The sequence below is a fragment of the Cytobacillus sp. EB106-05-05-XG126 genome (assembly GCF_058791715.1).
In genome coordinates this window covers 172,134-227,334 of the sequence record NZ_JBYTDU010000005.1, presented here as the reverse complement: position 1 = coordinate 227,334, position 55,201 = coordinate 172,134, and the positions used below count along the sequence as shown (strand labels likewise).

General features: G+C 41.0%; 67 protein-coding genes (2 of these 67 only partly in view). 54 read left to right on the top strand and 13 right to left on the bottom strand.

Going from position 1 to position 55,201, the window contains the following annotated elements; translation table 11 throughout:
- Positions 1-349, top strand: partial view of an HAD family hydrolase gene (locus AC3WTL_RS17100; protein ID WP_248348604.1) — the end only. The gene continues 449 nt to the left of window position 1, outside the view; only the last 349 of its 798 coding nucleotides appear in the window; the start codon falls outside the window, past its left edge; the stop codon is at positions 347-349.
- Here the strand turns inward: AC3WTL_RS17100 and AC3WTL_RS17095 are convergent.
- Entirely contained in the window at positions 346-594 is a 249-nt protein-coding gene (locus tag AC3WTL_RS17095; protein ID WP_048009404.1) for a hypothetical protein, read from the bottom strand. The two genes, AC3WTL_RS17100 and AC3WTL_RS17095, sit on opposite strands and share 4 nt — an antisense overlap.
- Positions 595-884: 290 nt before the next feature.
- Here AC3WTL_RS17095 and AC3WTL_RS17090 point away from each other — a divergent pair, with 290 nt between their 5' ends.
- The 7 genes from AC3WTL_RS17090 to AC3WTL_RS17060 all read left to right on the top strand — a co-directional run bounded on the left by AC3WTL_RS17090 (position 885) and on the right by AC3WTL_RS17060 (position 7,451).
- Positions 885-2,528, top strand: coding sequence for a YceG family protein (locus AC3WTL_RS17090; protein WP_435869259.1), 1,644 nt, complete (start codon positions 885-887; stop codon positions 2,526-2,528).
- A gap of 2 nt (positions 2,529-2,530) precedes the next feature.
- On the top strand, positions 2,531-3,637 hold the full coding sequence (locus AC3WTL_RS17085) for a toxic anion resistance protein (RefSeq protein ID WP_222497986.1): 1,107 nt from the start codon (positions 2,531-2,533) through the stop codon (positions 3,635-3,637).
- A 52-nt stretch (positions 3,638-3,689) separates the two neighbouring features.
- On the top strand, positions 3,690-4,301 hold the full coding sequence (locus AC3WTL_RS17080; protein WP_197213839.1) for a TerD family protein: 612 nt from the start codon (positions 3,690-3,692) through the stop codon (positions 4,299-4,301).
- Between the two features lie 232 nt (positions 4,302-4,533).
- Entirely contained in the window at positions 4,534-5,235 is a 702-nt protein-coding gene (locus tag AC3WTL_RS17075; RefSeq protein ID WP_197213841.1) for an anthrax toxin lethal factor-related metalloendopeptidase, read from the top strand.
- Between the two features lie 91 nt (positions 5,236-5,326).
- The gene (locus tag AC3WTL_RS17070; RefSeq protein WP_252219216.1) at positions 5,327-6,121 is read left to right on the top strand and encodes a thymidylate synthase; all 795 of its coding nucleotides are present in this window, start codon (positions 5,327-5,329) and stop codon (positions 6,119-6,121) included.
- Positions 6,118-6,603 carry a dihydrofolate reductase gene (locus tag AC3WTL_RS17065; RefSeq protein ID WP_252219213.1) on the top strand — a complete coding sequence of 162 codons (486 nt, stop codon included), beginning with the start codon at positions 6,118-6,120 and terminating at the stop codon, positions 6,601-6,603. Before AC3WTL_RS17070 ends, AC3WTL_RS17065 begins: the two co-directional genes overlap by 4 nt.
- Before the next feature lie 116 nt (positions 6,604-6,719).
- Positions 6,720-7,451, top strand: coding sequence for a lysophospholipid acyltransferase family protein (locus AC3WTL_RS17060; RefSeq protein ID WP_248348607.1), 732 nt, complete (start codon positions 6,720-6,722; stop codon positions 7,449-7,451).
- Positions 7,452-7,492: 41 nt separating this feature from the next.
- On the opposite strand, the gene AC3WTL_RS17055 is transcribed toward AC3WTL_RS17060, so the two are convergent.
- Positions 7,493-7,729 carry a hypothetical protein gene (locus tag AC3WTL_RS17055; protein WP_048009397.1) on the bottom strand — a complete coding sequence of 79 codons (237 nt, stop codon included), beginning with the start codon at positions 7,727-7,729 and terminating at the stop codon, positions 7,493-7,495.
- Positions 7,730-7,901: 172 nt separating this feature from the next.
- Between AC3WTL_RS17055 and ilvA the strand changes: the two genes are divergently transcribed.
- From ilvA to AC3WTL_RS17010, 9 genes are all read left to right on the top strand, one after another.
- On the top strand, positions 7,902-9,170 hold the full coding sequence (ilvA, locus tag AC3WTL_RS17050; protein ID WP_248348608.1) for a threonine ammonia-lyase IlvA: 1,269 nt from the start codon (positions 7,902-7,904) through the stop codon (positions 9,168-9,170).
- A 144-nt stretch (positions 9,171-9,314) separates the two neighbouring features.
- The gene (locus tag AC3WTL_RS17045) at positions 9,315-9,512 is read left to right on the top strand and encodes a twin-arginine translocase TatA/TatE family subunit (RefSeq protein ID WP_035331398.1); all 198 of its coding nucleotides are present in this window, start codon (positions 9,315-9,317) and stop codon (positions 9,510-9,512) included.
- Positions 9,513-9,598: 86 nt separating this feature from the next.
- Positions 9,599-10,336, top strand: coding sequence for a twin-arginine translocase subunit TatC (gene tatC / locus AC3WTL_RS17040; RefSeq protein WP_076260946.1), 738 nt, complete (start codon positions 9,599-9,601; stop codon positions 10,334-10,336).
- An 89-nt stretch (positions 10,337-10,425) separates the two neighbouring features.
- Positions 10,426-10,671, top strand: coding sequence for a DUF2535 family protein (locus AC3WTL_RS17035; protein ID WP_048009394.1), 246 nt, complete (start codon positions 10,426-10,428; stop codon positions 10,669-10,671).
- Between the two features lie 140 nt (positions 10,672-10,811).
- A complete protein-coding gene (locus AC3WTL_RS17030; protein WP_248348609.1) occupies positions 10,812-11,660 on the top strand; it encodes a DegV family protein in 849 nt (282 codons plus the stop codon).
- Positions 11,661-11,817: 157 nt separating this feature from the next.
- Positions 11,818-12,795 (top strand): nucleoside hydrolase, encoded by a 978-nt coding sequence (locus AC3WTL_RS17025; RefSeq protein ID WP_248348610.1) that lies wholly within the window; start codon positions 11,818-11,820, stop codon positions 12,793-12,795.
- 134 nt (positions 12,796-12,929) lie between these two features.
- Positions 12,930-13,511 (top strand): SCO family protein, encoded by a 582-nt coding sequence (locus tag AC3WTL_RS17020; RefSeq protein ID WP_197247725.1) that lies wholly within the window; start codon positions 12,930-12,932, stop codon positions 13,509-13,511.
- 122 nt (positions 13,512-13,633) lie between these two features.
- A complete protein-coding gene (locus AC3WTL_RS17015; protein WP_252219210.1) occupies positions 13,634-14,473 on the top strand; it encodes an SGNH/GDSL hydrolase family protein in 840 nt (279 codons plus the stop codon).
- Positions 14,463-15,044, top strand: coding sequence for a YpmS family protein (locus AC3WTL_RS17010; protein WP_248348616.1), 582 nt, complete (start codon positions 14,463-14,465; stop codon positions 15,042-15,044). The genes AC3WTL_RS17015 and AC3WTL_RS17010 overlap by 11 nt, the downstream gene beginning before the upstream one ends.
- Before the next feature lie 65 nt (positions 15,045-15,109).
- On the opposite strand, the gene AC3WTL_RS17005 is transcribed toward AC3WTL_RS17010, so the two are convergent.
- Complete coding sequence (locus AC3WTL_RS17005; RefSeq protein ID WP_252219207.1) at positions 15,110-15,880, bottom strand: DUF4397 domain-containing protein; 771 nt, start codon at positions 15,878-15,880, stop codon at positions 15,110-15,112.
- A gap of 322 nt (positions 15,881-16,202) precedes the next feature.
- Between AC3WTL_RS17005 and rsgA the strand changes: the two genes are divergently transcribed.
- From rsgA to AC3WTL_RS16985, 4 genes are all read left to right on the top strand, one after another.
- Entirely contained in the window at positions 16,203-17,261 is a 1,059-nt protein-coding gene (rsgA, locus tag AC3WTL_RS17000) for a ribosome small subunit-dependent GTPase A (protein ID WP_226618435.1), read from the top strand.
- A gap of 139 nt (positions 17,262-17,400) precedes the next feature.
- Positions 17,401-17,937 (top strand): peptide-methionine (S)-S-oxide reductase MsrA, encoded by a 537-nt coding sequence (gene msrA, locus AC3WTL_RS16995; protein WP_222498008.1) that lies wholly within the window; start codon positions 17,401-17,403, stop codon positions 17,935-17,937.
- Positions 17,937-18,377, top strand: a complete 441-nt coding sequence (gene msrB, locus AC3WTL_RS16990; RefSeq protein ID WP_222498010.1) for a peptide-methionine (R)-S-oxide reductase MsrB — start codon at positions 17,937-17,939, stop codon at positions 18,375-18,377. The genes msrA and msrB overlap by 1 nt, the downstream gene beginning before the upstream one ends.
- An 18-nt stretch (positions 18,378-18,395) precedes the next feature.
- Positions 18,396-18,893 (top strand): PTS sugar transporter subunit IIA, encoded by a 498-nt coding sequence (locus tag AC3WTL_RS16985; RefSeq protein WP_248348620.1) that lies wholly within the window; start codon positions 18,396-18,398, stop codon positions 18,891-18,893.
- Between the two features lie 72 nt (positions 18,894-18,965).
- Here the strand turns inward: AC3WTL_RS16985 and AC3WTL_RS16980 are convergent, their stop codons facing one another.
- Positions 18,966-20,060 carry an SGNH/GDSL hydrolase family protein gene (locus AC3WTL_RS16980; protein WP_492369776.1) on the bottom strand — a complete coding sequence of 365 codons (1,095 nt, stop codon included), beginning with the start codon at positions 20,058-20,060 and terminating at the stop codon, positions 18,966-18,968.
- Positions 20,061-20,253: 193 nt separating this feature from the next.
- On the opposite strand from AC3WTL_RS16980, the gene AC3WTL_RS16975 reads away from it, so the two are divergent.
- The 15 genes from AC3WTL_RS16975 to yodN all read left to right on the top strand — a co-directional run bounded on the left by AC3WTL_RS16975 (position 20,254) and on the right by yodN (position 36,389).
- Complete coding sequence (locus AC3WTL_RS16975) at positions 20,254-20,424, top strand: YjcZ family sporulation protein (RefSeq protein WP_206837936.1); 171 nt, start codon at positions 20,254-20,256, stop codon at positions 20,422-20,424.
- 217 nt (positions 20,425-20,641) lie between these two features.
- Positions 20,642-22,108: an NAD(P)/FAD-dependent oxidoreductase gene (locus tag AC3WTL_RS16970; RefSeq protein ID WP_492369775.1), complete on the top strand. Its 1,467-nt coding sequence runs from the start codon at positions 20,642-20,644 to the stop codon at positions 22,106-22,108.
- A gap of 406 nt (positions 22,109-22,514) precedes the next feature.
- A complete protein-coding gene (locus tag AC3WTL_RS16965) occupies positions 22,515-23,486 on the top strand; it encodes a S66 family peptidase (protein WP_492369774.1) in 972 nt (323 codons plus the stop codon).
- Positions 23,487-23,737: 251 nt separating this feature from the next.
- Positions 23,738-25,093 carry an aspartate aminotransferase family protein gene (locus AC3WTL_RS16960; RefSeq protein WP_492369773.1) on the top strand — a complete coding sequence of 452 codons (1,356 nt, stop codon included), beginning with the start codon at positions 23,738-23,740 and terminating at the stop codon, positions 25,091-25,093.
- 2 nt (positions 25,094-25,095) lie between these two features.
- Positions 25,096-25,788 carry a CoA transferase subunit A gene (locus AC3WTL_RS16955; protein WP_492369772.1) on the top strand — a complete coding sequence of 231 codons (693 nt, stop codon included), beginning with the start codon at positions 25,096-25,098 and terminating at the stop codon, positions 25,786-25,788.
- On the top strand, positions 25,773-26,435 hold the full coding sequence (locus AC3WTL_RS16950) for a 3-oxoacid CoA-transferase subunit B (protein WP_226618441.1): 663 nt from the start codon (positions 25,773-25,775) through the stop codon (positions 26,433-26,435). The genes AC3WTL_RS16955 and AC3WTL_RS16950 overlap by 16 nt, the downstream gene beginning before the upstream one ends.
- A gap of 37 nt (positions 26,436-26,472) precedes the next feature.
- Positions 26,473-27,750, top strand: coding sequence for a peptidase (locus tag AC3WTL_RS16945; RefSeq protein ID WP_492369771.1), 1,278 nt, complete (start codon positions 26,473-26,475; stop codon positions 27,748-27,750).
- A gap of 2 nt (positions 27,751-27,752) precedes the next feature.
- Positions 27,753-29,084, top strand: coding sequence for a 4-aminobutyrate--2-oxoglutarate transaminase (gene gabT, locus AC3WTL_RS16940; protein WP_197247742.1), 1,332 nt, complete (start codon positions 27,753-27,755; stop codon positions 29,082-29,084).
- Positions 29,085-29,096: 12 nt separating this feature from the next.
- On the top strand, positions 29,097-30,518 hold the full coding sequence (locus tag AC3WTL_RS16935) for an aldehyde dehydrogenase family protein (protein WP_492369770.1): 1,422 nt from the start codon (positions 29,097-29,099) through the stop codon (positions 30,516-30,518).
- A gap of 117 nt (positions 30,519-30,635) precedes the next feature.
- Positions 30,636-31,493 carry a putative beta-lysine N-acetyltransferase gene (gene ablB / locus AC3WTL_RS16930; RefSeq protein ID WP_492369769.1) on the top strand — a complete coding sequence of 286 codons (858 nt, stop codon included), beginning with the start codon at positions 30,636-30,638 and terminating at the stop codon, positions 31,491-31,493.
- Positions 31,494-31,580: 87 nt separating this feature from the next.
- Positions 31,581-33,023 (top strand): sigma-54 interaction domain-containing protein, encoded by a 1,443-nt coding sequence (locus AC3WTL_RS16925; protein ID WP_492369768.1) that lies wholly within the window; start codon positions 31,581-31,583, stop codon positions 33,021-33,023.
- 155 nt (positions 33,024-33,178) lie between these two features.
- Complete coding sequence (kamA, locus tag AC3WTL_RS16920; protein ID WP_048009371.1) at positions 33,179-34,609, top strand: lysine 2,3-aminomutase; 1,431 nt, start codon at positions 33,179-33,181, stop codon at positions 34,607-34,609.
- A gap of 10 nt (positions 34,610-34,619) precedes the next feature.
- Positions 34,620-34,913: a YokU family protein gene (locus tag AC3WTL_RS16915; protein ID WP_048009370.1), complete on the top strand. Its 294-nt coding sequence runs from the start codon at positions 34,620-34,622 to the stop codon at positions 34,911-34,913.
- Between the two features lie 122 nt (positions 34,914-35,035).
- Positions 35,036-35,257, top strand: a complete 222-nt coding sequence (locus AC3WTL_RS16910; RefSeq protein ID WP_394579472.1) for a YozE family protein — start codon at positions 35,036-35,038, stop codon at positions 35,255-35,257.
- A gap of 436 nt (positions 35,258-35,693) precedes the next feature.
- Positions 35,694-36,389: a germination protein YodN gene (yodN, locus tag AC3WTL_RS16905; protein WP_048009437.1), complete on the top strand. Its 696-nt coding sequence runs from the start codon at positions 35,694-35,696 to the stop codon at positions 36,387-36,389.
- 22 nt (positions 36,390-36,411) lie between these two features.
- Here yodN and AC3WTL_RS16900 read toward each other — a convergent pair whose 3' ends face one another.
- On the bottom strand, positions 36,412-36,573 hold the full coding sequence (locus AC3WTL_RS16900; protein ID WP_156185135.1) for a hypothetical protein: 162 nt from the start codon (positions 36,571-36,573) through the stop codon (positions 36,412-36,414).
- Positions 36,574-36,739: 166 nt separating this feature from the next.
- Here AC3WTL_RS16900 and AC3WTL_RS16895 point away from each other — a divergent pair, with 166 nt between their 5' ends.
- Both AC3WTL_RS16895 and AC3WTL_RS16890 read left to right on the top strand, forming a co-directional pair.
- On the top strand, positions 36,740-36,913 hold the full coding sequence (locus AC3WTL_RS16895) for a YozD family protein (RefSeq protein ID WP_009332582.1): 174 nt from the start codon (positions 36,740-36,742) through the stop codon (positions 36,911-36,913).
- A gap of 247 nt (positions 36,914-37,160) precedes the next feature.
- Positions 37,161-37,931, top strand: a complete 771-nt coding sequence (locus tag AC3WTL_RS16890) for a sporulation protein (RefSeq protein ID WP_492369767.1) — start codon at positions 37,161-37,163, stop codon at positions 37,929-37,931.
- A gap of 71 nt (positions 37,932-38,002) precedes the next feature.
- On the opposite strand, the gene AC3WTL_RS16885 is transcribed toward AC3WTL_RS16890, so the two are convergent.
- Entirely contained in the window at positions 38,003-38,866 is an 864-nt protein-coding gene (locus AC3WTL_RS16885) for a glycerophosphodiester phosphodiesterase (RefSeq protein WP_492369766.1), read from the bottom strand.
- 283 nt (positions 38,867-39,149) lie between these two features.
- On the opposite strand from AC3WTL_RS16885, the gene AC3WTL_RS16880 reads away from it, so the two are divergent.
- Entirely contained in the window at positions 39,150-39,458 is a 309-nt protein-coding gene (locus tag AC3WTL_RS16880; protein WP_197208593.1) for a YodL domain-containing protein, read from the top strand.
- Positions 39,459-39,510: 52 nt separating this feature from the next.
- On the opposite strand, the gene AC3WTL_RS16875 is transcribed toward AC3WTL_RS16880, so the two are convergent.
- Both AC3WTL_RS16875 and AC3WTL_RS16870 read right to left on the bottom strand, forming a co-directional pair.
- Complete coding sequence (locus AC3WTL_RS16875; RefSeq protein ID WP_197087636.1) at positions 39,511-39,660, bottom strand: hypothetical protein; 150 nt, start codon at positions 39,658-39,660, stop codon at positions 39,511-39,513.
- A gap of 15 nt (positions 39,661-39,675) precedes the next feature.
- Positions 39,676-39,804 (bottom strand): hypothetical protein, encoded by a 129-nt coding sequence (locus AC3WTL_RS16870; RefSeq protein ID WP_258750918.1) that lies wholly within the window; start codon positions 39,802-39,804, stop codon positions 39,676-39,678.
- A 153-nt stretch (positions 39,805-39,957) separates the two neighbouring features.
- On the opposite strand from AC3WTL_RS16870, the gene deoD reads away from it, so the two are divergent.
- On the top strand, positions 39,958-40,662 hold the full coding sequence (gene deoD / locus AC3WTL_RS16865) for a purine-nucleoside phosphorylase (RefSeq protein WP_076261031.1): 705 nt from the start codon (positions 39,958-39,960) through the stop codon (positions 40,660-40,662).
- A gap of 177 nt (positions 40,663-40,839) precedes the next feature.
- Entirely contained in the window at positions 40,840-41,712 is an 873-nt protein-coding gene (locus tag AC3WTL_RS16860) for a M15 family metallopeptidase (protein ID WP_283913402.1), read from the top strand.
- Between the two features lie 19 nt (positions 41,713-41,731).
- Here the strand turns inward: AC3WTL_RS16860 and AC3WTL_RS16855 are convergent, their stop codons facing one another.
- Positions 41,732-41,980 (bottom strand): hypothetical protein, encoded by a 249-nt coding sequence (locus tag AC3WTL_RS16855; RefSeq protein ID WP_492369765.1) that lies wholly within the window; start codon positions 41,978-41,980, stop codon positions 41,732-41,734.
- Between the two features lie 258 nt (positions 41,981-42,238).
- On the opposite strand from AC3WTL_RS16855, the gene AC3WTL_RS16850 reads away from it, so the two are divergent.
- The 3 genes from AC3WTL_RS16850 (at position 42,239) to AC3WTL_RS16840 (ending at position 45,169) form a co-directional block, all read left to right on the top strand.
- Positions 42,239-42,445 carry a heavy-metal-associated domain-containing protein gene (locus tag AC3WTL_RS16850; protein ID WP_048009364.1) on the top strand — a complete coding sequence of 69 codons (207 nt, stop codon included), beginning with the start codon at positions 42,239-42,241 and terminating at the stop codon, positions 42,443-42,445.
- A 142-nt stretch (positions 42,446-42,587) separates the two neighbouring features.
- Positions 42,588-44,066 carry a lmo1851 family serine protease gene (locus AC3WTL_RS16845; RefSeq protein WP_242062000.1) on the top strand — a complete coding sequence of 493 codons (1,479 nt, stop codon included), beginning with the start codon at positions 42,588-42,590 and terminating at the stop codon, positions 44,064-44,066.
- Between the two features lie 185 nt (positions 44,067-44,251).
- Positions 44,252-45,169, top strand: a complete 918-nt coding sequence (locus tag AC3WTL_RS16840; RefSeq protein WP_492369764.1) for an LCP family protein — start codon at positions 44,252-44,254, stop codon at positions 45,167-45,169.
- Positions 45,170-45,210: 41 nt separating this feature from the next.
- Here the strand turns inward: AC3WTL_RS16840 and AC3WTL_RS16835 are convergent, their stop codons facing one another.
- Positions 45,211-45,828 carry a class I SAM-dependent methyltransferase gene (locus AC3WTL_RS16835; protein ID WP_248348635.1) on the bottom strand — a complete coding sequence of 206 codons (618 nt, stop codon included), beginning with the start codon at positions 45,826-45,828 and terminating at the stop codon, positions 45,211-45,213.
- Positions 45,829-45,942: 114 nt separating this feature from the next.
- On the opposite strand from AC3WTL_RS16835, the gene AC3WTL_RS16830 reads away from it, so the two are divergent.
- The 3 genes from AC3WTL_RS16830 (at position 45,943) to AC3WTL_RS16820 (ending at position 48,221) form a co-directional block, all read left to right on the top strand.
- Positions 45,943-46,344 carry a hypothetical protein gene (locus AC3WTL_RS16830; RefSeq protein ID WP_048009360.1) on the top strand — a complete coding sequence of 134 codons (402 nt, stop codon included), beginning with the start codon at positions 45,943-45,945 and terminating at the stop codon, positions 46,342-46,344.
- Positions 46,337-47,257: a CobW family GTP-binding protein gene (locus tag AC3WTL_RS16825; protein WP_048009359.1), complete on the top strand. Its 921-nt coding sequence runs from the start codon at positions 46,337-46,339 to the stop codon at positions 47,255-47,257. Before AC3WTL_RS16830 ends, AC3WTL_RS16825 begins: the two co-directional genes overlap by 8 nt.
- A 130-nt stretch (positions 47,258-47,387) precedes the next feature.
- Positions 47,388-48,221 (top strand): hypothetical protein, encoded by an 834-nt coding sequence (locus AC3WTL_RS16820; protein ID WP_048009358.1) that lies wholly within the window; start codon positions 47,388-47,390, stop codon positions 48,219-48,221.
- A 35-nt stretch (positions 48,222-48,256) separates the two neighbouring features.
- Here AC3WTL_RS16820 and AC3WTL_RS16815 read toward each other — a convergent pair whose 3' ends face one another.
- Positions 48,257-48,499, bottom strand: a complete 243-nt coding sequence (locus AC3WTL_RS16815) for a hypothetical protein (RefSeq protein WP_009332565.1) — start codon at positions 48,497-48,499, stop codon at positions 48,257-48,259.
- Positions 48,500-48,616: 117 nt separating this feature from the next.
- Between AC3WTL_RS16815 and yoyC the strand changes: the two genes are divergently transcribed.
- The 7 genes from yoyC to AC3WTL_RS16780 all read left to right on the top strand — a co-directional run bounded on the left by yoyC (position 48,617) and on the right by AC3WTL_RS16780 (position 54,496).
- Complete coding sequence (gene yoyC / locus AC3WTL_RS16810; RefSeq protein WP_048009434.1) at positions 48,617-48,883, top strand: protein YoyC; 267 nt, start codon at positions 48,617-48,619, stop codon at positions 48,881-48,883.
- Between the two features lie 236 nt (positions 48,884-49,119).
- Complete coding sequence (locus tag AC3WTL_RS16805) at positions 49,120-50,100, top strand: YncE family protein (RefSeq protein WP_492369763.1); 981 nt, start codon at positions 49,120-49,122, stop codon at positions 50,098-50,100.
- A 1-nt stretch (position 50,101) separates the two neighbouring features.
- Positions 50,102-50,776, top strand: coding sequence for a response regulator transcription factor (locus AC3WTL_RS16800; RefSeq protein WP_492369762.1), 675 nt, complete (start codon positions 50,102-50,104; stop codon positions 50,774-50,776).
- Positions 50,773-52,176: a sensor histidine kinase gene (locus AC3WTL_RS16795; RefSeq protein ID WP_492369761.1), complete on the top strand. Its 1,404-nt coding sequence runs from the start codon at positions 50,773-50,775 to the stop codon at positions 52,174-52,176. The genes AC3WTL_RS16800 and AC3WTL_RS16795 overlap by 4 nt, the downstream gene beginning before the upstream one ends.
- Before the next feature lie 18 nt (positions 52,177-52,194).
- Entirely contained in the window at positions 52,195-52,653 is a 459-nt protein-coding gene (locus AC3WTL_RS16790) for a FixH family protein (RefSeq protein ID WP_222498039.1), read from the top strand.
- Positions 52,654-53,102: 449 nt separating this feature from the next.
- Positions 53,103-53,849 carry a CAP domain-containing protein gene (locus AC3WTL_RS16785; protein WP_222498041.1) on the top strand — a complete coding sequence of 249 codons (747 nt, stop codon included), beginning with the start codon at positions 53,103-53,105 and terminating at the stop codon, positions 53,847-53,849.
- A 149-nt stretch (positions 53,850-53,998) separates the two neighbouring features.
- The gene (locus AC3WTL_RS16780; RefSeq protein WP_248348641.1) at positions 53,999-54,496 is read left to right on the top strand and encodes a GNAT family N-acetyltransferase; all 498 of its coding nucleotides are present in this window, start codon (positions 53,999-54,001) and stop codon (positions 54,494-54,496) included.
- Here AC3WTL_RS16780 and AC3WTL_RS16775 read toward each other — a convergent pair.
- Positions 54,493-54,990, bottom strand: a complete 498-nt coding sequence (locus AC3WTL_RS16775) for an Hsp20/alpha crystallin family protein (RefSeq protein ID WP_222498045.1) — start codon at positions 54,988-54,990, stop codon at positions 54,493-54,495. The two genes, AC3WTL_RS16780 and AC3WTL_RS16775, sit on opposite strands and share 4 nt — an antisense overlap.
- 13 nt (positions 54,991-55,003) lie before the next feature.
- On the bottom strand, positions 55,004-55,201 hold the 3' end of the coding sequence (locus tag AC3WTL_RS16770) for a spore coat protein (protein ID WP_048009350.1). Its footprint extends 285 nt past the window's final position; only the last 198 of its 483 coding nucleotides appear in the window; its start codon lies off the right edge, out of view; it ends in the stop codon at positions 55,004-55,006.

Sequence of the window (55,201 nt, the reverse complement as noted above, 5' to 3'; positions counted from 1 at the left end):
ATTAACAGCTGAAGCCAAAAAAGCAATGGCTGATCTGGCAGAATCCTTTGGATGGAGGATATCCCATCAGGGAAGAAAGCTGTATTTTATGCCAAATCCCATCTGCAAGGGCGAGGCAGTGAAATTTATTCAGGAACGGGAAGATATAAATATAATATTTGGGGCAGGAGATTCCATGCTTGATCATGACTTTTTAAAGTACTGCGACTATGCATATGTCCCCAGCCACGGAGAACTGGCAGCTGAAAAGTCCATCTCATCTCCTTACTTGATTACTGCTAATATAGGGACAGCGGCAGGGGAAGAAATTCTAAATAATATACTAAATAGTATGAAAGAAAGAGTTTAGTCCGGCTGGTCCCTCAGCCATTTTTTTAAAACGATAAATAAGCAGATGCAAAAAGTATAGCTTCCTGTAAAGATTAAGCTGCTGATGGGAATAGACTGGTAATTGGCAAAAGAGAAAATGGCAAGGATCAATGACAGGAAAAAGACGTCTATAAAAACAAAGGAACTTGAACATAAAGTATTCCTGATTATATCCAGATCATGATCAATCCCCCGATATCTCACTCTTCGAAAAAGCAGCCTCATACTTACTCACCTTCCTCTTACAAAGTACTCCACTTTATGCGGGGACAGGGATAAAGGTGAAAGAGTCCATTTGAGGTCAATCAGCAATGAAAAATATTGCCGGAATGAAACTTTCTTACTGTTTATACGTAAAGAAAGTGAACGATTTTTAGAAAAAGGCTGTATTCCTATGATATGATGGTAATAAGTTTACATATTTTTTTCCCGTGCCATTATCCGGGAACTGAAACGCAATTTTTGAATGAAATGATAAGAATGCATCTTTCGCTCATAGAGGGAAGGGATAATAATTGAACTTGTCGTACAGTCAAATTAAAACTCACATCTTAAAGGTTACATATGAGAACTGGAGCTCTCAGTTAAAAAAGCCTAATCATGAACGTGAAAGTTACAGAGAGGAACAGCAAACGCTGCATGTTGGCCAAATTGTTGCCAGATTTCTTGGAGTTCCCCTCGATGAAGATGAATATTATAATCGTCTTTTTGATCTTATTCACACAGAGAATACAGGGCTTCTCCTCCTTAGTGAAGAACATTTGGATAAAACCATTAATAATCAGCAGTTCCAGGCGATACAAAAAGTCCTGAATATTAACCGGGAACAGAATTTATCCATAAACCGATTTGCTGCTTTTCTAGATGGAGAGCAGCTGCTGCTCAAATCTTCCTCACCTTCTGTGCACAGGAAAATAAGAGAAGCGATGATCGGTATGCTGAATCTGTTTTCTGAAAAGGAATCAGGCGGCTTGAAAAACCAGGATATAAGAAGAGTGCTTGTTGATGTGATTAAGTGGTCCGCTAATCACTTAGGCACAGAACTTAAAGATATTGACCCGAAATTGGGTATGCCAAAAGTCCTTTGGTACGGGAATGGGAAAAAGAGTCATTATTACTTTTTGTACTACTTAATTCAAATCGGATGCGATATTCTTTACTTTTCTCCTTCAGGAGAAGATCTTTTTGCAGGGATGGGTCAGGAAGTTCAGGATTCTTTTGTACATCATTATCCTGAAAAGAAAAAGCCAGAACCCTTCCCGCAGGAAAAGAGACGAAGGAGTGCTACAGTCGCCTACAGGGCATCCAGGGAAATAGAAACCATCCTTAACCATGAGGGTTCAGGACTTTATAAACCCTGGCAGCTTAGGGAGTATACTCCTTCTTCTGTGACCTTGAAAACCACTTATGATGAACTTTTTATTTTAATTAAAGAGAAAGCTATGATCCGCCCAAACTTTGAGGTGAAAGATGGAAGGGTCATGATACCGTCTATTTTTTCAAAGATTCAGGGAGTAAGCAGGAATCGCAAGGAATATTGGGATCGAATACAAACGATCAGCCAATATGAAGAAAGTCTGCTGATAAAAAGATTCCCCTTCACGAACAGCGTCAACAATGATTTTCGTTTCCATTATCGCAATGCACTGGACGGGGATGGGAAGCTTGACCCTGAAAAAATCATTTCAGGGCACTATTGGAGGTATCAGCAGCTTCCTGGAGGTCTACAAAATGGAATTGCAAAGGCCATTAGAAATATGTGTGATCGCCCGCGATTAAAGCCGCTGCCTGGTGAATCGGAAGAAGAATTGAAGATTTATCTGTTTAGCCAAAGCCTGCAAATCCCGCCAAGCATTCTAAAATTAATGCAGCAATTTGATTACTCTCAGGAAGTCCCTAAGATTATCCTCTATAATAACGAGCTGAACGGAACGATGGTAAGAACAGATGCCGCACTCCTTTTGCTGCTTAATCAATTTGGGATAGATATTGTACTGTATAATCCGCCGGGCCATAACGACATTGAAAACTTCATTGAGGAAGATTTATATGATGTTCATTGGCTTGAGGATGTTGTTTTTGAACAGGAATTTAAGGAGCCATCCCTTCTAAAAAAGGTTCTCTTTCAAGGATTATTAAAAAATTTAAAGGGTGATTGAAAATGAATCCGACCAAATCAACAGAACTAAATTTAACAGCCCAGCTGCAGGATGATAAATTAACCGAAAATAACGTTTCAGAAATTAAGCTTGCTTTAAGGCAGGAGCCTGAGGTGCAAAATCTGGCCAGGTCCATTGATGAGAAGGATCAAATCCAAATACTTGAATTCGGCAAAGAGCCTGCTGTCCAGATTTCCCGCTTCTCTGACCAGATATTGAGCAACATGAGAACAACGAAGGTTGAAGATTCAGGTGAACTTTTAAAACAGCTCGGCAGAATCATGGACAAATTTGACAAGAAGGATTTCGAGCAGGGACCTAAAGGCATCTTTGGCAAGCTTTTCAAGCGCGGAGAAAAAATGATTGAGAAGCTTTTCGGAAAATACCAGACAATGGGTGCGGAAATTGATAAAGTGTATGTTGAAATTTCCAAATACCAAAGTGAAATGGTCGATTCCACAACCATGCTTGAACAAATGTATGAGCAGAATTATCAGTACTATCTGACGCTTGAAAAATATGCTGTTGCTGGACAAATGAAAGCCGATGATTTAAAGGCCAATCAGCTTCCACAGCTGGAAGCGCGGGCGGCTCAGGGGGATCAGATGGCTTCGATGCAGCTTGATACGTTAAGAAATGCCGTCGATTTACTCGAACAAAGAGTTTATGATCTTGAAATGGCTAAAATGGTTGCCCTTCAGACAGCACCGCAAATCCGGCTGCTGCAGAGAGGAAATACCAAGCTTATCGGCAAGATTAATTCTGCGTTTGTAACCACTATTCCAATCTTTAAAAACGGTCTGATTCAGGCAGTTGCAGCCAAAAGGCAAAAGCTGGTTGCTGATTCTATGAGCGAGCTGGACAGACGGACAAATGAAATGCTGGTGCGCAATGCGCAGAATATTTCAAACCAAAGTGCTGATATTGCAAGATTGGCAGGCGGTCCAAGCATTAAGATTGAAACGATTGAGGAATCCTGGAATATTATCATGAAAGGTATGCAGGAGACAAAATCAATAGAAGAAGAAAACAAACGTCTGCGAGAAGAAGGAACCAGGAGACTGGAACAGCTCCAGGACAATTTTAAAAAAATGAAGCAGCAGGGTTAGTCAGCTGCACATTTTTAAATAAAATATAAATTATTGACGAGGTGGAATTAATATGGCAATAAATCTTCAAAAAGGCCAGCGTGTTGACTTAACTAAAGGAAATCCGGGATTATCAAAAATTATGGTAGGATTAGGCTGGGATCCAGTGCAAAAAAGCGGAGGCGGCGGTCTCCTGGGATCTTTATTCGGAGGAGGCGGCGGAGCAAATATCGACTGTGATGCTTCTGTAATCATGCTTGGTGAAAATGAAAAGCTTAAAAGCAATAAAGATGTCATTTACTTCGGCAATTTAAAAAGCAGCGACGGAAGTGTCCAGCATACGGGGGACAATCTGACAGGAGCAGGAGATGGAGACGACGAGCAGGTGCTGATTGATTTAAGCAGAGTGCCTGCACACATTCACAAAATGGTGTTCGTTGTAAACATTTATGACAGTGTAAAGAGAAAGCAGCATTTCGGAATGATTCAAAATGCATTCATCAGAGTAGTAAACTCCGGCAACAATCAGGAACTGATTCATTACAACCTGACTGACAACTACAGCGGAAGTACCAGCTTAATAGTTGGAGAGATTTATCGCCATGGAAGCGATTGGAAGTTTGCAGCAGTAGGTACTGGAACTGCTTCTCCCGGCCTTTCAGATGTAGTGCGTTCTTATTCTTAATAAAAATAAGCTTCAAAGGGGCCCGAAATCACTCGGGCCCTTTTTGAATTTTCATAAAAGTTTCCCATCATTTGTTTCCTTTTAATCCTCCTTTCATATGTTATAATTTTAATAGATTATCAGATCGGTAAAAGATTTTTTCTCCATTCAGGCAGTTCCGCAGCTTATACACTTCAAAGAGCTCTGTTGCCCGCAAATTATACATCTTAGACTAGCAGAAGGGGCTTTTAACATGCGCAAAATGGTACTTACATTTACAATTATAATCGTCTCCCTTGCACTGCTTGGGAATTCTCAGGCTGCCATGGGCGGCATCAAACTAAAGGATTACCCGCATTCTTCCCAGCTTAAAGAGTTTCTCAGTCTGAAATCTCCACGCCAGCTTGGTGAAATCTTTATAGTGCCTCTCGAACCTTTTGATGAGAGAGAGGCTGCAGAGATGATTTCCCGAGTGGATCATCTGCCCGCTTCCCTGCTCTCCAAAATAGAGGGTGAAGATATTAGGGTGAAATTATTCACGGGGAAACTTACTGATAATCCTACAGCGCAGCATCTTGCAGGGGTAATTCCCCGCGGCTATACAGGGGATACCACTTGGGATGATGTCCCGGGGATTGGCGGCGCAAAAACAGTCCTTGTAAAAATAGGCTTCAGTGAGAAGGGGAAAGGTCATGGATCCGTTAATCTGGAACTTCATGAACTTGCCCATTCTGTTGATCGTCATGTTTATAATGGCATTCGATTTAATCAGAAGTTTCTCTCTGTGTGGAAAGCGGAAAAAGCTAAATTGTTCCCGGGCCAAAATTATCTTCTTTCCTTCCCGGAAGAATATTTCGCTGAGGCATTTGCGATGTATTTTGCAGAAGGGGAATCGAGGGAATTATTAAGAGAGAATGCTCCGGAAACCTATGATTTTATAAAAAAATTAAACTGATTTTACCTGTTTTTTTATAATTTTTAACTAATGTTAAACAATCGGAAATTGTGTACAATAGCAATGAGTATTTTAAAAAGGTTGGGTTGATATGAAACAATATTTGGATCTTTGCAGGCATGTCCTGGAAAATGGCACTAAAAAAGAAGACCGTACAGGCACAGGTACAATAAGCACGTTTGGATATCAGATGCGCTTTGACCTGCAGGAGGGCTTCCCGCTTGTTACGACTAAGAAATTGCATCTGAAATCCATTATCCATGAGCTATTATGGTTTTTAAATGGAGATACAAATGTGAAATACCTTCAGGATAATGGTGTGCGGATATGGAATGAGTGGGCAGACGAGGAAGGGAATCTAGGGCCCGTTTATGGACATCAGTGGAGATCCTGGACAGGTGCTGATGGAAATACAGTCGATCAGATCACCAGTCTGATTGAGCAAATCAAAACAAATCCTGATTCCCGCCGTCTGATTGTAAATGCATGGAATGTTGGAGAAATTGAAAAGATGGCTTTGCCGCCTTGCCACTGCATGTTCCAGTTTTACGCTGCAGATGGAAAGCTATCCTGCCAGCTTTATCAGAGATCTGCAGATGTCTTTCTCGGCGTGCCGTTTAATATTGCTTCCTATGCTTTACTGACTATGATGGTTGCGCAGGTTTGCGATCTGGAGCCTGGTGAATTTGTTCATACTTTCGGCGATGTGCATATCTACCAGAATCATCTTGAACAGGTAAACCTCCAGCTGGGCCGTGATCCCCGAAAGCTTCCAAAAATGAAGATTAATCCAGATGTGAAAGATATTTTCAGCTTTAAGTTTGACGATTTCCAGCTTGAAGAATATGATCCACACCCTCATATTAAAGGAGTTGTCAGTGTATGATTTCTTTAATGTGGGCAATGAATGAGAATCGTGTAATCGGCAGGGATAATAAACTTCCCTGGCATTTGCCTGAGGATTTAAAGTTTTTTAAAAGAACGACGATGGGGCACCCGATTGCCATGGGGCGCAAAACCTGGGATTCAATCGGGAGACCTCTGCCGGGGAGAGAAAATATTGTAATAACCCGGAATAAATCTTTTTCCTGTGAAGGATGCACAGTAGTACATACAGTTGAAGAGCTGCTGAAGTACAGCGGCGATAGGGAGGATGAAATCTTTGTCATTGGCGGTGCCGAGATTTTCAAAGCCATTCTTCCTGCAGCTGATCGTCTATATCTGACTATGATTTATGACCAATTTGAAGGGGACACCTATTTTCCGGAATTGGACATGTCAGAATGGGACCTTCTTTCAAGGGAGAAGGGCACAAGGGATGAAAAAAATCCGTATGATTTTGAATTCCTCATTTATAAAAGAAAATAACCTAAACAGCAGCTCGCGCCCGCGGGCTGCTGTTTTTAATTATTAAACTGTAAACATATAGTGAAAGGATCCTGATTAATATATAATGTAAAACATCCCAACCCTTGGAGGTATGTATGCTTCGATTAATAATCTTTTTTCTTTATATGGGCGGATACTTGATTTATAGCCTGCCTGCTCTATCCCGGATGAGAAACCTGAATTCAGCACTTCCCGTTGAAGAGCGCGACTGCATCATCCATAAAGTGCCCCAAAAGTGGTCCAGGACAATAATGAAAATATCAGGCTCTCAAGTAAAAATTACGGGGCAGGAATTGATCCCCGAGGGGCCTGTTGTCATTGTCTGCAACCATGAGGGGGATTTCGATATTCCAGTCCTTCTTGCATCCATTAATAAACCTTTTGGTTTTATTTCGAAAGTAGAAATGAAGAAAGCACCCATTATCTCATCATGGATGGAAGTCATGAATTGTGTCTTTATTGATCGCAGCAATCGCAGAAGTGCTATCGATTCTTTAAAGAATGCTGCAGAGCTTTTAAAACAGGGACACTCTCTCCTGATTTTCCCGGAAGGGACGAGGAGCAGGGGAGGGCAGGTAGCGCCTTTTAAAGTAGGCGGATTCAGGCTTGCACAGGATGCAGGTGTTCCGATTGTGCCAATATCCATTAAAGGGACAGCAGATGCCTTTGAAAAGAATGGGAGACTCATAAAGCCGGCTAAAATAGAAATCAGGGTGTGCAAGCCTGTGAATGCCAGGATTGTTAAAGATATGGATGCAAAGTTTCTTGCACAGGAAGTAAGAGGGATAATCTGCGGCAGTCTTTCGGACAGAAAAATCGCTTCATAAAAAGAAGGCCCCAGTCAGTCAGGGGCCTTTTAAGAGGTAAATTATAAATTCGGATTCACTAAATAATCTGTGAGCTTCTGAATCATTCCGTGGTATTCCCTGGGATCGCAAAACTCTTCTGCGGTAAAGTTCTCTTTCACCCACTCTATTAATTCATCTGCACTGTTGAAGTACTCTCCACTCGTGTCGCTTTTCCGAATCATATACCTGCCGTTATCTTCATCCACTGTTACTTCCACAGGCAAAGCGCTATCCAGACTGCATAAAGAAAACTCCATTCCTGCACCCCTTTGAGATATAAATTAACTTTTGCTTATTATATGTCAGTTTTATCAGTTTCTATCCATAAAATAATTCGAAAAATGTAAATTTTTAAAATACCGGATTGAAATCGTGATTTGTCATGGTATAATGTACAAATTAATAACTTGTAAAGAAGAGGGTGGCAAAATGGAACAGAAACTAATGACAAAAAAATGGGTGCAGTTGGAAGATATTTTGATTGCATACCAGCAGCTAAAGGATGTTGTTGCCCATACACCTTTACAGAAAAATGAACGCCTATCAGAAAAGTATGAGTGCAATGTATATTTGAAAAGGGAAGATCTTCAGCATGTTCGCTCATTTAAATTAAGAGGCGCCTACTATAAAGTTAAATCTTTAACTGCAGAGGAGCTTGAAAACGGTGTAGTCTGTGCAAGTGCAGGGAATCATGCGCAGGGAGTTGCCTATGCATGCAGACACCTTGGGGTTCAGGGGAAGATCTTCATGCCGGCGACCACGCCGAGACAGAAGGTGAGCCAAGTAGAGCTGTTTGGGAGAGATTCAGTGGAGATCATACTTGTTGGAGACACTTTTGATGATTCCTATCATGAAGCTCTTAAATGCGCCACTGGGGAGGATATGGCATTTATTCATCCGTTTGATGATGAAATGGTGATAGCGGGACAGGGAACAGTAGCGGTTGAAATGCTTAACGATTGTGAAGAGCAAGTCGATTTTGTTATTGCCAGCATTGGCGGAGGCGGGTTGATGGCAGGACTCAGCACATACATAAAAAGCATTTCACCGGAAACGCAGATGATTGGGGTTGAACCTGAAGGAGCACCCTCTATGAGTGAAGCAATCAGGGTTCAAACAGTAGCACCCCTCGGGGAGATTGATAAGTTTGTAGATGGTGCTGCGGTAAAGTGTGTCGGTGAAAAAACTTATGACATCTGTAATGAGCTTGTTGATGATATTTTCATGGTTCCCGAAGGGAAAGTGTGCACGACAATCCTTGAATTATATAACGAGCATGCGATTGTGGCAGAGCCTGCAGGTGCTTTGCCGATTGCTGCATTGGATATGTGCAGAGATCAAATTAAGGGAAAGAATGTTGTATGTGTGATCAGCGGGGGCAATAATGATATTGGCCGCATGCAGGAAATTAAAGAGCGTTCCCTGCTTTATGAAGGCCTGCTTTACCACTTCATAGTGAATTTCCCCCAAAGGGCAGGGGCATTAAGAGAATTCCTTGATGAAGTGCTTGGCCCAACGGACGATATTACACGTTTTGAATATACGAAAAAAAATAATAAAGAAAATGGTCCGGCCCTTGTAGGAATAGAACTGAAGCATAGGGAAGACTATAGCGACCTCATAGTGAGAATGAATAAAAAGGGATTCTCTTACAAGGAGATAAACAAAGACAGCAACCTTTTTCATCTTCTTGTATAAGTATCCGGATGACTTGCAGATCCCTATTATTTAATAAGATATGTGACTGAAATATGAATTTTTATGATATCTGTGACATTTCCTTTGAAAAGTACTATAATCGTATTAGATTCAAAAGGGAAGTACTTTAAAGGAGATGTGAATATGCTTTCAAATATCGGTGTACCAGGATTAATTTTAATCCTTGTTTTGGCGTTAATCATATTCGGTCCAAAAAAGCTGCCGGAAATTGGCCGTGCTTTTGGTGAAACACTAAGAGAATTTAAAAAATCTACCCGGGACCTGACCAGTGACGTGATGGATGAGCTTGAACAGGATACTAAGAAAAAAACGGTTAAATAAGGTGTAAGGATATATTTCTTGCACCTTTTTGTTTTGGGTTAAGATACAACAGGCTGGGCCAGATATAAAATTAGCAGGAGAATCGTATGGAAGAAAAAGAGTTAAATTTAGTCGAACATCTAGATGAATTAAGAAAAAGACTCATTATAACGGCATCAGCATTTATCCTGTTCTTTATTGCAGGCTTTGTGTTTGTGGAGGATATTTATAAATGGCTGGTAAGAGACCTGGACGTCAAATTGATTGTCCTGGGCCCAAGTGATATAATCTGGGTTTACTTTATGCTTGCTACGGTCATTGCCGTTGCAGGAACAATTCCCGTTCTGGCTTTGCAGATTTGGCTATTTGTCAAGCCTGCCCTTACAGCAGCTGAGCGGAAGATTTCTCTTTCTTATGTGCCGGCGCTATTTATTTTGTTCATTATTGGCCTTTGCTTTGGCTATTTTGTCATTTTCCCCACCGTATTAAGTTTTCTTGTTGATTTGGGAGGAGAATTGTTTGAGGCCAATTTCACTGTGGATAAATATTTCCGCTTTGTCCTTAATATGACTTTGCCTTTTGGAGTTTTGTTTGAACTCCCGGTAGTCATCATGTTCCTGACTTCGCTGGGAATTATAAATCCTTATGTGCTTACTAAAATCAGAAAGTATGCTTACTTTGTCCTTGTCGTGATTTCGGTAGTTATATCACCTCCTGACTTCATGTCTGATATTCTTGTCACAATTCCATTGCTTCTGCTCTATGAAATAAGCATCAACTTATCAAAAATTGTCTACAAAAAAAAGCTGAAAAAGGCAGAGAATACAGGAGAGGCATCTTCATAAAAAAAATAATGTGATAGCATAATCAGACACATTTCGAGCCGTATTTGGGGTATAATATTAACAAACGGGTGAAAAAGAGGATTGATATTTTGCTATTTAAAAGCCTAGAGTTCAAAAATGCTGTTGGACAGAAGGTAAAAATTACTGAAATTCCTGTATTGGCAAAAGATAGCCCTTATTATTTTATGATCCAAGTCCGTTTAAAAACTTTTATTGCGGCCACTAATGCCAATCCACTTAAGAACCATTCTTTTAGAGAATATCTAAAGCGAGTTTTAAAGTGGCCCGTCTATGAAGAGATTTTTAAGACTCCAGAATTAAAAAATAACGCTTAACAACATTGATGCCGGCAGCCAGCCGGTATTTTTTTGGCCGCTTGGAAGAGAAAAACAAGCTATATATTTATTGCTTTATTTGTATTTTGCTTGAATGTATAATATGAACTAATTGTTAATGCAGGGGAAGTGAAAGCATAATGGCTAAAATTAAAATTGTTACTGATTCAACAGCTGACCTATCCAGCGAATTTCTTGAAAAATTCGATATTGAAGTCGTCCCGCTATCTATTCACATCGATGGTGATACATACTTGGACCGGGTTGATATTACTCCATCTGAATTCATGAGGAAAATGAAAGAATCGGACGAGCTGCCTAAAAGCTCACAGCCTCCCGCGGGAGTGTTCGCAGAGGTGTATGACAGGTTTGGTGACCAGGGCTATGAAATTCTCTCTATTCATATGACTGGCGGAATGAGCGGTACTGTTCAATCAGCGGAAAGTGCAGCAGCTATGTCACATGCAAATGTTACAGTGGTAGATTCCAGATATATTTCCAAAGCACTGGCTTTTCAAGTCTTGGAGGCTGCGAAAATGGCCAGAGAAGGTAAAAGTATTCAGGAAATTGTCAGCCGGCTGGAAACCACACGCAGCAATACTAAGTTGTTTGTAGTAGTGGACACACTGGAAAACCTTGTGAAAGGCGGGAGAATTGGCAAAGGCAAAGCCATGATCGGGTCCCTGCTGAATATAAAACCAATTGCCTCGCTTGAAGGCGGTGTTTATACACCTGTCGCCAAAGTAAGAAGCCATACCCAGGTTGCAAAATATTTGGCCAAACAATTTGCAGAAGATATTAAAGGGAAAACAATTAGAGGTGTAGGTCTTGTTCATGCAGAGGGCATTGAGTTAGCTTCTAAGCTGAAAACAATGATAGAAGAGCTGGATGCTGGCGCAGAAGTTGAAATCGAAGAAACAACTCCAATTATCAGTACACATACAGGTCCAGGTGCAATTGGGTTTATGTATCATCTGGAAGATAAATAAAAAGGACGCATAGCTCTCAGGCTATGCGTTTTTTTGCGAAATCAATTTTTTCTCTAATCATGGTTAGGAATAGTGAAATCATAGACTTTTATCCTATTTGAAAATATTTGCCATTCTTGATTATCCCCGGAATAAAATGAATTATGGGGGTGTAGGGTTGAAGAGGAAAAATGTATTATTTTTTAGTGACTTTGGTATTGACGATTTTGTTGCAGTTATATTTGCGTTTTTCTCAGAGGAAATCAATATCGTCGGGATTGTTGCTGATTATGGAAATGTTTCCAGGGACGATGCCGTCCGAAATGCGGCTTACCTTCGTGAATTGACCGGACAAAATACTCCTGTATTCAGCGGAGCCGTATTGCCTTTAACCGGCGAGGTTCCGGTGTTTTACCCGGATATTCACGGCATAGAAGGGCTGGGTCCGATTATTCCTAACCTGGAGAATTCCAATAACATGTTTGAAAACTTCGATGATTTTAAGGAACTGATTGAGAACTATGAAAATGATATAACAATCGTTAATGTAGGCAGACTTTCTTCATTGGCGACGGCCTTTATCCTTTATCCGGGACTTATGGGTAAAGTCAGTGACTTTTATATTATGGGAGGGGCATTCAATGTTCCGGGCAATGTGACTCCAGTGGCTGAAGCAAATTTTTATGGGGACCCGTATGCGGCTAATGTTGTGTTTGCCAATGCACCGAAGAAGATTCATGTCTTTCCTCTGGATGTTACCATGTCTGCAATCATTACTCCAGCACTTATCGATTCTCTTGATGCCTATTATCAAAAAGTGCAAAATAAAGTCGGCTTGATTCTTAAGCCTATGGTTGATTATTATTTCAATTTTTATAAGGAAACCTATCCAGACATAAGCGGAAGTCCCATGCATGATTTATTTACATTGTGGGCAATGCTTGCGGGGGCTGAAATTCAATATCAGGATGTACCGGTAAAGATAATTACTGACAAAGGGGAGGCATTTGGCCAGAGCATTGGAGACTTTAGAAATGTTCCTCCGGAAGATAAGATGAAGTACCGGATACATCAGATTGCTGTGCAATTTAATTATTCAAACTTCATAAAAACATTTTATGAGATTATGACGAACCATAAAACGAAACCATCCTAAAAATTTTTCCATCCATCAGTTTGTCATAATAATAGAAGAAGGTTCTTATTCACAAGTTTGTCATAAGTACTTCTTTCTTCTTTCATGAATATTTGCTAAAATTAGCATCGTAACTAATCAAAGCAGGTGAATGTATGAGGAAAAAAGTTTTTGCTTTAATGGCTGCTGCTTTTATGCTTGCAGTTCTTGCAGCATGCGGACAGAGCGGCATAAAGGACGCGTTAAATTGGGAACTGGCTGATTTTACGTATACAAACCAGGATAATAAAGAATTTGGTTTAAAGGATCTTAAAGGCAAGGTTTGGGTAGCCGACTTTATTTTTACCAATTGCGAAGATGTATGTATGCCCATGACAGCTAATATGAAGAAGCTTCAGGATTTGGCTGAGGAGGAAGGCATAAAAAATATTGAATTTGTTTCATTCAGTGTAGACCCAAAAGTGGATACACCTGAAGTTTTAAAGGAATTTGCATCTACATACAATGCAGATTTCAGCAATTGGCATTTTCTGACCGGATATGAACAGGAGGAAATTGAGAAATATGCTATGGAATACTTCAAAACCATTGTGAAAAAGCCGCAAACAGGTGATCAGGTAATCCATGGAACAGATTTTTATCTTGTTGACCAGAATGGTAAAGTAATGAAGTATTATACTGGTCTTAATGAAATTCCATTAGATGAAATTATGAATGATATTAAAGCATTGCAATAGACCTTGGACGAGGTCTATTTTTCTTTTCAGTTTAGTCCTTGCTGCTGCAGGAACAATGCTGATTATTTTTAAATTTGAGTTGCATGTTATAATATGAATGAGAAAAATGGGCAGGTGATAGTATGATAAAAAAATTCACCCTCATCTTTTGGATCATGCTGATTCTCGCCTCCTGCAGTTCAGTTAACCACAGCGATATAATTCATTCTGAAAAAGAATCCCGCCTGACAGTTAAAGAAGAAATTCCATTGGGTTTTTTCCCTCGAAACCTTACTGTTGCTGCAGTAGGTGATTCTTTAACCCAAGGGGTAGGAGACAGTACTGAACGTGGAGGGTACGTGCCATATCTTGAAATGTCACTGGAAAAAGACAAAAGTGTTCAAGACGCTGTTTTTTATAATTTCGGTGTAAAAGGCAATCGTTCCGATCAATTATTGAAAAAGCTGGGGACAGATGAGGTAAAAGAAGTTGTAAAGAATGCAGACGCGGTGATCATAACCATTGGCGGCAATGACGTTATGAAAGTTGTCCGTGAAAACTTTTCAAACCTAAAGCTGAGGGCCTTTGCCAAGGAAAAAGAAATCTATGAACAAAATCTGACTGAGGTTTTAGATTCGATAAAAGAGGTAAACCCAAATAGTAAAATTGTCTTAATAGGCTTATATAATCCCTTTTTAAAATGGTTTTCAGAAATAACGGAAATTAATGCTATTCTTGGAGATTGGAATGACACAAGCCAGGATATATTGAGAAATTATCCAGGCACTTATTTTGTTGAAATAGATGATATATTTGAAAATACCGATGATAATCTTTTATATACAGACTATTTTCATCCAAATGATAAAGGCTATGAATTAATAGCTGGTCGGGTCCATCAAATACTCACAGAGGAAGTGCTGAAAGATATTCCGTATAAAAGGAAAGCTGAAGGAAATGGAGAGAAGTTGATTGAAAGATAGAAAATGGAAAAAGCTGTTTTTTGCACTGCTGGCGATTAATGCACTCGTTTTAGCCGTGCTGTTTATTTTTATCAATATACCGGCAGATGACGAAAACTACACAGCGATCACCGAGAATAGTGATAATTACGTTCCTTTTAACATAAAAGCCAATAAAGAAGATTTGAATAGAGTCATTAACCACTACCTTGAAAAAGAAGGGCTGACAGGAGCAATAGATTACAAGGTCCTCCTAAACGATGAAGTTGATTTATATGGCACAATCCCTTTCTTCAGCCAGGATCTGCAGATGAAAATGTCATTTGAACCAGAAGCCTTGAAAAATGGAGATGTTGTCCTTCAGCAAAAGTCTATATCTGTTGGGCAGCTGAATCTTCCAGTTTCACATGTTCTGAAGCTGGTAAAAGACCGCTACAAGCTTCCGGAAGGTGTTACCATTCAGCCGCAGAAAGAAAGAATCTATGTGTCACTGCAGGAAATGAAGCTAAAAAGTGATGTGAAAGTAAAAGTGGATGAATTTAATCTAAAACAGGATGATATTCGCTTTACTCTTCTTGTTCCGGTTAAATGAGAAAAGGGAATCCTTCCGCAGCTTTGGAGGGTTCCCTTTTTTGATGCTTGATAAGCGGTAAAGCATTAATCTGCAATGATAATTACTTCGAGCTCAGGCTCTGTGGCCACGGAACCTACAGCCGCTAAAGTGTAGGCCTGGTCTGCTTTAAATTGCATTCGAGGGATGGACAACACTGAATTTGGGGTTCCCGCTATCCTGGCTTCCAAGTCGACGGTCATTGGAGTTAGTGCCATGTATTTGCTTGCCTGCCTGAAAGCGATATTGGGGAAAACAACATCCCTGTTTTTTACGGCAATATCAACTGCAGGAGCATCGCGTGACAGGTGGACAAATCTGATTTTTGTTTCGCCGGCAGGCACTTCAGGCTGATCTTCTAAAAGGACAAGCTTTAAGTTTGCTGAATTCCCTGCAGCCGCAATTGTATATACTTTATCTGCAGCAGCATTGATTTTTCTGCTTAGAAGAGTGGAAACCATGCTGCCAGCCGGATATATGTCTATCTGATGCTTGCCTGCAGGCAGTGCAGCATAACCGCTTGCTTCTTTATATGAAAAGTCCTTTAAAATTCGCGTGCCATTTATATAAATATCAATCGGACCGGCATCAGGGGAACCATGGAACATCCGTACTATTGCCTGCTGTCCCTGTTGAGCTTCTCCAGAAGGCGCAGAATTATTTGTACGCATCATTCGAAAAGCCTGATTGAGGCAATGTAAATGTTTATGGTAATAAGCAATATGCTGTGCAGCATCAATGTATTTAAAATACTGAGCCAAAAGATCATATTTTGCCGCTTTTTGTAAGTACCACTGCTGATTTCTCTCAGTAGGCATAATTTCCCTCCTAAATCTGCTTTAATACCATATGCTTCTCCCTGTGTGAATGCCACAAGAAATAAAAGGACTTTACTTCTGGATCAAAATTCCATATAATATAAACAAATAAACGAAAGCGGGTGATGTGCTATGACAAGAGAATTTTACGCAAATACGTCCATTGTAAATAATTCAGGCACAGCCCAAATGGAATTCGTTTAATCGAGCGGACCAGATTGTTTTTTTCTGCTTATTGAACTTTGCATGATCAAACCATGGGCTGATTGCCTATGGTTTTTTGTATGTAAAAAAATATTCGATAAGCATGGAGGAACAAACATTGACAATTAATAAACTTGGATTCGATCCCTTTTTTAAAGCCGCTTTTTCAGCGTATGAAGAAAAAGAATATCAAATGGGCCGGGTGGCTTTAGAGCATAAAAGAATGTATCGTGTATGGACAGATAAGGGTGAAATGCTCTGTGAAGTATCAGGAAAATTTTCTTTCGATGCATCATCAAGGGAGGATTTTCCTGCTGTAGGTGACTGGGTTGTCATCAAAGAAAGAGCGGATGAACAGCGGGGTACTATTCATGCTGTCCTTCCAAGAAAAAGCAAATTTTCAAGGAAGGCAGCAGGGGTGAATACGGAAGAACAAATTGTAGCTGCTAATGTAGACACCATATTCCTGGTTAATTCTCTTAATGAGGATCTAAACTTAAGAAGATTGGAACGTTATTTGCTTTTAACATGGGAAAGCGGGGCAGCTCCAGTGATTGTTCTTACCAAGGCTGACCTTTGTGAGAATCTGGAGGAAAAGCTTGCTGAGGTGGACACCGTCGCCATGGGTGTTCCTGTTCTCTCAATCAGCGTGATGGAAGAGAAGGGAATAGACCTGCTTAAGCCGTTTTTGGAGCCTGGAAAAACAATCGCACTGCTCGGCTCTTCAGGTGTTGGAAAGTCCACGCTTACCAATTACCTTCTTGGCGCGGAAAAGCAAAAGGTCCAGGATATTCGAATAAGTGATGACAAAGGAAAGCATACAACTACTCACAGGGAGCTCATTCTTCTTCCTGAGGGTGCCATACTGATTGATACCCCAGGAATGAGAGAGCTTCAGCTGTGGGAAAGCGAAAGCGGTCTTTCAGAAAGCTTCACAGATATTGAGAAAGCCGCTGAAAATTGCAGATTCAGGGACTGTACACATGAAAATGAGCCGGGATGCGCTGTGCATATGTTAATAGAAGAAGGAAGCATATCAGGAGCACGTCTTAGCAGCTATAAGAAGCTTCTCAAGGAACTCGCATATCTGGATAGAAAGCAGGATAAACGAGCCCAATCTGAAGAACGCAAACGCTGGAAAAAAATAAGTGCTGGAGCAAAGAATAAAAGAATGTAAAGATTCAGAAACCTCTTTTGTAAAGAGGTTTCTTTTGCATAAAATGAATCTTTTCATTAATCTTATGTATATAGCTTTAAATCATCATTTTAAGGGAAAAAGTAAAAGATAGAAAAGTGCCGGAAAGAGGTGGAGCAGAATGACAGAGAAACAATACGAAAAGGCAAGCTTCGCAGGAGGCTGCTTCTGGTGCATGGTAAAGCCTTTTGATGAACAGCCTGGAATAAAAGAAGTACTATCCGGATATACCGGAGGGAATGTAGAAAACCCTACTTACCAGCAAGTCTGTTCGGAAACAACTGGCCATTATGAAGCGGTTCAGATCACATTTGATCCTGAGGTCTACCCATATGAAAAGCTGCTTGAATTATATTGGCAGCAGATTGACCCTACAGATGCCGGCGGGCAGTTCTATGATCGCGGCCAATCCTATCAGACAGCGATTTTTTATCACAATGAAAAACAAAAGCAGTTAGCAGAAGAATCAAAACAAAAGCTTGAAGAAACTGGTCCATTTACAAAACCGATTGTTACCAGGATTCTGCCTGCTTCAGACTTTTATCCTGCAGAGGAATATCATCAGCACTATTACAAAAAAAATCCGGAAAGATACAATGCCTATCAAACCGGCTCTGGAAGAAAAGCATTTATTAATAAACATTGGGGTGAAGAATAATGGCAAAAAATAAAGAAGTTTTAAAGCAGAAACTTGATCCCATGCAATATGAAGTAACTCAGAATAATGGCACAGAGCCGCCATTCCGCAATGAGTATTGGAATGAATTTAAAGATGGGATTTATGTGGATATCGTTTCCGGAAAGCCTCTCTTCAGCTCAAAAGATAAATATGACGCAGGATGCGGCTGGCCAAGCTTTACAAAACCCATACAGGATGAAGAAGTTGTGGAAAAAGAAGACCGCAGTCACTTTATGGTCAGAACAGAAGTGAGAAGTAAATCAGCCGATTCGCATCTTGGTCATGTTTTTGATGATGGGCCGGGACCTGCGGGCCTCCGTTATTGCATTAATTCTGCTGCACTCAAGTTTATTCCTAAGGAAAAACTGGAGGAAGAAGGCTATGAAGAATATCTGAAATTATTTAATAATGAAAATTAAGAAATGGATGGTGTTTTTATGTTTAAGAAATTATTTGGCAAAAAGGAAGCGGTCAAAGCAATTGAGATTAAGGCTGCTTTGACGGGTACAGCAGTTAATCTGGAAGAGGTGCCTGATCCTGTATTTGCAGAAAGAATGATGGGTGACGGTATTGCAATTGAACCTTCAGAAGGGGTTGTTGTTTCCCCGGTAAATGGAGAAGTAGTGCAAGTATTCCCTACCAAGCATGCCATTGGCATTCGTGCTGAGAATGGTGCGGAGGTTTTAATCCATATTGGTCTTGAAACGGTCTCGATGAAAGGGGAAGGATTCGAGACCCATATTTCTGAGGGTTCAAGGGTCAGCGAAGGTGATAAGCTTGTCACGTTTGATTTAGCGCTGGTTAAAGAAAAGGCAAAGAGCACAGTAACGCCAATCATAATCACTAATGGCGACCAGGTTGCTTCTCTTGAGAAAAATGCAGCAGGAGCTGTAACGAGAGGTACTTCAACAGTAATGACAGTTACTGCGAAATAATGAGAAAAAGCCGCTGATAATATTGGCGGCTTTTTTCGAGTTGTTTTTTCAGTCTTCTTCTGCTTTTGCCCTTCATTGGTCTGCCCTGGTGAGGATGGAGGAGATTTGAATAACGGCATCGTCAGTACTGTTATTCACGGATTTTTCATTGGCCACAATAAATTTCACTAAATGCTGTCCGTCTTCGAGACCGCTGACAATATATTGATATCTTTCTTTAGTCAGCGGCCACCAGGCGGATAAGGATGTAATATACACATCATCTATAAACACATCCATCTTCCCGCCTTTTTCGCTTCGAATCATATCGACCCCAAGGAAAGGGCCGCTAAATTGATATTCAAGAGTGTCTCCCGCCTTGCGGCTCTCCCAAATTCCGTCTTTGTGAATAAATGATCCAGATATATCTGTCACATGAGGGATGGATGATATTTCGATGTCCGCATTTTCATGAATGGGGGCAGAAAGCTCAGCAATATCTGCATGACTGCCGGTAAGCTCCCTTATTTTCTTTATCAAGGTATCTGCATATATTTCATAGCCGTCATCATTTGGATGGACTAAATCCTTTGTCAGTTCCTCTGCAGGTAATCCCGATAATTCAAAAGGCTTTCTCATATCCACATTTTTTGCGCCATAATGGCTGGAAATATTAATAATCGCCTGAACGAACGCTTCATTATCAAGAGGATTTTCTGTAATAGTTATGATCTCGGTATCAGGGTAAAGCTGTTTTGTTTTCCGGATAAGCCCTTCGTAGAAATATGAAAATTGAGTCTCATCCATATATTTGCGGTCATTCTCCCCAAATACAATAAAAGTTAAATCAATTTTCCCTAAATGTTCGGATTGCTGAAGCTTATATAAACCTTCAAAGGCAGTGGCACCACTTTGGACGATGGAATGCCTTTTGGCTTTAATCCCAAATTCACTGTGCAGATGCTTCTCAAGCCTTGTAAACCATGCCGATGATTTGGAGGTCGCACCTGACCCCCTGCCAATGCTGTCCCCGATAATCAGGTAATTGATATTTTCTTTTGACGATAGCTTTTGATACACGTTAGTTGGATTTGCCCCTTCAACTTTAGATAGGCTATCAAACAAATGATACAAACCATATATAAAAGTGATGATAAAAAAATATATGCCAATCTTCCTTCTCTTCATTGGTTTGAATCCTCCGCTTCTTATCTGAATCTCTTACGTTTATCGTACCCTATTAATGGCAAAGGGGGAAGGTTTTAAAATGGGGTTAGAGCGTTTTTTTATAAAAATGGGCATATGCACATGCGGGTCAAGTTCACCCTACATACATTAATATTGAAAATGCCCAAGAAATCTTGTTGAGGAGTGATTAGTTATGTATAAAGGTGCAGTTGCCGGTGCTGGCTACGACCAATGTTATCCGGGATATGGCTATCCTGTTGCTGGTGCTCAATATGGAGGATGTGGATATGGCGGTTTTGCATTGATCGTCGTATTGTTCATTCTATTGATTATTATCGGAGCATGCTGCTGCGGAAATTGGTAATATAAATGGATATTGTGAAGGCTGCTCGTAATGAGCAGCCTTCTGTTTTTTGGACATGGAATTATTAACGGAATTTTACATAAATTATTTTAAACACGAACAATATATAAAAACTTAAATAAATAGTTCGTATAAATGTTGAACTGTTCTATTGTTTTTGATATAGTTACCTTTGGTTGATGAAATTAACGAATAATGCGTCTGGGGGAATAGGACGATGAATACAAATTATGATGTTATTGTGGTCGGTGCTGGACCGGCTGGAATATTTACTTGTTATGAATTAACATTGAAAATGCCTGAAGCAAAAGTTTTATTAATTGATAAAGGACACGATATTTTTAAACGAAATTGTCCGATTTTACAGAAAAAGATTGCTAAATGCCCGCCGGCAGCAGGAAGAAAAGAATTTGCCGGCTGCCTGCCGGCTTGCTCTATCACGAATGGATTTGGCGGAGCAGGGGCTTATTCAGATGGAAAATTCAATATTACGAGTGAGTTTGGCGGCTGGATGACCGATTATCTCCCTGACTCCCAGGTTGTTGATTTGATAAAATATGTAGACGAAATCAATTTGAAACACGGCGCGACTGAAAGCATTACAGACCCAATGACAGATGAAGTGAGGGATATCGAGCGCCGCGGATATGCAGCAGGACTTAAACTGCTTCGTGCACAGGTAAGACATTTGGGCACCGAGCAGAATCTTGAAATCCTAAAGAGCATTTATGAATATTTACGTGAAAAAATTGATATGTCCTATAAGACAGAGGTTGAAGATCTCATAACAGAGAAAACCCCTGATGGCCATCGCATTATGGGAGTTAAGCTTAAGTCCGGAAATGAAGTTCATGCTGATAAGGTGGTTGTAGCACCAGGGAGAGATGGATCAGTTTGGCTGGCAAACCTCCTGAAGTCACGCCGCTTGAAGATGATCAATAATCAGGTAGATATTGGCGTGCGGGTTGAAACTTCGGATATTGTAATGGAAGAGATCAATAAACATCTTTACGAAGGAAAGTTCACATTTAATACATCTGTCGGTACAAGAGTGCGGACATTCTGCAGCAATCCTTCCGGCCATGTTGTAGTGGAAAACCACTCAGGAATCATGCTTGCGAATGGCCATGCTTACAAAGACCCTAAGCTGGGAAGCCCGAATACGAACTTTGCGCTGCTGGTATCCCATACATTCTCGGAACCGTTTGATAAGCCAAATGAATATGCGCATGAAATTTCCAGGCTTGCCAACAGCCTTTCAAACGGCGGAATCATTGTTCAAAAGTATGGAGATATATTAAAAGGAAGAAGATCTACCGAGAAGAGAATTAAAGAAGGCTTCCTTGAACCAACCTTAAAGGAAGCGGTGCCTGGCGACTTAGGCCTTGTGCTTCCATATAATACAATGAAAAGCCTGATTGAAATGACAGAGGCATTAAACCATGTATCTCCCGGCCTTGCATCAGAACATACCCTATTCTACGGTGTGGAGGCAAAATTCTACTCTGCACGTCCCAAGTTGAATGACCGTTTCGAAACGGAAATCAGCGGACTATATGTCGGCGGGGATGGTGCAGGCATCACCAGAGGACTTGCACAGGCGGGTGCCTGCGGTATCTGGATTGCAAGGGATATTATCGAAAAGACAAGTAATGCACCTAGAAGAGAACCTGCATTAGTATAAGAACAGTAGGCCGTGCTGAAAAGCAGGCCTTTTTTTAATAGGCTGTTTTCTTAAACTATGTTGCTTTATCTTAACTTTGTTTAATTTGCTGAGTTGATCTTCGCTGTGGGCACTTGATCCTCGAAAATGCTGACGCATTTCCTTCGTGCGGTGTTCTTCGAGGAAGCTTATTCAATGTCCTGAGGAGGAGAGGGAAGTGTGAGACCCCGCAGGCGAAGCCGAGGAGGCTCGCATTCCTCCCCGCGGGTTCACTGCGTGCCTGGAGCGGAAATCAACGGGCTGAATACATAAACAACAATAATCTTTGAAAAAAAGCCTTACAATAAAAACAGTTATTTCCTAACGACCCCGTATTTGATAAAATGTAAAACAATCTAAGTCTGAAAGTGAAAAAGGAGAGGACACAATGCTTGCAGAGCGATTAAAGCCCGGCGATGAGATCCGGGTCATTGCACCGTCCAGAAGTATGGCCATCATAAAAGGCGAACAATTGCGAATTGCCCAGGAGCGGCTGAACCAGCTGGGGTTCACAGTGACATACGGCAAAAATGCAGAAGAGCATGATGAGTTTTTCAGTACCTCTATAGAAGAAAGAATTGAAGATTTACATGATGCTTTTACTGATCCTAATGTAAAGGGAATCCTGACAGTGATCGGCGGCTATAACGCCAACCAGCTTTTAAATTACATAGACTTCGAGATTATAAAAAATAATCCAAAAATCTTTTGCGGATTTAGTGATATCACTGCACTGCAGGGAGCCATTTATAAAAAAACAGGTTTGATCACCTATTCTGGCCCGCATTTTTCAAGCTTCGGTGTAAAGCATGGGTTTGAGTACACTTTGGAATCTTTTATTAACGCAGTAACAAACGATGCCCCATATGAAATTGCAGCCTCATCACATTGGAGTGATGATCCATGGTATCTCGACCAGGAAGACAGGCATTTCATCAAAAATAATGGATATACGGTAATCCAGGAAGGGATTGCAGAAGGCAGATTAATTGGAGGGAATTTATGCACGCTTAATTTGCTGCAGGGGACAGAGTTCATGCCCTCTTTAAAGGATTCAATTTTATTTATTGAAGATGATGAGGAATCACATGCTCTCACCTTTGATCGAGATCTTCAATCACTTCTGCACCTGCCTGATGCCCGTGACATCAAAGGAATCCTCATTGGAAGGTTTCAAAAAAATTCTCAAGTGACAGATGAAGCACTGCAGAAAATTATTGTATCCAAAAAAGAGCTTCGAGGCATACCTGTAATCGCAAATGTAAACTTCGGACATGTACAGCCCTATGCCACTATCCCAATTGGAGGCAAAGCAGTTATAAAAGCACAAGGTTCTGAAAGTGAAATTTGGATCGAATAGAATTAGGAAAATGAATTTTGAGCAGCCGCTGGATAGCGGCTGTTTTTATTTGCAGCGAAAAATAGATAACTCTGCAAAATACTTTTATGAAAGATTTCTTAAGTGACTTCATACAATTTACTATATTGCCAAATGGTAGAGAATAGTTGGCTTGTAGAATTGAGGATTTGCTGTGAAAGCTCATGAAGCCATCGGCGGATATTGATTAGCCGCAGGCAAATTTCGCAATTATAGTTGGAGGGAGTACGCTGATGAACCAGTCGAACTTAATTAAGCCGATGCTTGATGCACAGTACCCGATCATAGATTATGGCAGAGGAGTTTATTTATATGACATGGACGGAAAGGAATACCTGGATGCTTCATCTGGCGCGATAACAGCCAATATTGGCCATGGTGTTGAGGAAATCATTAAGGCAATGCATGAACAGGCAAAAAAAGTTTCTTTTGTATATCGCTCGCAATTTACGAGCGGGGCAGCTGAAAAGCTTGCCCATAAAATAGCGGAGGCTGCAATTGGCGATTTGAATTGGAGCTTTTTTGTGAACAGCGGGTCTGAGGCCACAGAAACAGCTATGAAAATAGCAATTCAGTACTGGCAGGAAAAAGGCATTGTGACAAAAACAAAGGTGCTCTCAAGGTGGATGAGCTATCATGGCATAACCCTTGGAGCTTTATCAATGTCAGGACATACGGGCAGAAGGGCTCGCTTCATACCGCTGCTGGAGGATTTCCCTGTCATTCATCCTCCATATTGCTATAGATGCCCATACAATCTGGAAGCCCCTGAATGCGGTTATCTGTGTGCACATGAACTTGAAACCGTCATTAAACGGATAGGGCCAGAGAATATTGCTGCGTTTATCGCAGAGCCAGTCATTGGGGCTGCAGGGGGGGCTATTACACCTCCAAAGGATTACTACCGGATAATCAAAGAAATTTGTGAGCGGAATGACATATTATTTATTGCTGATGAGGTGATGACTGGTTTTGGCAGAACAGGCACCATGCTTGCCTGTGAGCATTGGAATATAAAGCCTGATATCGTCGCACTTGGAAAAGGAATGGGAGCCGGGTATGCCCCGATTGCGGCTGCACTTGTAAGCGATGAAGTAATGGAGCCCATACTGGCAGGTTCAAAAAGCATTATGAGCGGTCATACGTTAAGTGCTAATCCGCAGTCATGTGCAGTTTCCCTCGCAGTGCTTGAATATATTGAGAAAAACAATATTATCCCTGAAGCAGAAAGCAAAGGAGTGTATTTAAGAAATAAATTGACTAAGCTGCAATCCAAATTTCCCTTTATTGGTGATGTAAGGGGAAAAGGGCTAATGGTTGGACTTGAATTTGTAATGGATCCTCTGACTAAAGAGCCGTTTACAAAAAGCTTCGGTCTGACTCAGAGGTTAATACAGGAAGCACAGGAACAGGGTCTGCTTATTTACCCTGCAGGTGCGGGCACAAATGGCACAGACGGGGATGCAGTATTGATTGCACCGCCGCTGACCATTACCAAAAGGGAAATTGATGATCTGGTAAAGCGGTTTGAAAAGACTTTGCAGATTTTTGCAGATCATTTGAACCCTGGGGAGGAAGAGGCTGAATAAGAATGGAGAACACATTTAATAAGATTATTAAACTTGATGATGCAATGAAGCATTTTCGGGACGGCATGATCATTATGTTTGGCGGCTTCGGCGGAATTGGCACCCCTCCATCCCTTATCGACGGCATTTTGGATAATGGATTCAAAGATTTAACCCTTATTGGCAATGATTCAGGCTTTCCTTATATTGGAATCGGGAAGGTGGTAAGCCAGGGAAGGGCAAAAAAAATGATTGCTTCTCATATTGGCTCAAATCCCGTTGCCGGCCAACTTATGACAGATGGAAAGATGGAGGTGGAATTTTCACCCCAGGGGATATTGGCAGAAAGAATACGCGCTGGCGGAGTCGGCATACCTGCCATTCTTTCCGACATTGGCCTTGATAACGACATTGTGACCGGCAATAAGCAAACATGCAGCGTGGGCGGAAAAAAGTACCTTGTCGAGACGGCACTGACTGCAGATGTATCGATTGTTTTTGCTAAAAAAGCTGATCCTTACGGGAACTTAATATTTGACAAAAGTGCCAGAAACACAAACCCGCTTGTCGCCATGGCTGGTGATATGACCATTGCGGAAGTGGAAGAAATTGTCCCGCTTGGCAGCCTGGATCCTGATGAAATTATAACACCGGGCGTTTTCGTTAATTATATCGTTCCTTCGAAGGGGGTGAATTGGAAATGGGCATGGGAGTAGAGATTAGAAATCGTATTGCCAAACGTGCTGCGGAGGAAATAAAGAACGGAATGATTGTAAATCTCGGAATTGGAATCCCATCGCTTGTGCCCAATCATTTGCCTGCCGGGACAAACGTAATGTTTCATGCGGAAAATGGCATTACAGGTATGGGGCCAAGTCCGGAGAAAGGGAAAGAAGATGAGAATCTCTGTAATGCAGGAGGTTTTCCGGTTTCCATTGTAAAAGGTGCTTCATATTGCGACAGCACCATTGCATTCGGGATGATACGCAGAGGAAGAGTTGATATGACGATTCTTGGCTCCCTGGAGGTAAGCGGAAAAGGGGATCTGGCCAATTGGATTGTACCGGGAAAGAAAGTTCCTGGCATGGGCGGAGCAATGGAGCTTGCCCAAAAAGCAAAAAAAGTCATTGTCCTTATGAACCAGACAGACAAGTACGGGAACTCCAAAATTGTGGACGAGTGCACCCTGCCTCTTACATCAGCACGCTGTGTAAACATGATTATTACAGAGATGGCTGTCTTTCAAATCTCAGCTCATGGACTTACACTGACTGACTTGTTTGCGCCGCACTCTATAAATGAAGTAAGGGCAAAAACGGGCTGCAGTTTTACAATTGCTGAGAATGTGAGAGTGATTAATTGATAGATATATTGGCTTTGGTCTAAAAAGGAGTGAGAATATGAATGATCATGCAAAGGTTAAACAATGGCTGGAAGAAAATAAGCAAAGAGGAACAAGACTTCTTCAGCAGCTAGTCCAGGAAGGCAGCATCCGCGGAAATGAAAGCAGTGCACAGGCTGTCATCATTGAAAAATGCCGCAAACTTGGACTAACCCTTGATATTTGGGAAATCGGCAAGGAACAATTGACTAAGCATCCTGCCTTTTGTTCAGATCGAAAGGATTTTTCCGGAAATCCCAATGTGGTGGCTGTTTTGAAAGGAACAGGCGGAGGAAGGTCGATCATCCTCAATGGCCATATTGATGTCGTTCCGGAGGGAGACCGAAATGATTGGGAACATGATCCATTTAGCGGCAGAATTGAAGATGGAAAGCTATTTGGCCGTGGTTCGACCGATATGAAAGGCGGCACCGTTTCGCTCCTGCTTGCCATGGAAGCCATTATTGCGATTGGAATCAAGATTAAAGGCGATGTGATTTTTCAAAGTGTCATAGAAGAAGAAAGCGGCGGGGCGGGTACATTGGCAGCAGTCCTCAGGGGATATTCAGCGGATGGGGCAATCATTCCCGAACCGACAAATATGAAACTATTTCCAAAACAGCAGGGCTCGATGTGGTTTCGGATAACAGTAAAAGGGCGTTCAGCTCATGGCGGAACCCGATATGAGGGCGTCAGTGCCATCGAAAAAGCAATGTATGTGATGACAAAGCTTCAGGAGCTTGAGAAGTTAAGGAACCTTAACATTGAAGACCCGCTCTATTCAAAAATCCCTATTCCGATTCCTATTAATATCGGAAAAATATACAGCGGAGAGTGGCCATCTTCCGTACCGGATATTGCTGTCATAGAGGGAAGGATGGGGGTAGCGCCGGACGAAGAGATGAAATCGGCCGAAAAAGAGCTGGAAGATTGCCTGAAGGAAGCAGCACAAAATGATCCGTGGCTTAAAAAGAATCCTCCTCAAGTTGAATGGTTTGGCGGACGCTGGCTGCCTGGAGATCTGGAGGAGGATCATCCTTTAATGGCTGTATTATCGGAATCCTTTGAAACTGTAAAGGGAAAACAGCCGGCAGTTGAGGCATCACCATGGGGCACGGATGGAGGCATATTATCCAAAGTAGGAAATACACCTGTTGTTGTATTCGGCCCAGGTGTAACGGAAGCCGCACATGATGTTAACGAATTTATTTCCTTAGAGGAAGTTTTTGATGCGGCTGAAATTATTGCTCTGGCCATACTGGAATGGTGCGGCACTAATCAGGGAGAGGGGAAATAAGGATGGGATCAATTAATATAAGAACAGAGCTGCCGGGACCAAAAGCGAAGGAGTTATTGGCTAAAAAAGAGAAGAATGTCCCAAAGGGGCCATTTAACACGATGCAGACATTTGCTGCTAAAGGTGATGGAGCACTTCTGACAGATATAGATGGGAATACTTTTCTTGATTTTGCGGGGGCAATCGGGACCCTGAATGTTGGACACTGTCCGCCAAGGGTTGTTGAAGCGCTCCATGCCCAAATTGACCAATATCTTCACCCATGCTTCCATGTCATGATGTATGAGCCTTATATCAAGCTGGCAGAGAAACTCAACAGCATTACACCCGGCAATCACAGCAAAAAAACCTTCTTTTTAAGCACCGGAGCAGAGGCAGTGGAAAATGCGGTTAAAATAGCAAGGAAATATACAGGCAGAAAAGGAATTATATCATTTGAAAGGGGATTCCATGGCCGGACCTATATGTCCATGAGCTTAACGAGCAAGGTAAAACCATATAAATATGAATTCGGTCCATTTGCGCCGGAAACGTATAAATGGCCTTATCCTTATTATTACCGCAGCGAAGGCCTAAAGGATAAAGACCATGATAATGCCCTGCTTAAAAGATTCGAAACGTTTTTTCTGAGCGAGGTGCCGCCTGAAGAAGTCGCTGCTGTTATTATGGAGCCTGTTCAGGGTGAAGGCGGTTTTGTTATGCCGTCTTCCCATTTTATAAAAGGTGTTAAAGCGCTTTGTGAAAAACATGGAATCCTTTTTATTGCTGATGAGGTACAGACAGGATTTGGCAGGACAGGCAAAATGTTTGCCATGGAGCATTATGATGTTGTGCCGGATCTTATGACCATGTCTAAATCGATCGGTGCCGGATTGCCGGTCAGTGCTGTAACTGGAAGAGCAGACATAATGGATTCACCAAATATTGGTGAAATCGGCGGAACTTATGGAGGCAGTCCGCTAGGCTGTGCAGCTGCATTAGAAGTGATTCGTACGATTGAGGAAGAAGGATTATTAGAAAGAGCAAATGAAATCGGAAGTCTTTTCACTGAAAAATTTTCTGATTTTCCTTTAAAATATAAGCAAGTGGGTGAAGTACGTTCTTTAGGAGCAATGTGTGCCATTGAATTTGTTAAAGATCAGGAAACAAAGGAACCCAATAAAGAAATCGTTCAGGAGATCCTGTCAAAGGCACACAATCGCGGCCTCATCATAATGAGCGCCGGATTATATGGCAATATTATTCGTTTGCTCAGCCCGCTTGTGACAACCAATGAACAGCTTGATGAAGGATTTTCCATACTGGAAGAAGTAATAGGTGAATGCTGCACATAAGGAGGAATTCCATTGAAACAACATTTATGGATCAGCGGAAAGTTCAAGGAAACAGAGAATTACAAAGCATTAAAGAGCCCTTATAGCGGGGAGGTTATTGCAGAAGTTGCCATGGCAGCTCCTTCCGATGTTAAGTCAGCAATTGATGCGGCAGAACAATCCAGAAAAGTAATAGCTGATATGCCTGCCCATAAACGGGCGGAAATACTGGAAAATGTGGTCGCCATCATGAAGGAGGAAAAAGAGGAGTGCGCGAAAATTATTGCGCTAGAAGCTTCAAAGCCGATAAAGGCTGCCAGAGGAGAAGTTGACCGCACCATCATGACATATACCTTCGCTGCCCAGGAAGCGCGCAGACTTTATGGTGAAACAATCCCAATGGATGCGGCTCCGGGAGGCGAAGGCAGAGTCTCCTATACAGTACGGGAGCCTCTCGGGATTATCGGAGCCATCACGCCATTCAATTTTCCTATGAACCTGGTTGCGCATAAAGTGGGACCGGCTATTGCGGCCGGGAACACGGTTGTTTTAAAACCTGCATCTCAAACGCCAATGTCGGCCTACAAGATTGCTGATATTTTCCACAGAGCAGGACTTCCTGCCGGAGTGCTGAATGTGGTAACCGGAAGCGGCGGAACAGTTGGGGATGTACTAGTTGCCGACGGACGCATATCAATGATTACTTTTACAGGCAGCCCGGAAGTAGGCAGGCAGATCCGCGAACATGCAGGCTTGAAGAGAGTAACACTTGAATTAGGTTCGAATTCAGCAGTTGTTGTGGATGAGAATGCAGACGTGGAGAAAATTGTCCCGCGTATCGCAGCCGGGGCTTTTGCCTTCCAGGGTCAGGTATGTATTTCCGTGCAGCGCATCTATGTGCATGAATCTCTGTACCAGACATTTGCCGAGCGTTTTGTAGAGGAAGCCAAAAAGCTGAAAATCGGCGATCCGCTTAATGAGGATACGGATATTTCAGCGATGATCTCCCGGAGTGACACTGAACGCGCAGAGACCTGGATCAAGAGTGCCGTAGAAAGCGGAGCGGAGCTTGCTCTTGGCGGGAATGCGACAGATAATACCTTGTATCCGACCGTCCTGCTGAATGTTGCCAAATCTGAAAAAATTTCTTGTGAGGAAGCATTTGCACCAGTGGTTCATATTAATTCATTCAGCAGCTTTGAAGAGGCGCTGGCACTTGTGAATGATTCAGATTTTGGCCTTCAGGCAGGTGTCTTCACCAATGATGTGAACAAAGCCTTCAAAGCAGCAAAAGTGCTTCATGTCGGCGGAGTAATGGTGAACGATTTCCCAACCTTCCGTGTAGACCACATGCCATATGGAGGAGTGAAAATGAGCGGAATGGGACGTGAAGGAATCAAATATGCTGTTGAAGAAATGACAGAGATGAAGCTTATCAGCTTTAAAATTGACTAAGATGAAAAGATAGAATACTTAGCCGAAAAATTTGCTGTTTTGGCAGGTATTTTTTAAGCTTTCATAATGCCTGGCCCCCTGGCCGGGCAGTTTTATTAATAGAAGGGGGTCTTAGCAATGAATAATACTGCTTCGGTAAAAACATTAAAAAGAGAAGGCTTTGTGGCCGAATTCTATCTTGATTCATTCAATAAACGATTAAGGGTAGACGATTATGCAGGTAAATTGGCAGATGCCGTCCATGAAGCAGAGAAAACAGCAAAAGAATACCAGTGTGAGAAATTAATTTTCAGGGGAAGAGTTGAAAATTATATAGATCTTCTTGCAATGGGGTTTCAGTGCGAGGCTGTTATCGACGGATATTTCCGCGGCTCTGATCAATACTTTTTTTGCAAGTATTTTTCTGATGAAAGGAGAACTAATGGACACTGGATCTCTGAAGACAGCATCGTTAAAAATGTAACCGCCCTTGAAAGAAACCCGGATGTCATTATGCCTCCTTCTGAATATCAGCTTATCAAAATAACGGAGCAGGATGCTGAAAAAATGGCTGAACTATACAGTGAAGTATTTAAGATTTATCCAACACCTCTACATGATCCCTCATATATAAAAAAGACAATCCGGGAGGGCACCATTTATTACGCATTTAAGTATAAAGGTGACCTTGTCAGTGCTGCATCAGCGGAGGTCAATCTTTTTTATAAAAACGCAGAACTGACAGATTGTGCGACACTCCCATCCCACCGTAAACATGGTTTAATGAAAATACTCCTCGAAAAATTGGAAAAAGATCTAAAATCGCAAGGTGTATTCTGTGCCTACTCCATCGCCAGAGCGCTGTCTTTCGGTATGAATGCCGTTCTGCATCAGCTTGGCTATTCCTATCGTGGCCGTCTTCTTAACAACTGCTATATTTTCGATAAACTTGAAAATATGAATGTCTGGGTAAAGAATTTGGCCTATTCGGATTGACGGATCCTCAAAAAGAAGTGCCGGATTTTCGGCACAATCCTGACAGGTTTTCGGCACCCTGTCATATACATAAATGGGGGGGATTTAATGATTGAAACTCAAAGTATTTCTAAAGAAGTGCTGGCCGCCATATTAAAAGGCATTGATGAAGGGATTCATGTAGTGGATTTGAATGGAATTACCATTTTTTATAATGAAATAGCTGCTAGACATGATGGTCTGGAGGTTTCTGAGGTAATCGGAAAACCTGTTCTGAAAGTCTTTCCTTCATTGGATAAAGAGACAAGCACTTTATTAAAAGTTATGAAAACAAAAGCACCGATTTATAATCAGACTCAGTCCTATGTAAACCTCCATGGTGCACAAATAGAAACCATTAATACCACTCTCCCTATAACTGTTAATGGGAAGGTAGCGGGAGCTGTCGAGATTGCCAAGGACTACTCCAGATTGAAGCTTCTTTCTGAAAGCCTTCTTGATTTGCGCAAAAAAATAAAACAGCCCCTCAACAAAGCGGCTGCTGCCAATAATGTACAGTATACATTGGATAGCCTTCTCACAATAAATAAGGAAATGAAAAATATTAAAAAGGAGGCAGCCAAACTGGCAAAGTCCGATTCTTCCATTCTTGTGTTTGGGGAAAGCGGGTGCGGAAAGGAGCTCTTTGTTCAGGGGCTTCATCATTCTTCCTCAAGAACTGAAGGCCCATTTATTGCACAGAACTGTGCGGCAATACCGGAGTCTTTGCTTGAAAGCATTCTTTTTGGGACTGCTAAAGGAAGCTATACAGGAGCAGTGGACCGGCCGGGGTTATTTGAATTAGCCGATGGCGGGACACTTTTTCTCGATGAAATACATGCCATGCCGATTGAGCTGCAGGCTAAACTGCTAAGAGTGCTTGAGGATGGCATTGTCCGAAGAGTAGGAAGTCCGAAGAGCTCACAGGTCAATGTACGGGTGATTGCAGCCATGAATATCCATCCAGTGGAGGCACTTGAGAAAAACCAAATGAGAAAGGACTTATTTTACCGCTTAAACGTTCTCACATTCGGGCTCCTGCCGCTAAGGGAGAGAAAGGAAGATATTGAATTTCTTGCCCATCATTTTATTAAGCGATTTAATCAGGTGTTACACAAAAGCCTCTCAGGAATCGGAGAGGATGTGCTGGCCTTTTTCAGACAATACCATTGGCCCGGAAACGTCAGGGAATTAAAGCATACAATCGAGTACATGATGAATGTCTGTGAAGAAGACTTTCTTAAAGCTGATGATTTGCCAGTTATAATGAAACAGCAGCTTCAAAAGAGTAAACAGGATTTTTCATTAAAAATCCAGCCATTAAAGGCAAGTATGGAAAAGCAGGAAAAAGCTTTAATCGAAAAAGCTCTTCAAGAAACAAACGGAAATATAAAAAAAGCCGCGAAGCTATTAGAGGTGCCCCGTCAGACACTGCAATATAAACTGGCCAAGTATAATATTGAAATGAATAACAGAATCCTGGTTAGTAACACTCATGAGGGTGCCGAGTAATCGGCACCTTTTTTGTTTTAACGGAAATGAAAGTATCCCTTAAGTTGCAAACAATCGCCAATCCGGTAGGGATTTCATATGATAGTACGAAATATTCAGAATTGGCATGAAACTTGCAATGTTATTTTATAGAAATTCATATAGGGGGAATAGAGATGAAGAACTTTTTATATAAACCGGATCGGCATTGGAAAGATATTGAGCTATGGAAGGATGTCACAGAAGAACAATGGAATGACTGGCTCTGGCAGCTGACGAATACCATTCGGACAGTTGATGATTTGAAAAAGGTGATTAATCTTACACCTGAAGAGGAGGAAGGAGTCAGGATTTCTGCAAAAACCATTCCATTAAATATTACACCTTATTATGCTTCACTTATGAATCCGGATGACCCACGGTGTCCGGTGAGGATGCAATCCGTTCCTATTTCAAATGAAATCTATAAAACTAAATATGATCTTGAAGATCCACTGCATGAAGATGAAGACTCCCCAGTTCCGGGATTAACGCACCGCTACCCTGACCGGGTCTTATTTTTGGTAACAAATCAATGTTCAATGTATTGCCGTTATTGTACAAGAAGAAGGTTCTCAGGACAAATAGGCATGGGTGTACCGAAAAAACAGCTTGATGCGGCAATCAGCTACATCAGGAATGCACCTCAGGTTAGAGATGTTCTCATTTCTGGCGGAGATGGACTTTTGATCAATGACAATATTCTTGAATACATCCTGAAAAATTTGCGTGAAATCGACCATGTTGAAATCATCAGAATTGGCACGAGGGCTCCAGTTGTATTTCCCCAGCGGATCACCGAGAATTTATGCAATATCCTGAAAAAGTATCATCCCGTGTGGCTAAATACACATTTTAACACTTCCATTGAAATTACCGAAGATTCCAAGAGAGCGTGTGAGATGCTGGCAAATGCCGGTGTGCCCGTGGGTAATCAATCGGTTATTTTGGCAGGCATAAACGACAGCGTTCCAATTATGAAAAGACTGATGCATGACCTTGTTAAAATCCGGGTCCGTCCTTATTATATTTACCAATGTGACCTTTCTGAAGGCATAGGCCATTTCCGCGCTCCGGTTTCGAAAGGGCTTGAAATTATTGAAGGGCTAAGGGGACATACATCCGGCTATGCTGTCCCGACTTTTGTGGTCGATGCGCCTGGAGGAGGCGGAAAGATTTCACTGCAGCCGAATTATTTGATCTCGCAAAGTGCTGACAAAGTGGTCCTCCGCAATTTCGAAGGTGTAATCACCACTTATCCTGAGCCTGAAAACTATGTCCCAGGCCGTGCAGAAGGCTACTTTAAAGAAATTTATCCTGATATGGATGAGAAAAAATCAAATGTGGGAATTGCGGCGCTAATGAATGACCAGCAATTCAACCTGGTTCCTGAAGGCCTGGCAAGACTGGATCGCCGTGAAAAATATGACAGCGACCCAGAGCACAGCTCTTTGAAAGATAAGCGGGGCAAACGGGATGAATTAAAGGAAAAGAAATTCAATGCCCAGCAGACAAAGCAGAGTCCTGCAGCAGAGGCGGGTTCAGAAGCTGCAGCTGCCAAGGAATAGGAGGACAGGAATGGGAAATAAATGTGCCTGGTGTGAAAGCCAAAATATAAGTGAAAGCAGTGAAACGGTTTATTGGGAGCTCCCTGATGGAACAAGAGCCATCCAAATAAATGAGACACCTTCCATTTCCTGCAGGGATTGTGATATGGTTTACCAGTCAGATGAGCTTGTTAAGTCGATTGAGGACCAGCTATTTTTGATTGATGTCAAGAAGATCGGAAAAGAAATTAATTATGAAAAATTGATGGAGCAGCCAAGGCTGCTGAAGCGAAATTATTTTGATTTCTCTTCCTATGATAAGTGAGGGAAGGGCAGCCCGCAGATATGCGGGCTGTTTTTAATGTGTATAAGTAGACGAGCTTAGCACAATTCGATTATAGTAGAAAATAAATTAACGAACGACAGAATAAAAAGGAAGGCGTTAGTATGTCAAAAACTTTCTATCACTTTTTAATGAAATACAGGCATCCTGCACCAAAGGATAACATCAGCCGTTTTGCCAATGACGCATATGAGGACCACAGCTTTCCTAAAACAGCCTATGATTATGATGAGCTCAGCTCTTACCTTGAACTGAACGGAAGCTATCTGGAGACCATGTCTATTTTCGATGAAGCCTGGCAATTGTATGTACTCTCTGAAAGCTGAATGAACATTTTGAAACACTCCTGCATAGGAGTGTTTTTTTGCTGTTTTCGTAAAGCTTGTTGCTTTTGGACAGGTAACTAACTTTACCCTCTAAGGAGCGGAAGGCACTTGATCCTCGAAAATGCTGACGCATTTCCTTCGTGCGGTGTTCATTCAAGGAAGCTTATTCAATGTCCTGCGTGAAGAGAGGAAGTGTGAGACCCCACAGGCGAAGCCGAGGAGGCTCACATTCCTCCCCGCGGGTTCGCTGAGTGCCTGGAGCGGAAATCAACGGGCAATATTCAAATGCCAAATTTCATCAATTATAGAAAAGAAGCAATTTAATTTGAAAAATGGCTTTTGATTGATTGTGATGAACGTACGGACGATTTTCATAAAAAGTGCATATACTATTGTATTCACTACTCACGACTCAGTCATTGAGAGGATGGAGGAAATGAGCAAAAAGAAAAAACCCAAGTACAAAATCGGTGATACAGTCGTGATCACTATTTATGGTACAGTCGGAAAAGTAACAGATGTAAAGTGGCTAGATGATATGTACGTCTATGAAGTCAATAAAAGTGAAGGTCTATATATGGAATCCAGCCTTCAAATGCTGTCTGAGTATGAAGGTGAGATTATGGAAAAGGAGCATATTGACATCGAATATAAATACTTTTTTGGCGACCTTGTCCAAGTCAAGGGGTATGGTTCGGATCTTTTCAAAATCGTAGGCTTCAGGACGGAAATTTGGAGATACAAAGAAGATGCATGGGAAGATGTTATTTATGAGCTTTCAAGAATTAATGACGGGGAATGGCTGGAAGCAGGGGAAGAAGAGCTGACACTCGTTGCGGATGCTGAAAGTGCTGATGCATTTATTCAAAAGCTTGGGCTCCTCTATATGATCAATAAAAAAGAAAAGCTTCCTGAATTAAGGGAAACGGCACATTCATTCCGCAAGGCAGAAAAGGAATTGCTTGAAGGGATAAAAGAAAGAAAAGTGCTGATTGATGGTTTGCTTGATATTTACAATGATTATCGTATTCTTTATGAAATGTTTCAGGATGATGAGTATAAGCATATAATGCGGGTTATACTCAGAAAGCTGAAGCATATTGCCAACAATGATGATAAGAGCACTGTGTAAAAAGCACAGAAGTCTTTGCTTTTTAGAGCCAGGTGACCAGGAGATACAGTAAAAATGGGATGCCAAACCATATGACGAGCTTGAACCAGGCATTTAATAGATTGCTATAAAGATTTACTATAGAACTTTCATCACGATTGACATCTTCTTTAATTAGTAGGGCTAGTCTGGATATACTGGACATGTCGCTGCCTCCTCAATTTCTGTATAAAATGGATTGCTGCTGGCTGTTTATCCTATATGTATGTCCTAACTGAAAAAAAATGCATCGAAAATAAAATAAAGAATATGGCTTGTTCTGCATGAATCCAGGGAGTGCTTCATACATTTTGTACAAAGGGGGCGTTGCTGTGAAGGAAATAGAAGTCGTAATAGATACAGAAGAAATTGCTGAGTTTTTCTTTCATGAGCTGGCAAAAAGGGGATATGTGCCTACTGAAGGAGAATTGGATGAACTTGCAGATATCACGTTTGAGTACCTGCTGCAAAAGTGCATCATTGATGAAGAAATTGAAGATGACTGATATAGAAAAATGACGAGGAACGATGCTCGTCATTTTTTTGCGGAGCAGGAGGAACATCTTACACATACATATTCTAAGCACAGCATTTTCTGTGGGTATGCAGTGAACGCAGCAATTCCGAAAAAAATATGTGCTGCCACCATTGAAAATGAAACCTTCTTGTTAATAAGCACGTATATCTAAGTGAAATAAGTGCTTTGCTTTATATATGCAGTAAAAATAAAACATGAAACAGGGAGAGAAGCATATGTCATTTTTTAATAAGGTTTTGGCAAGTGTGGGAATTGGATCAGCAAAAGTCGATACGAAACTTGAAAAGGATTCAGCAGTTCCGGGCGAAGCCCTCAGAGGTGTGGTTGAGATTACAGGGGGCAGCACCGAACAGAAAATTGATGATATTTACCTTTCATTGAATACTACTTATATTAAAGAATCAGATGATAAAAAATATACAGTCTCCGGTCTGATTGACCGTTTCAGGCTTGCTCAATCCTTTACCCTGGCAGCCAATGAACGAAAGGAAATTCCTTTTACCTTTAACCTTCCAGCTGACACACCTTTGTCTTTTGGCAAAACGAAAATTTGGGTGACGACAGGACTGGATATAAAAAACGCGGTAGATCCTGCAGATAAGGATTATATTCGTGTTGCTGCTGCCCCGCTGATGGATTCTGTATTGAACGCTGTTTCAAGTATGGGATTCCGTTTGCGGGAAGCAGAATGTGAACAGGCTCCGCACCGCCTTCGCAGAAGGCTTCCGTTTATCCAGGAGTTTGAATTTGTTCCAGTCTCCGGTCCTTTCAGAGGAAAGCTTGATGAACTGGAAGTGGTCTTTTTTCCACTGTCAAACGGAGAGACCGAGGTTATGATGCAAGTAGACCGTAAAGCGAGAGGAATAGGCGGATTCCTGGCAGAAGCACTGGAAATGGATGAAACATTTGTCCGTTTCACTGTTACAAATGCAGATATTCCTTATATGCAGCAAAAGCTTCAATCGGTCATTGCAAAATATGCTTAATTCATTGAGAAAACGATGGGTGATGCCCATCGTTTTTTTTTGCTTTGGCTGCGACAGTGGAACGCTATAGGTTATGCCAGAAGTGTTTTAATTAAATCCTGTCCTTTTAAAAAGGGGGTTATGAGCACGTACATGATTGAATCAGGGATTCTCTTCTCATCATCGGAAATAATGCCGTGAACACCAAGCCTCTGCATGTCTGCAAATTGGTATTGTTTACTGATGGTCCACGAATAGATCTCATAACCGAATAATTCAGCTTGATTAATGAAGGACTTGGAAAGCAGGAGATGGTGAACAGATAGAAAAGAGGCAAAATCGCGGTAGGATGCCAAATGAAACAAGTCCAGGTGTTTGCTCAGCAGGAGGCCAGCAGGAATCTCGGGAGCCAGCTCGTGAAACTTTTTCATTTCATTAATATGAAAAGATTGGACTTTTATCTGACTGTCGGGTTTGTAAGAGTTTAGTACGTCTGCGAGAATTTCTGTCATGCCAGGCTGATTTTCAGGTGATTTCATTTCAATTATAATTCCTATTTTTCCGCTGGCTTGTTTTAATACTTCAGTCAATAAAGGGACTTTTTCACCGGCATACGCAGGAGAAAACCATGAGCCTGCATCCAGTTTTTTTAAGTCTTTTACTGTTAAATCCTCAATTAGCCCCTCACCGTCGGTAGTTCGCAAAACATTAGCGTCATGAATAACAACCAGTTGTTTATCCTTGCTCAGCCTTACATCTAACTCGATATAGTCAAAACCCATTTCAATAGCTTTTTCAAACGATGCAAGCGTGTTTTCCGGTGCAAGTGCCGACGCGCCTCTGTGTGCGATGGACTTAAATGGCATGAGAGGCTGAAAAAAATAAGAAATAGTCATTAATAACATTCCAATTAGGATTGAAAGCAAAACAGGCTTTTTAGATACCAGCAATTTCATCACCTCCAGATAAGACTTTTATACATAATATGCAGATTAAACATTTTTGAAAGCGTTTACTTTACGAAAAAAACCGTTAATCGACAAAAATAGAATTTTTTTGATGGAGGAAACGACAAGAAAAATGGCTAATTAAACAGTAATGAAAAGTTGTTCACTTAAATTTAGGCAGCTGGCAGGAAAACGTCAGCTTTTGAAGATCTTATTCGATAGTTGACAGGTCACTTGTTGAATTAGAATCAGCCAAAAATAACGGATGCTGGGAATAAGAGGGGGATGACATATGCTGAAGGAATTAACAAGGATCAAAAGAAGAGAGTATGATGTTACGATCTTTCAAACACCTGAATTCAGGGGCAAAAAAGGCTTTCAGCAAGTATATCGCCTTAATGTAGAAGCTTTGACACATGATGAATGCCTTGAATCAGTTTTTAGAAAGTTTAATGTGCATGATCGGATCCCGGAGGATTTCGATGGCCGGTTTATTTCCACAGGAGATATACTCTATATTGATGAAGGCAGAAGAGGGCAATTTTATTATCAGCTGAAGCCGGGCGGCTGGGAAGAAGTTAATAGGATACATATTAGATAAATAAGAAAACAGGAGGGCATAATAGCTCTCCTGTTTATTTTTATTAAATAGTCTATTCGGTTATGTTTGATCCCGGACTGTTTTTGCGTTTGTTGGCTGTGTATTCCTTGCCATGCGCTTCCTGCTCTGCAACAATGGCTTCTGCAGGAATATGATTATTCTTCTTTGGTGAGTTTATACGGTTACGGTGCTTTTTGCCCATCTTAAGTCCCTCCGCTTATCGATTGCTTATTGTTTTGACTGTTTTGGATGTATTAGGCTCGGTATTAGCCCTGGAAGATGGATTTGTCTCATTGGCATGCTGGACTGCCTGCCTGAGTTTTTTGCTCATTCCTTTTTGCGGCATGATTACAACCTCCTTTGGAAAAGCTAAAATTAGCTTTCCCGCACAGGGAAAAAACATGCCCTGTATTATTTGTTTCTAACTGGTGGCACATATGGTATAGTTTGACTTGGAAGCATTTACATCAGCTTCAGAATTAACATGGAGGTTAGATTTATGAGCGTACATATTGGTGCTAAAGAAAATGAAATTGCGGAAACGGTCCTGCTTCCTGGAGACCCTTTGCGTGCAAAATATATTGCAGAAACATTTTTAGAAAATGCGGAGTGCTACAATGAAGTCCGCAACATGTTTGGCTATACAGGAACGTATAAAGGGAAGCGCATATCAGTTCAGGGTACAGGCATGGGGGTTCCATCCATTTCCATCTATATCAATGAACTGATGCAAAGCTATAATGTCCAAAACCTGATAAGAGTAGGAACGTGCGGTGCGATTCAAAAAGATGTAAAGGTTCGCGATGTAATTCTTGCGATGAGCTCTTCTACAGATTCCCAAATGAACAGGCTTACTTTCGGAGGGGTTGACTTTGCGCCGACAGCCAATTTTGATCTATTGAAAAAAGCTTATGATGCAGGTGTTGAAAAAGGATTAAACCTTAAAGTCGGAAATGTCTTCACAGCTGACATGTTCTATAATGACAATTCGGAACTTGAAAAATGGGCAAAGTATCAGATCCTGGCAATTGAGATGGAAACAGCCGCGCTATATACACTTGCAGCGAAGTTTGACCGCAAAGCACTATCCGTCCTAACAGTCAGTGATCACATCCTGACTGGTGAGGAAACGACTGCTGAAGAAAGACAAACCACCTTCAATGAAATGATCGAAGTGGCACTTGAAGCTGCTATTAAGGAATAATATAGAATGAAACTGGTTCACCTGAACCAGTTTTATTTTTTTTGAAGAATGTAATTTTCAAATTATTAAAAATGATATTTGTGCCGTTTGTCCTGTTTTTAACACAATTATGGACTAGTTGACGTGTAGTGTTAAAATAGTAATGTTGCAAAGAAATAAAAAGACAGGTGAGTTTGAATGAAGAAGATCATAATTATGGCAGGGACCCTCAGCCTTCTGCTTTCCGGCTGCAGCCAGCTAGATCCGTATTTGGATAAAGCAAAGCCGCTTATTGAAAAAATCCCGTTCCTTGGGGAAGATAAAAGCCTCGATGAACCTTCTCAAGAAAATGAATCACTAAATAGAGAAGAAAACAGTGCCGGGGACGCAGGCAATGAAGACAAGAAAGATATTCAAAAGGATCCTCTTTCATTGGAAGCTTCATATTTTAATGATATTAAAACTGTGGATGGCAGAAATATTATCCAGAACCCTGATAATGTGATGGTCCTGGTGAATAAACAATTCAGCCTTCCGGATGGCTATGAACCATCCAACCTAATGATCCCGGATGTCGCATTTTCTTACGGGAAGTTAGATTTGGAAAAGAGCTATATGCGCCAGGACGCAGCTGAAGAGCTGGAAAAGCTGTTTACAGGAGCATTGAATGAAGGTGTGGAATTATTTGCTGTTTCCGGCTATCGCTCATTTACACGGCAATCGGAAGTTTTTGAGGCCGAAGTAAATAGAGTGGGTAAAGAAAAAGCGGTACAGGCTGTGGCGATTCCCGGGAGCAGTGAACATCAGACAGGACTTACAATGGATATTTCCAGCAGAAGTGCAAGTCTTGAGCTTTCCGAAGAATTCGGGGAGACAAAGGAAGGAAAGTGGCTTGCTGAAAATGCGCATCATTATGGATTTATTCTCCGCTATCCAAAAGGAAAAGAAGCCATCACAGGTTATAAATATGAGCCTTGGCATTTCCGTTACGTGGGCCATGAAGCTGCGAAAGTCATTTATGAAAAGAAATGGACTTTGGAAGAGTACTTTGATCTTGTTAAAAAAATCTAAGAGGCCAAAATGGCCTCTTTTATTTGCCTTTCTCCTTCAGACTGCTTTTTCCTGATTGAAAATAGAATATAACCGCTAAAGTGAAGGGTACAGCTGGAAGGCCTGATAGAAAACGGAGCACATTTTCTGCCCCTGTTAAAGAATATCCCAATGGCAGCAGCAGAAAAAAACTTAATAGAGCAAGTTTCCATGACTGATTCATGATCCCGGCAATCAGGCTGATTAGGGAAAATGCGAAGCTTATCCATAATATTGCGGTTAACATCATAAAATCACCCCTTAAGAAAGTGCTGGGAGAGCTAAGGTCTGGATGATGAAAAGGTTTGATAGAGGTTTTTAAAATGGCTTTATAATAAAATATGTTTATACCGGCAAAACATTAATCTTTTATTTTCCTGATGTAAATGCCGCTTTAATTCAAGTGAAGTATGGCCGGCCGGCTGTCTGTTTACCTGATGTTTATAAACCTCCTTCAATGAGGTATTAATAAAGTAAGGTTTACTTTTGTAAAAAGGAGGCACATGATTTGGAAAAAGTTTCATTTAAAGTTGTAGGCATGACCTGCGGCCATTGTGAAGAGGCAGTCAAAAATGCCCTTCTCTCCATCGATGGCGTGGCAAGCGTCTCAATTGCCTTTCATGATGAACATGCAGAAATCGTCTATGATCCTGAAAAATCTGATAAGGAACATTTGATAAAAGCGATAGAAGACCAGGGCTATGGGGTAGCCTGACATAAGAATGAGCGCCACGCATATTTTGCTGGCGCTCTTTAATCGCTGCACACATTTTTCTTTGTAATTTATTCGATAAATGTTATTCTAATCATTAAGGATTGTACATAGTTATTTTACGGTGACGAAAGTGGTGAAAAGTTTGCAAAATGAAGATTTAAACAAAGAAACTTCAGAAACACCAGATAATAACCATTCAGGTTTTATCCGCATGAAAAAGTTTCATTTTGTAATGCTGCTGTTTTTTATTGTGTTTCTTTCAGCTGGAATTACTACCTTTGCACTGGCCTTTGGAGATGAAAAGGCAGTAGATGTGGGAACAAGCGAAAGAAGGGAATTTGATAAGCTGTATACAGCTTATGATACCCTGAAAGCAAACTATTTCCAGGAAGTGGATCAAAATAACCTTATAAATGGCGCTATTAACGGTATGCTTGAAGCGCTCGATGATCCATACTCGGACTATATGAATGAAGAAGAAGCCGAAAGCTTTCATCAGAGTATTTCATCCTCTTTTGAAGGAATCGGAGCTGAAATCCAGGAACAGGAAGGCTACATAGTCATTGTATCCCCATTGAAAGGTTCACCTGCTGAAAAAGCCGGGCTTAGGCCAAATGACAAGGTTCTCTCAGTTGATGGAAAAAGCCTTCAGGGGATGAGCTCTACAGAAGCCGTTATGCTGATCAGAGGCGAAAAAGGGACTAAAGTAGAACTTGCAGTTCAGCGTCCCGGCACAGATGAGCCTATGAAAATTTCCATTACACGCGATACCATTCCGCTTGAAACCGTCTATGGGGAAATGCTGGAAGATGGTATTGCAAAAGTACAGATTACTACATTCTCGGAAAATACTTCTAAAGAACTGGTTGAAACTCTGAATGAACTGCAGAAGCAGGGCATGAAAGGATTAATCCTTGATCTTCGCCAGAATCCAGGAGGCCTTCTGGATCAGGCAGTGGAAATCTCCAGCCTGTTTGTCCCGGATGGCGAGATATTATTCCAAATTGAAGACCGCAATGGAAACAGAGAAGAAGTAAAATCAAAGAGAGAAGAAAACCCGAATATACCTTTAGTCGTTGTGATTGATAAAGGAAGTGCCAGTGCATCAGAAATTCTGGCTGCGGCAGTACACGAATCCGCAGATGTGCCGCTTGTCGGTGAAAAATCGTTTGGGAAAGGCACCGTCCAGCGTGCACAGGACTTCTCCGATGGGTCAAACATGAAATTCACTACTGAAAAATGGCTGACACCGGATGGAAATTGGATTCATAAAAAGGGAATTACACCTGACCACAAAGTGGCCTTGCCGGAATACGCTGCACTGCCATTTATTAATCCAGACACTGAATTAAAGCTTTCTGCTTCTTCAGCTCAGGTTAAAGCAGCTCAAGCTATGCTGAAAGCTCTGGGATATAATCCTGGAAGAGAAGACGGTTTCTTTGATGAAAAAACGGAAGCAGCTGTCAAGGAATTCCAGGCTGCTGAAAAGCTTGATCAAAATGGAGTATTATCAGGGCAGTCTACTCTTAGGCTGATGGAAAAACTCCGTGAAAAAATCGACCAAAATGACACGCAAATTCAAAAAGCAGCTGAAGTGCTGAAAAAACAAATAGGGTCATAATCTAAAGCTCTCCGATTCGGAGAGCTTTTTTCATCATTTTCAAGCGAGACGATTCCTTCCTCAAGCGAGTAGCGGCAGGTGGGGGCAGTTCAAGTATGGCTGTTCTTAGAAAGTGGGTATAGAAAGCGTTTCTCTTTCCCACAATGGTAATAACTTAACTATTAAGCAGCGCAGGGGTGATTTACTTGAAAAAAATTATGATCCTATTTGCAGCGGCTGCAGCTATACTATCCGGCTGCATGTCTTTTCAGCAAAAAGAAAACAATAATGCAAGGCAGGAGACGGAGATCGGCGAGTCCGAAAAGGTGAATAAAGAGCCCTCAGCGATTGTAAATGAAACGAGAAACTTTTTGCTGATTGGTGTCGATAGCAGAGGAGAAGAGGATTCACGTTCGGATGCCATTGTGCTGGCCAGCTATGAACCTTCCGGGGAATCCATTAAATTGGTCTCTCTTATGAGGGACAGCTATGTAAAAATACCGGATTACCAATATATGTACAGCAAGTTGAATCATGCTTATTATATAGGCGGCAAGGAATTATTAAAGGATACAATAGAACAAAACTTCGGAATCCAAATCGATCATACAGCAATTATTGATTTTAAGGGATTTACAGCGATGCTTGATGCGATTGCCCCGGACGGAATTGAAGCAGAAGTCAGTGCCGCCATGATTGAAGATATGGGATTGGATCTGGAGCCGGGAAAACAAAAGCTTAAGGGAAGCGACATTTTATCATATGTGAGATTTCGCCATGACGGACAAAGTGATTTCGGGAGAGTTGACCGGCAGCAGGAAATTTTAATTGGGCTTAAAGATGAAGTGATGAACCAATTCTCATCACCTGCCGGTTTAGCAAGGTTTCCTGAAGTAATCAGCCAGGCAATGAAATACGTTGAAACCGACTTAAAGATTGAAGAAGCATTATCACTCGGTGTGAAGTTTTTAATGAATCCTGTCACTGACATTGAAACACTTAGGGTACCTGTTGAAGATAGTTATGAGAATAAAACTTATGAACATGCCGGTTCGGTTCTCCAGCTTGATTTTGAAGAAAATTCAGAAGCGCTTAAGCAGTTTTTGGATGCTGAAAAGAACTGAGAGAGACGCTATTAAAAGTAAATGAGGAGCCCACGGGCTCCTCATTTACTTTTTCTGCAGACTGCAATCCCAAAAGGGTAGTGTTTGCCTTCTCTTTTCGGTTCAATGAGAACACTTCTCTGAAAATAAAATTCCGTCTCTCCGTAAGACTTGAACAGTTCAATAAATTCATCTTCAGTCAGCTGGTGAAAATGGAAGGGCTCATTTGTTGGCTTTCCCCTTCCGGCACCGAAGGGCGTGGATAAAATGAGAGTCCCGCCTGGCTTTAGCATCTTAAAAAGACTGTTAAGGAATATTTCTTCTGATGGCAGGTGTTCAAGCGTTTCAAAGCTCGTTATCACATCAAAGAATCCTAATTGTTCAGGGAGGGAATCATCTTCCGCATTGGCTTTAATATATTGCACGAGAGGATGATAATGATGTTGTCTGGCATAGTTCAGTGTACCCTCATCAATGTCCACTGCTACAATTTCATTAATTTCTTTTTTCTTGGCTTTTGCCATTATTTTTGAACCGTACCCCGTCCCGCAGGCAATATCAAGCACTCTTCCTTTAGCGTAATAAAGGGCAAAATAGTAACGTGCCAAATGTTCCAGAAGCATTCCGTTAGTAACCGGCATTTCCTCCAGTATGATTCTTTCTCCAGTATTTTCGAGCATTTTTCTCCACCATCCTTAATAGAAATTATAGCAAATATGTCTTATGGTTTGTATGGACTGGTAAAATCATATACAATGGGTCATTAGACAGGATAGCTATAAAGAGGTGATCCTTTGAAGCAGGTAGTAAAGCTTAATGAAGAGAGCCGCAGGCAAATATCAGATATTGAACAAAAATGTGAAAAGCTTGCAGAAAAACTTCTTAATAAGTACAAAACAGACTTTCAAACTGAAGAGGAAAATCTGGCAGTGGACCTGGTCAGGACGATAAAAGGCAGGCATGCATCAGAAAACGATGTGTTTGAAAATGATTATGAATCCATTCTGGAACTGGGAATAGAGACGGAGGATGAATTTTTTCCGAATGCTTATATTCCCATCTGGAAATGCAAACAGGAAATGTTTCATTCTGTTGGTTATTTAACCAATCTGGATATTGATTCAATAGAGAAGAAAATGATGCTTATGATTGAAGAAATGCTGGCAGATCGTGTAGAAGGGGAAAAGTATGAATAAAACAGAAATATATATATTATCAGGATTTCTTGGGAGCGGGAAAACGACGCTTCTAAAGCAGCTGCTCCAGGATGAAAAAAAGCAAGGCAGAAAAGTGGCAGTCATGATGAACGAGCTTGGGAAAGTTTCAATTGACTCGGATGCAGTCGATGAGGGTGTGCCATTAAAAGAGCTGCTTGACGGCTGTATATGCTGTACCATCTCAGATAAGCTCGAGGCGCAGCTTCAGGAATTATTGATGGTTGAAAAGCCGGAAGCGATTTATATTGAAACTACAGGTGCTGCTCATCCCATTGAAGTTCTGGATAGCATCCTTTCCCCCCTTTTTGCAGACAGGATGCAGGTAAAAGGCATTATTTCTGTTGTTGACAGTCCAAGGTGGCTTAATCGAAATGTGTTAAGCCCTCAGGTGCAGCAGCTTTTAATTGAGCAGGTAAGGCATGCAGACTTAATAATCCTGAATAAAGCAGATAAACTTTCCGAGGCGGAACAGGCGCGGCTTACAATGGAGATTCAGGGTCTTAACAGCCAGGCGTTCACCATCTTAACTTCATATTCAAAGATTGCTGTGAAGCAGGTAAGAGATATGTCCTCCGGGAAAAAGAGCAAGGCTTCCAGATCACATGTTTTTTCTGATTTAAAGCTTAGCACGTTCGTTTATCAGTTTCAAAATCCTGTCAATCAGACTGATTTTGAAGATTTTCTTAGAGGACTTCCAGATACTGTTTACAGAATAAAAGGGTATATGAAGCTGAATTCTTCAAAGTACCCGTATCTTTTTCAGTTTTCATATGGAATGCCGCTTTATATGCAGGAAAACATCAATATGCCCCTGAATATGGTGTTTATTGGGGAGAACCTTGATTGGGCAGAAATCGAACATAGGTTGAAGATTCTGGAAGAATCTATCTAATCAGGATATTAAAAGAATCGCATTCATACGGTGCGATTTTTTTTATTGCCTGAATGAATGAAGAAAACCTTTTTTTGGGAAACTCATTATATAATGCCTAACCGAAAAAACCTATAAATGAGTGGAATTTATGAAAACATTAAACATAGTCATGGTATTCATCTTTCTTCTTTTTGCAGGAGGCACATACACATCTGCAGATGAAGAAGGGGTTAGCTGGCGGATTGAGATGCTGGCATGGGAGAAAGTGAATGGGATATTGCCGAAATACAGTAAATTTACCGTCCTGGATGTTGAAACAGGCAAGAAGTTTAAAGTCCAGCGGCGTGCCGGAAGCCATCATGCAGATGTTCAGCCATTAAATGCTGAAGAAACAAAAATAATGAAAAGCATTTATGGCGGAAAATGGAGCTGGAAGCGGCGCGCCATCATTGTAATTAATGGCAATCAATGGATAGCGGCTTCCATGCATGGCATGCCCCATGGAGGAGGTGCATTGAAAAATAATTTTCCAGGGCATTTTTGCATTCATTTTTACGGCAGTACCACACATCGAACAAACTTTATGGATTTATCACACAAGCTTATGATTTTGAAAGCGGCAGGAAAGCTTGATGGATATCTTAATAATGCCAATCCATATGAAGTGATCAGTGCATTCATGGCAGGACTAAAACAGCAGGATTCCAGGATTGTCCAGTCGATTTCCCTCCAGCCTTTAGCATGGAATAAACTCATGCCCAGAATTGAGAATGTAAGGCTGAGTGCGATGCCCGTCCTTCCGGCTGAGGATTTGACAGATGAGCTGAGCCTGGAGGTGCCGGTGGAAGCGGATTGGTTTATAAAAAACCGCGGCAGACAGCATTTTCGAGGCAGCATCTATCTTGTGCGCTTTTCACAGGCAGATCCATGGAAAGTGGATAATAAAAGGTTCTTAAAGGAAAATAAGTTATTGAACGAATAAAAGCCTGAGAATAGACTCTCAGGCCTTTATTCGTTTTACTGTTTTTCGCCAAATTTAATGAATGTCCGCTCGTCTTCTACAAGTCCGCAAGCCGCACATTGAACCCTTTTATCAGGACCTTTGTAAGGCATATGGAAGGGGGACAGCTGTTCACTGCTGTATTCTTCCAAAACATTCCCTGTCTGAGGATCCATTTTGATGGATTGAGGCACCTGCTGAATAATATTGAATCGGCTTCTGTTTGTTTTACAGTTTGGGCACCGATAAGGTGAATTCATAACTCATTCTCCTTTCTCGCATATTAGCTGTATTTTTTGCATTTATAAATTTATTTATGTAAAAATACATGTAAGGAAATATATTTGTTTCCTGTTTTGGAAGGGATGTGGCAAGTTATGAGTCCAGACTATGAAAAGCTTCTGAATGAATATCGGAAGCTATGGAATAACCGGAAACTCGAAGAGGATACTGACGCAGAAAACATTTTGAAGAAAGCAATCTCCAGGGAATTAAGGGATGAAAATTCCCATCCAAGAGTCCGTAAGACTATCTATGAAAAATTCTACCTTGCGGTTAAGAGAATTGCACATTCAGACCTGGATGACAAATCCAAAGAAGCTCTTATCCAAATCCATATCCATGAAGCAGAAGGTTTGAAATAGGGGGGGTCAAACCTTCTTTTTTTAATGGCTGTTTTCGCAAGGTTTGTCGCCGCTTTTTATTTTATGCTGAGTTGATTGGAGCGGAGTTCAGCGGACAACATTGTTAGCGAAAACAACATGTTATACGAAAAGTGCCTTTTAAATTTATAGGTTTACTGCAGATTTCAAGATCCTTTCACATTTATCTCACAATGTTAATGTAAGATAAAGATAAGATAGTCATGAGGAGAAATTGTATGTCAAAAAAAATGTATTGGCTTTTCTTTTTATGGATCATAACGGCCTTCCTTACTTCCTGCTCAGAAAAGAGGCAGCCTGCAATACCCGAGGATATTAGCTTTGCTGCCACAGTAAATATCAAGGATATGACCATATCTTTTGTGGACCTGGAAAAAAAGAAGCTGGCGGCAGAATGGGCTATGGAGAAACCTTATACAGGCGCTTTAATTCTCCCGGACAATGATTCCATCCTTCTTTATGGAAAACAGCTTGAAACGGCTGACCTTTATTCCTTAAAGGAAGGTAAACTGATTAACAGCTGGGAAACAGGAGAAGGAATCGTAAATGGAATCCTGCTTGAAACGAATGAAATCGTTTTTGCAGATCAGCATTTAAACAAAATTAGGTTCTTTCATTTAAATGGAGAAGAAGAAAAACAGGTCGAATCTGAGATAGATCCGCTTACCCTGCTGGAATCCCGTGAAAAGAATAAGTTATTTGTTCTAAGCTTCAATCATAAAAAAATGGGAATTATCGACCTTGAATCAAAAGAAAAAAGCGGGGAATTTACGATCCATCCTTCAGCAGCCGGTGCGTGGCTCAATGAGAAAAACGGTGAAATCTGGATTGGCGGACATGGAGAAGGTGTAGAGATTGAACAAAATATCCACGTATATGATGAAGAAACGGGTAAGTTAATAAAGAAAATTCCAGCCGCTTCGATGCCGATTAATTTTCTGGGACAAGAAAATCAAGTATATGTCCTAAGCCACGGGTCAAATATGTTATATAAAATTAATGAATCAGGGGAAGAAGAAGCCGCTGTGTCGATTGCGGCAAATCCTTTTGAAATGGCTTTTGCAGCAGATACACTATTAGTGGCCGGTTATGACAGCAATGACTTGCATATACTGGAGCCGGAAAATTTAAAAACCCTTAAAAGTATCGAGGTTGGAGAGGGTCCTTTTAAAATAGTCATTAGGGAGAGTGTGAAATGACATGCTGAATATCCTGATTATAGATGATGAAGCAGATATGAGGCATTTAATTGAAATGTACCTCGGGAATTCAGGATTTGCATGCTTTTCAGCAGAAAGCGGCTTTGAAGCATATGGCATACTTGAGAATAATGGGATGGACTTGGTTATTCTGGATATCATGATGCCTGGGGAGGATGGATTTGAAGTATGTTCCCGAATAAGGGAAAAATCAAATGTGCCAATTATCTTTCTCTCTGCTAAGGGAGAGGAATGGGATAAAGTGAAAGCCCTGCAGTTAGGAGGGGATGACTATATTGTCAAACCTTTCAGTCCTGGTGAGCTTGTCGCCAGAATCAATGCAGTCCTTCGAAGAACAGGCGGCTTAAAAAGTGATATGGATTCTATTCAAATTGGAAAGATCGCAATTGACATGAAAGCGAGAAAAGTCTCAGTTGAGGGGAAGCATGTCACGCTTACTCTTAAAGAATATGAATTGCTGCTGTTTTTTATCGAACATAAAAACCATGCATTAAGCAGGGAGCAGCTTCTTGAATATATATGGGGCATTGATTATACAGGCAGTTTAAGAACAGTGGATACTCATATAAAAACGCTGAGAATGAAACTTGGGGTTGGAGACTATATTCAAACAGTCTGGGGAGTTGGCTATAAATTCGAGGTGCCGGATGAATGAAATTCCTGACCAATAGCCTGGCTAAAAAAATGTGGCTGACCGTAACAGCCGCGATTATTATTACGATCTTATATTCCTATTTTTTGTCTTACTTATTTTATGAAAAGATTTATGTGGAAAATGTCAGGGATTCCCTGCTGACTGAAGGGAGAAGCCTGGCGTCAGAGTACCATGGAGGGGCATTGACAGAGGATCTCAGGAAAAAAATCGATTGGTATAATTCAAAATCCGAAACAGAGATTTTTATAGTCAGTAATCCCAGAGAGCTTAGTGCCTGTCTGCCTTTTGAAATTGACTATCAGACACTAATTGGCAAATCAGAGCGTGAAGAGCTTCTCAAAGGCATTCCAGTTGAAAAACTGGGCTATGAAAAAAGGTTTGACCGGAAAATTATGGGTGTCATTATTCCGCTTCTTGATGATAATCGGCTTCAAGGCATTATTTATTTATATGTTCCCCTCGCGAAGATTTCAGAGATCACCCGGGATTTTGCCTATCTTTGGCTCGCAGCTGCGGCGGTTTTTACGGTTGTCAGCATCATTTTAGGTACGTTGCTGGTAAAAAAACTGACTAAGCCTCTGCTGGATATGAAGGATGCAGCTGAACATGTTTCAAAAGGATACTATGATGTTCATTTAAACATTGATTCAAAGGACGAAATAGGCCAGCTGGCCAATGCCTTCAATTATATGTCCTCATCTATACGAAAAGAAGACGAAAAGAAAAGGGATTTTCTCGCGAATGTATCTCATGAGTTAAGAACCCCTATCAGCTATGTAAAAGGCTACAGTGAGGCGCTCATTTCCGGAATGGAAAAATCCGAGGAGGACAGAAAAAAATACTTACAGCTGATACTTAGAGAATCACGAAGGATGGAACGTCTCGTTGGAGATTTGCTTGATTTATCCAAACTTGAATCTGACGAATACAAGCTCGAAAAAATGCCGCTGCCATTGGCACAGTTAATAGAGGATGCTATTGAAAAATACAAGCCGGTCCTCCGTGGAAAAAATGTGGATCTGCAATATCGCCTGGATCCTGAAGTAATCATTAACGGTGATGAAGGCAGGATTGAGCAGGTTATCCAAAATATTATGGACAATTCCATCAGATATACAGCAAAAGGCAGAATCAGCATCCGTTTATCTCAAGAGAGAGATCAATGCCTGATTGAAATAGAGGATACAGGCATAGGGATTTCAGAAGAACATTTGAGCAAAATCAAACAACGGTTTTATAGAGTGAATAAAGGCAGAACAAGAGCAGATGGAGGCACAGGGCTTGGTCTGGCAATTGCAGAAAAGCTGGTTAAGCTTCATCAAGGCGAGCTGACTGTGTTCAGTGAATTAAATAAGGGGACGACAGTTAGAATCATGCTGCCGCTGCTCGAAATAAAGTAAATTTAGAGGAGATTAATGATGAAAAAACTAATGTTTATTTGGCTTGCGGTAATGATAATTATTAGCCTGGCAGCTTGCAGCAATAATAATGCAGCTGAAGAAGAGCCGCAATTCCTGGATGTCGAGTTATCGATAAACCCTGAAAAAGCAAAAGTGAATGAACCGGTTGTTTTTGAAGCAAAAGTTACATATGGAGAAGAAGAGGTTACAGATGCAGACGAAGTCAAGTTTGAGATCTGGAGAGCGAATGCCGAAGAACACGAAAAAATTCTTGTTGAACATGCTGAAAACGGGATCTACCGCCTGGAGAAAAGCTTTAAAGAAGAAGGTACCTATTATATATATTCACATGTAACGGCGCGAAGGATGCATAATATGCCTAAAAAAGAATTTGTTGTCGGCAAGCCCAGTCCACCTGAAAAAGAGTCAGGCAGCCAGGAAGAAAATATGGATGACGATGATCATGGCAGCCATTAAAAAGCAGCATTGGCTGCTTTTTGTTTTGGAATCGAGTAATCCTGCAGTAATTTTTCCTTTAGGGGCATATATACCCATTCACGGGTACATATACCTATAATATTTGTTACATTGGTGTAATAAAAGTAAAAAATAGTATCAGGTTAAAAACCTGTCAATAGTGATATTTTAGTATATAAATGGTACATGATAAAGGTAGCTTCCAATAAAGACAAAAAAATGCAGAAGACTATTTACCCATTTTTAAGTATCCATAAACCTAATAAAATAAGTATTTATGAAAACTTGCAGGCTGATTTTTACTAGTTTCCAAGTCTATCAGATATGCTGCATTCAAGAATTTGTAAAATCTGTCCAAAAATATTACGAAAAACCCTGTGTTATGATGATTGTGCAAGTCACACAGCACCACACAACAAAGAAAACAAACACAGGGAGGATTTATATACATGAATAAGAAAGTTATTTACTCAGTAGCAGCGGCAGCAGCATTACTAGTATCAGCACCAGGAGCTAACCAAGCGGACGCAGCTTCAAATTGTCCTACTCCTGAGCAAGCTAAAAAAATTCAAATCTCTCAATCTGGCAACCTAAGCCAGGAACAGATCAATAACATTCTTCAAAAATACCTTAAAAACTACAATATTAATTGGGGAAATGTTCAAGTAAATAAACAGGAAGCTCAGAAGCCTGCAGCTCAAGCTCCAGCAGAGCAGCCTGCTAAAACACAAGAAACAGCAAAAGCACCTGCGCAGCAGCCTGCACAGCAGCAAGCACCTGCTGAACAGACAAAAGAAGCAGCACCTGCAACTTCTGAAGTAAGTGCTTACGAGAAGAAAGTACTTGAATTGACTAACCAGGAACGTGCAAAAGCAGGAGTACCTGCACTTAAATTGGATGTTGAATTAAGCAAAGTTGCTCGTGAAAAATCACGTGATATGCAGTCTAAAGGATATTTTGACCATAACAGCCCAACTTACGGTTCACCATTTGATATGATGAAGCAATTCGGCATCTCATACACTACAGCAGGCGAAAACATTGCTATGGGCCAGCAATCTCCTGAAGAAGTTGTACAAGCATGGATGAATAGTGAAGGCCACCGTAAAAACATCATGAATGCCAACTTCACACACCTTGGTGTTGGCCATGTTGCTGACGGTAACTACTGGACACAAATGTTCATCGGGAAATAATAGTTGAATGAATAAAAGGCAGCCTTTTTAGGCTGCTTTTTTTGTATTATTATTCAATATAGTATGAACTTCAGCTCCATGTATGTATTCAATCATTCATTGGAACATTAGTAAGAGCTGCTAAAAATGAAAAACAACAGGTGATTTAAATGGAAATTAGAAAAGGAACAAAAGCCGATTTGAAGGAAATAATAGAAATTGTCCAGAAGACGGTCAGCATTATGGAATCTGAGGGGAATGATCAATGGAACAGGACCTATCCCCGGAATGAAGATTTTTTAGCTGATGTGGAAGCAGGCAGTTTGTACACTGCCATCTTTGAAGGAAATGTCGCAGGTTCCATTACTGTCGATCAAATCCAGGCGGAGGAATATAAAAATGCCTCATGGAGAAGAGATGAGCCCTGCTTTGTATTTCATCGTCTCGCCGTAGATCCTGAGATAAGAGGCGAGGGGATTGCGAGCAGGTTAATTGCATTTGCTGAAGATCATGCAGTGAATAACGGGATATTGTATATGAGAACAGATACATACTCGCTGAATAAAAAGGCTCAAAGGTTATTTGAGAAAAATGGATATGTTAAAGCAGGTACAATCTTCATGGATCGGGAAAATCCTTTTTACTGCTATGATAAGCTGCTTGATTAAAGCTGCTCTTCACTCTTTACAAAAATGGGTATTATTTCTTCCTCTTCGAATAAGATGGGAAGAGAAATGGAAAGTATCCCATTTTCAAATGAAGATTCTATCGAATATTTATCAACAGGCATAGGGAGTGTCAGAACTTTTTCAAAAGATCTGCTATGTCTTTCTTTCAGAAAATAGCGCAAGTGCTGCTGAAATGCTGAACATTTACCTTTAATAATTAGTTCATTTTGTACAAGAGATACTTTAATATCATTTTTGTTTATACCGGGTAGCTCTGCTTCGATTTTGATCTTGCCATTGTTCTCATACATATCACAGCGCGGAAAAATTTCCTGATTAGACAGAAAATGATTTATTTTTTCCTGCTCCAGGCCTGAAAAAGAAAGTTTCTTATTATGATTGGAATCCCCAGGTGAAATAAGCGTTTCCCAGAAATCCTGATCCTGATATTGTGCGGTCATTTTGATTAAATCTTTCCATTTTTCCAGTTCCATAAGGAGGCCCCCTTTATAATATTTCCGTTACATCTATCTCTGAATATTGCATATCGATATTTTTAGGTATTTTTATCTCCATATAGCCCTCTTTGCAGCTGGCGGATGATCCTTTTTTCCTGACAATGGCAGGGAGGGTAATGATATGTTTATCGTCTTTATCGGGAATATGTTCGATAATCATTTGGTTGGAGGTGTGATAAAGCTTCAT

Excerpts from the sequence above, each read along its gene's own strand:
- AC3WTL_RS16825 (WP_048009359.1), top strand. The coding sequence starts at position 46,337 with ATGAATAAAACAGAAATATATATATTATCAGGATTTCTTGGGAGCGGG.
- deoD (WP_076261031.1), top strand. The coding sequence starts at position 39,958 with ATGAGCGTACATATTGGTGCTAAAGAAAATGAAATTGCGGAAACGGTC.
- AC3WTL_RS16875 (WP_197087636.1), bottom strand. The coding sequence starts at position 39,660 with ATGGGCAAAAAGCACCGTAACCGTATAAACTCACCAAAGAAGAATAAT.
- AC3WTL_RS16880 (WP_197208593.1), top strand. The coding sequence starts at position 39,150 with ATGCTGAAGGAATTAACAAGGATCAAAAGAAGAGAGTATGATGTTACG.
- AC3WTL_RS17030 (WP_248348609.1), top strand. The coding sequence starts at position 10,812 with ATGGCTAAAATTAAAATTGTTACTGATTCAACAGCTGACCTATCCAGC.
- gabT (WP_197247742.1), top strand. The coding sequence starts at position 27,753 with ATGGGATCAATTAATATAAGAACAGAGCTGCCGGGACCAAAAGCGAAG.
- AC3WTL_RS16945 (WP_492369771.1), top strand. The coding sequence starts at position 26,473 with ATGAATGATCATGCAAAGGTTAAACAATGGCTGGAAGAAAATAAGCAA.
- AC3WTL_RS17005 (WP_252219207.1), bottom strand. The coding sequence starts at position 15,880 with ATGCCTACTGAGAGAAATCAGCAGTGGTACTTACAAAAAGCGGCAAAA.
- AC3WTL_RS16835 (WP_248348635.1), bottom strand. The coding sequence starts at position 45,828 with ATGCTCGAAAATACTGGAGAAAGAATCATACTGGAGGAAATGCCGGTT.
- AC3WTL_RS16910 (WP_394579472.1), top strand. The coding sequence starts at position 35,036 with ATGTCAAAAACTTTCTATCACTTTTTAATGAAATACAGGCATCCTGCA.
- ablB (WP_492369769.1), top strand. The coding sequence starts at position 30,636 with ATGAATAATACTGCTTCGGTAAAAACATTAAAAAGAGAAGGCTTTGTG.
- AC3WTL_RS16965 (WP_492369774.1), top strand. The coding sequence starts at position 22,515 with ATGCTTGCAGAGCGATTAAAGCCCGGCGATGAGATCCGGGTCATTGCA.
- AC3WTL_RS16925 (WP_492369768.1), top strand. The coding sequence starts at position 31,581 with ATGATTGAAACTCAAAGTATTTCTAAAGAAGTGCTGGCCGCCATATTA.
- AC3WTL_RS16915 (WP_048009370.1), top strand. The coding sequence starts at position 34,620 with ATGGGAAATAAATGTGCCTGGTGTGAAAGCCAAAATATAAGTGAAAGC.
- AC3WTL_RS17065 (WP_252219213.1), top strand. The coding sequence starts at position 6,118 with ATGATTTCTTTAATGTGGGCAATGAATGAGAATCGTGTAATCGGCAGG.
- AC3WTL_RS16800 (WP_492369762.1), top strand. The coding sequence starts at position 50,102 with ATGCTGAATATCCTGATTATAGATGATGAAGCAGATATGAGGCATTTA.
- tatC (WP_076260946.1), top strand. The coding sequence starts at position 9,599 with ATGGAAGAAAAAGAGTTAAATTTAGTCGAACATCTAGATGAATTAAGA.
- AC3WTL_RS16860 (WP_283913402.1), top strand. The coding sequence starts at position 40,840 with ATGAAGAAGATCATAATTATGGCAGGGACCCTCAGCCTTCTGCTTTCC.
- kamA (WP_048009371.1), top strand. The coding sequence starts at position 33,179 with ATGAAGAACTTTTTATATAAACCGGATCGGCATTGGAAAGATATTGAG.
- AC3WTL_RS16870 (WP_258750918.1), bottom strand. The coding sequence starts at position 39,804 with ATGCCGCAAAAAGGAATGAGCAAAAAACTCAGGCAGGCAGTCCAGCAT.
- AC3WTL_RS16785 (WP_222498041.1), top strand. The coding sequence starts at position 53,103 with ATGAATAAGAAAGTTATTTACTCAGTAGCAGCGGCAGCAGCATTACTA.
- AC3WTL_RS17085 (WP_222497986.1), top strand. The coding sequence starts at position 2,531 with ATGAATCCGACCAAATCAACAGAACTAAATTTAACAGCCCAGCTGCAG.
- AC3WTL_RS16775 (WP_222498045.1), bottom strand. The coding sequence starts at position 54,990 with ATGGAACTGGAAAAATGGAAAGATTTAATCAAAATGACCGCACAATAT.
- AC3WTL_RS16960 (WP_492369773.1), top strand. The coding sequence starts at position 23,738 with ATGAACCAGTCGAACTTAATTAAGCCGATGCTTGATGCACAGTACCCG.
- AC3WTL_RS16815 (WP_009332565.1), bottom strand. The coding sequence starts at position 48,499 with ATGAATTCACCTTATCGGTGCCCAAACTGTAAAACAAACAGAAGCCGA.
- AC3WTL_RS17015 (WP_252219210.1), top strand. The coding sequence starts at position 13,634 with ATGATAAAAAAATTCACCCTCATCTTTTGGATCATGCTGATTCTCGCC.
- yoyC (WP_048009434.1), top strand. The coding sequence starts at position 48,617 with ATGAGTCCAGACTATGAAAAGCTTCTGAATGAATATCGGAAGCTATGG.
- msrA (WP_222498008.1), top strand. The coding sequence starts at position 17,401 with ATGACAGAGAAACAATACGAAAAGGCAAGCTTCGCAGGAGGCTGCTTC.
- AC3WTL_RS16975 (WP_206837936.1), top strand. The coding sequence starts at position 20,254 with ATGTATAAAGGTGCAGTTGCCGGTGCTGGCTACGACCAATGTTATCCG.
- AC3WTL_RS16955 (WP_492369772.1), top strand. The coding sequence starts at position 25,096 with ATGGAGAACACATTTAATAAGATTATTAAACTTGATGATGCAATGAAG.
- AC3WTL_RS16885 (WP_492369766.1), bottom strand. The coding sequence starts at position 38,866 with ATGAAATTGCTGGTATCTAAAAAGCCTGTTTTGCTTTCAATCCTAATT.
- AC3WTL_RS16890 (WP_492369767.1), top strand. The coding sequence starts at position 37,161 with ATGTCATTTTTTAATAAGGTTTTGGCAAGTGTGGGAATTGGATCAGCA.
- AC3WTL_RS16820 (WP_048009358.1), top strand. The coding sequence starts at position 47,388 with ATGAAAACATTAAACATAGTCATGGTATTCATCTTTCTTCTTTTTGCA.
- AC3WTL_RS16900 (WP_156185135.1), bottom strand. The coding sequence starts at position 36,573 with ATGTCCAGTATATCCAGACTAGCCCTACTAATTAAAGAAGATGTCAAT.
- AC3WTL_RS17075 (WP_197213841.1), top strand. The coding sequence starts at position 4,534 with ATGCGCAAAATGGTACTTACATTTACAATTATAATCGTCTCCCTTGCA.
- AC3WTL_RS17020 (WP_197247725.1), top strand. The coding sequence starts at position 12,930 with ATGAGGAAAAAAGTTTTTGCTTTAATGGCTGCTGCTTTTATGCTTGCA.
- AC3WTL_RS16805 (WP_492369763.1), top strand. The coding sequence starts at position 49,120 with ATGTCAAAAAAAATGTATTGGCTTTTCTTTTTATGGATCATAACGGCC.
- AC3WTL_RS17095 (WP_048009404.1), bottom strand. The coding sequence starts at position 594 with ATGAGGCTGCTTTTTCGAAGAGTGAGATATCGGGGGATTGATCATGAT.
- AC3WTL_RS17060 (WP_248348607.1), top strand. The coding sequence starts at position 6,720 with ATGCTTCGATTAATAATCTTTTTTCTTTATATGGGCGGATACTTGATT.
- AC3WTL_RS16780 (WP_248348641.1), top strand. The coding sequence starts at position 53,999 with ATGGAAATTAGAAAAGGAACAAAAGCCGATTTGAAGGAAATAATAGAA.
- AC3WTL_RS16790 (WP_222498039.1), top strand. The coding sequence starts at position 52,195 with ATGAAAAAACTAATGTTTATTTGGCTTGCGGTAATGATAATTATTAGC.
- AC3WTL_RS17055 (WP_048009397.1), bottom strand. The coding sequence starts at position 7,729 with ATGGAGTTTTCTTTATGCAGTCTGGATAGCGCTTTGCCTGTGGAAGTA.
- AC3WTL_RS16950 (WP_226618441.1), top strand. The coding sequence starts at position 25,773 with ATGGGCATGGGAGTAGAGATTAGAAATCGTATTGCCAAACGTGCTGCG.
- ilvA (WP_248348608.1), top strand. The coding sequence starts at position 7,902 with ATGGAACAGAAACTAATGACAAAAAAATGGGTGCAGTTGGAAGATATT.
- AC3WTL_RS17070 (WP_252219216.1), top strand. The coding sequence starts at position 5,327 with ATGAAACAATATTTGGATCTTTGCAGGCATGTCCTGGAAAATGGCACT.
- AC3WTL_RS16980 (WP_492369776.1), bottom strand. The coding sequence starts at position 20,060 with ATGAAGAGAAGGAAGATTGGCATATATTTTTTTATCATCACTTTTATA.
- yodN (WP_048009437.1), top strand. The coding sequence starts at position 35,694 with ATGAGCAAAAAGAAAAAACCCAAGTACAAAATCGGTGATACAGTCGTG.
- AC3WTL_RS17045 (WP_035331398.1), top strand. The coding sequence starts at position 9,315 with ATGCTTTCAAATATCGGTGTACCAGGATTAATTTTAATCCTTGTTTTG.
- AC3WTL_RS16855 (WP_492369765.1), bottom strand. The coding sequence starts at position 41,980 with ATGATGTTAACCGCAATATTATGGATAAGCTTCGCATTTTCCCTAATC.
- AC3WTL_RS16970 (WP_492369775.1), top strand. The coding sequence starts at position 20,642 with ATGAATACAAATTATGATGTTATTGTGGTCGGTGCTGGACCGGCTGGA.
- AC3WTL_RS16795 (WP_492369761.1), top strand. The coding sequence starts at position 50,773 with ATGAAATTCCTGACCAATAGCCTGGCTAAAAAAATGTGGCTGACCGTA.
- AC3WTL_RS16985 (WP_248348620.1), top strand. The coding sequence starts at position 18,396 with ATGTTTAAGAAATTATTTGGCAAAAAGGAAGCGGTCAAAGCAATTGAG.
- msrB (WP_222498010.1), top strand. The coding sequence starts at position 17,937 with ATGGCAAAAAATAAAGAAGTTTTAAAGCAGAAACTTGATCCCATGCAA.
- AC3WTL_RS17080 (WP_197213839.1), top strand. The coding sequence starts at position 3,690 with ATGGCAATAAATCTTCAAAAAGGCCAGCGTGTTGACTTAACTAAAGGA.